Origin of the sequence: Desulfovibrio inopinatus DSM 10711 (genome assembly GCF_000429305.1) — a bacterium.
Classification (GTDB): domain Bacteria; phylum Desulfobacterota; class Desulfovibrionia; order Desulfovibrionales; family Desulfovibrionaceae; genus Alteridesulfovibrio; species Alteridesulfovibrio inopinatus.
Genome location: NZ_KE386879.1, coordinates 173,014 through 229,539, shown reverse-complemented (window position 1 = coordinate 229,539; position 56,526 = coordinate 173,014). Strand labels below are relative to the sequence as shown.

Annotated in this window: 51 protein-coding genes, 3 tRNA genes and 1 other RNA gene (1 of these 55 only partly in view); 19 read left to right on the top strand and 36 right to left on the bottom strand. The window is 48.4% G+C overall.

Annotation, left to right across the window (positions count from 1 at the left end; genetic code table 11):
- On the top strand, positions 1-338 hold a 338-nt coding region (locus G451_RS34700), incomplete at its 5' end, for a hypothetical protein (protein ID WP_051261837.1).
- Between the two features lie 29 nt (positions 339-367).
- On the opposite strand, the gene G451_RS0123555 is transcribed toward G451_RS34700, so the two are convergent.
- The 13 genes from G451_RS0123555 to xerD all read right to left on the bottom strand — a co-directional run bounded on the left by G451_RS0123555 (position 368) and on the right by xerD (position 14,285).
- Positions 368-1,252: a hypothetical protein gene (locus tag G451_RS0123555; protein WP_027186172.1), complete on the bottom strand. Its 885-nt coding sequence runs from the start codon at positions 1,250-1,252 to the stop codon at positions 368-370.
- Positions 1,253-1,412: 160 nt separating this feature from the next.
- A complete protein-coding gene (locus G451_RS0123550) occupies positions 1,413-2,027 on the bottom strand; it encodes an FmdE family protein (RefSeq protein ID WP_027186171.1) in 615 nt (204 codons plus the stop codon).
- Positions 2,005-2,799: an ABC transporter ATP-binding protein gene (locus G451_RS0123545; RefSeq protein ID WP_027186170.1), complete on the bottom strand. Its 795-nt coding sequence runs from the start codon at positions 2,797-2,799 to the stop codon at positions 2,005-2,007. Before G451_RS0123545 ends, G451_RS0123550 begins: the two co-directional genes overlap by 23 nt.
- Positions 2,796-3,866 (bottom strand): FecCD family ABC transporter permease, encoded by a 1,071-nt coding sequence (locus tag G451_RS0123540; protein WP_027186169.1) that lies wholly within the window; start codon positions 3,864-3,866, stop codon positions 2,796-2,798. The genes G451_RS0123545 and G451_RS0123540 overlap by 4 nt, the downstream gene beginning before the upstream one ends.
- 5 nt (positions 3,867-3,871) lie before the next feature.
- The gene (locus tag G451_RS0123535) at positions 3,872-5,002 is read right to left on the bottom strand and encodes an iron ABC transporter substrate-binding protein (protein WP_027186168.1); all 1,131 of its coding nucleotides are present in this window, start codon (positions 5,000-5,002) and stop codon (positions 3,872-3,874) included.
- Between the two features lie 267 nt (positions 5,003-5,269).
- On the bottom strand, positions 5,270-6,118 hold the full coding sequence (locus tag G451_RS0123525; protein ID WP_027186167.1) for a glycerophosphodiester phosphodiesterase: 849 nt from the start codon (positions 6,116-6,118) through the stop codon (positions 5,270-5,272).
- On the bottom strand, positions 6,119-6,973 hold the full coding sequence (locus G451_RS0123520; protein WP_027186166.1) for an ABC transporter permease: 855 nt from the start codon (positions 6,971-6,973) through the stop codon (positions 6,119-6,121).
- A complete protein-coding gene (locus G451_RS0123515; protein ID WP_027186165.1) occupies positions 6,970-7,824 on the bottom strand; it encodes an ABC transporter permease in 855 nt (284 codons plus the stop codon). The genes G451_RS0123520 and G451_RS0123515 overlap by 4 nt, the downstream gene beginning before the upstream one ends.
- 3 nt (positions 7,825-7,827) lie before the next feature.
- On the bottom strand, positions 7,828-8,910 hold the full coding sequence (locus G451_RS0123510) for an ABC transporter ATP-binding protein (RefSeq protein ID WP_027186164.1): 1,083 nt from the start codon (positions 8,908-8,910) through the stop codon (positions 7,828-7,830).
- A gap of 78 nt (positions 8,911-8,988) precedes the next feature.
- Positions 8,989-10,047 (bottom strand): extracellular solute-binding protein, encoded by a 1,059-nt coding sequence (locus G451_RS0123505; RefSeq protein ID WP_027186163.1) that lies wholly within the window; start codon positions 10,045-10,047, stop codon positions 8,989-8,991.
- A 353-nt stretch (positions 10,048-10,400) separates the two neighbouring features.
- Positions 10,401-10,477: transfer RNA gene (locus tag G451_RS0123500), tRNA-Met, on the bottom strand.
- 94 nt (positions 10,478-10,571) lie between these two features.
- Positions 10,572-13,319, bottom strand: a complete 2,748-nt coding sequence (locus tag G451_RS31345; RefSeq protein WP_084448744.1) for a CBS domain-containing protein — start codon at positions 13,317-13,319, stop codon at positions 10,572-10,574.
- Between the two features lie 21 nt (positions 13,320-13,340).
- Entirely contained in the window at positions 13,341-14,285 is a 945-nt protein-coding gene (gene xerD / locus G451_RS0123490) for a site-specific tyrosine recombinase XerD (RefSeq protein WP_027186162.1), read from the bottom strand.
- 117 nt (positions 14,286-14,402) lie between these two features.
- Between xerD and G451_RS0123485 the strand changes: the two genes are divergently transcribed.
- From G451_RS0123485 to G451_RS0123475, 3 genes are read left to right on the top strand one after another with little or no spacing between them, the layout of a single operon-like run.
- Positions 14,403-15,569, top strand: coding sequence for an LL-diaminopimelate aminotransferase (locus G451_RS0123485; protein WP_027186161.1), 1,167 nt, complete (start codon positions 14,403-14,405; stop codon positions 15,567-15,569).
- Positions 15,570-15,583: 14 nt separating this feature from the next.
- Positions 15,584-16,069: a 2-amino-4-hydroxy-6-hydroxymethyldihydropteridine diphosphokinase gene (gene folK / locus G451_RS0123480; RefSeq protein WP_084448743.1), complete on the top strand. Its 486-nt coding sequence runs from the start codon at positions 15,584-15,586 to the stop codon at positions 16,067-16,069.
- 21 nt (positions 16,070-16,090) lie between these two features.
- Positions 16,091-16,363: a transcriptional regulator gene (locus tag G451_RS0123475; RefSeq protein ID WP_027186159.1), complete on the top strand. Its 273-nt coding sequence runs from the start codon at positions 16,091-16,093 to the stop codon at positions 16,361-16,363.
- A gap of 499 nt (positions 16,364-16,862) precedes the next feature.
- Here G451_RS0123475 and ade read toward each other — a convergent pair whose 3' ends face one another.
- On the bottom strand, positions 16,863-18,599 hold the full coding sequence (gene ade, locus G451_RS0123465; RefSeq protein ID WP_034643702.1) for an adenine deaminase: 1,737 nt from the start codon (positions 18,597-18,599) through the stop codon (positions 16,863-16,865).
- 99 nt (positions 18,600-18,698) lie between these two features.
- On the opposite strand from ade, the gene yedF reads away from it, so the two are divergent.
- Positions 18,699-19,316 carry a sulfurtransferase-like selenium metabolism protein YedF gene (gene yedF, locus G451_RS0123460; RefSeq protein WP_027186157.1) on the top strand — a complete coding sequence of 206 codons (618 nt, stop codon included), beginning with the start codon at positions 18,699-18,701 and terminating at the stop codon, positions 19,314-19,316.
- A gap of 31 nt (positions 19,317-19,347) precedes the next feature.
- A complete protein-coding gene (locus G451_RS0123455) occupies positions 19,348-20,103 on the top strand; it encodes a pseudouridine synthase (protein ID WP_034643699.1) in 756 nt (251 codons plus the stop codon).
- A gap of 12 nt (positions 20,104-20,115) precedes the next feature.
- Here G451_RS0123455 and G451_RS0123450 read toward each other — a convergent pair whose 3' ends face one another.
- The 5 genes from G451_RS0123450 to G451_RS0123430 form a co-directional block, all read right to left on the bottom strand.
- On the bottom strand, positions 20,116-20,475 hold the full coding sequence (locus G451_RS0123450; protein WP_027186155.1) for a nuclear transport factor 2 family protein: 360 nt from the start codon (positions 20,473-20,475) through the stop codon (positions 20,116-20,118).
- A gap of 149 nt (positions 20,476-20,624) precedes the next feature.
- Positions 20,625-21,299: an outer membrane lipoprotein periplasmic chaperone LolA gene (lolA, locus tag G451_RS0123445; protein WP_034643695.1), complete on the bottom strand. Its 675-nt coding sequence runs from the start codon at positions 21,297-21,299 to the stop codon at positions 20,625-20,627.
- A 5-nt stretch (positions 21,300-21,304) separates the two neighbouring features.
- Positions 21,305-23,683: a DNA translocase FtsK gene (locus tag G451_RS0123440; protein WP_281171580.1), complete on the bottom strand. Its 2,379-nt coding sequence runs from the start codon at positions 23,681-23,683 to the stop codon at positions 21,305-21,307.
- Between the two features lie 106 nt (positions 23,684-23,789).
- Entirely contained in the window at positions 23,790-24,347 is a 558-nt protein-coding gene (gene efp / locus G451_RS0123435; protein ID WP_027186152.1) for an elongation factor P, read from the bottom strand.
- Between the two features lie 45 nt (positions 24,348-24,392).
- The gene (locus tag G451_RS0123430) at positions 24,393-24,878 is read right to left on the bottom strand and encodes a type II 3-dehydroquinate dehydratase (protein ID WP_027186151.1); all 486 of its coding nucleotides are present in this window, start codon (positions 24,876-24,878) and stop codon (positions 24,393-24,395) included.
- 68 nt (positions 24,879-24,946) lie between these two features.
- Here G451_RS0123430 and yihA point away from each other — a divergent pair, with 68 nt between their 5' ends.
- Positions 24,947-25,528 (top strand): ribosome biogenesis GTP-binding protein YihA/YsxC, encoded by a 582-nt coding sequence (yihA, locus tag G451_RS0123425; protein ID WP_027186150.1) that lies wholly within the window; start codon positions 24,947-24,949, stop codon positions 25,526-25,528.
- A gap of 88 nt (positions 25,529-25,616) precedes the next feature.
- Here the strand turns inward: yihA and G451_RS0123420 are convergent, their stop codons facing one another.
- Positions 25,617-25,823 carry a hypothetical protein gene (locus tag G451_RS0123420; protein ID WP_027186149.1) on the bottom strand — a complete coding sequence of 69 codons (207 nt, stop codon included), beginning with the start codon at positions 25,821-25,823 and terminating at the stop codon, positions 25,617-25,619.
- A gap of 248 nt (positions 25,824-26,071) precedes the next feature.
- On the opposite strand from G451_RS0123420, the gene G451_RS0123415 reads away from it, so the two are divergent.
- From G451_RS0123415 to G451_RS0123385, 7 genes are all read left to right on the top strand, one after another.
- Entirely contained in the window at positions 26,072-26,869 is a 798-nt protein-coding gene (locus tag G451_RS0123415; RefSeq protein ID WP_027186148.1) for an undecaprenyl-diphosphate phosphatase, read from the top strand.
- A 75-nt stretch (positions 26,870-26,944) separates the two neighbouring features.
- Complete coding sequence (hisD, locus tag G451_RS0123410) at positions 26,945-28,264, top strand: histidinol dehydrogenase (protein WP_027186147.1); 1,320 nt, start codon at positions 26,945-26,947, stop codon at positions 28,262-28,264.
- A 2-nt stretch (positions 28,265-28,266) separates the two neighbouring features.
- Positions 28,267-29,163, top strand: coding sequence for a phosphoribosylaminoimidazolesuccinocarboxamide synthase (locus G451_RS0123405; protein ID WP_027186146.1), 897 nt, complete (start codon positions 28,267-28,269; stop codon positions 29,161-29,163).
- A 46-nt stretch (positions 29,164-29,209) separates the two neighbouring features.
- Positions 29,210-29,974 (top strand): enoyl-ACP reductase FabI, encoded by a 765-nt coding sequence (locus tag G451_RS0123400; protein ID WP_027186145.1) that lies wholly within the window; start codon positions 29,210-29,212, stop codon positions 29,972-29,974.
- An 80-nt stretch (positions 29,975-30,054) separates the two neighbouring features.
- Positions 30,055-30,146 (top strand) — tRNA-Ser (locus G451_RS0123395).
- A gap of 9 nt (positions 30,147-30,155) precedes the next feature.
- Positions 30,156-30,251: signal recognition particle sRNA small type (gene ffs, locus G451_RS33890), an RNA gene on the top strand.
- Between the two features lie 519 nt (positions 30,252-30,770).
- Positions 30,771-32,117, top strand: a complete 1,347-nt coding sequence (locus G451_RS0123385; protein ID WP_027186143.1) for a DUF6880 family protein — start codon at positions 30,771-30,773, stop codon at positions 32,115-32,117.
- 228 nt (positions 32,118-32,345) lie between these two features.
- Here G451_RS0123385 and G451_RS0123380 read toward each other — a convergent pair whose 3' ends face one another.
- From G451_RS0123380 to G451_RS0123335, 10 genes are all read right to left on the bottom strand, one after another.
- Positions 32,346-33,002, bottom strand: coding sequence for a DUF7986 domain-containing protein (locus tag G451_RS0123380; RefSeq protein WP_027186142.1), 657 nt, complete (start codon positions 33,000-33,002; stop codon positions 32,346-32,348).
- A 174-nt stretch (positions 33,003-33,176) separates the two neighbouring features.
- Positions 33,177-36,428 (bottom strand): type I restriction endonuclease subunit R, encoded by a 3,252-nt coding sequence (locus tag G451_RS0123375; protein WP_027186141.1) that lies wholly within the window; start codon positions 36,426-36,428, stop codon positions 33,177-33,179.
- A 49-nt stretch (positions 36,429-36,477) separates the two neighbouring features.
- Positions 36,478-37,023 (bottom strand): hypothetical protein, encoded by a 546-nt coding sequence (locus tag G451_RS0123370; protein ID WP_027186140.1) that lies wholly within the window; start codon positions 37,021-37,023, stop codon positions 36,478-36,480.
- Positions 37,020-38,033 (bottom strand): AAA family ATPase, encoded by a 1,014-nt coding sequence (locus G451_RS0123365; protein ID WP_027186139.1) that lies wholly within the window; start codon positions 38,031-38,033, stop codon positions 37,020-37,022. The genes G451_RS0123370 and G451_RS0123365 overlap by 4 nt, the downstream gene beginning before the upstream one ends.
- A gap of 66 nt (positions 38,034-38,099) precedes the next feature.
- A complete protein-coding gene (locus G451_RS31340; RefSeq protein WP_034643813.1) occupies positions 38,100-39,305 on the bottom strand; it encodes a restriction endonuclease subunit S in 1,206 nt (401 codons plus the stop codon).
- Positions 39,302-41,416 (bottom strand): class I SAM-dependent DNA methyltransferase, encoded by a 2,115-nt coding sequence (locus G451_RS0123355; protein ID WP_027186138.1) that lies wholly within the window; start codon positions 41,414-41,416, stop codon positions 39,302-39,304. The genes G451_RS31340 and G451_RS0123355 overlap by 4 nt, the downstream gene beginning before the upstream one ends.
- A gap of 193 nt (positions 41,417-41,609) precedes the next feature.
- On the bottom strand, positions 41,610-41,912 hold the full coding sequence (locus G451_RS31335) for a type II toxin-antitoxin system death-on-curing family toxin (RefSeq protein ID WP_084448742.1): 303 nt from the start codon (positions 41,910-41,912) through the stop codon (positions 41,610-41,612).
- Positions 41,909-42,130, bottom strand: a complete 222-nt coding sequence (locus tag G451_RS0123345; RefSeq protein ID WP_027186137.1) for an AbrB/MazE/SpoVT family DNA-binding domain-containing protein — start codon at positions 42,128-42,130, stop codon at positions 41,909-41,911. The genes G451_RS31335 and G451_RS0123345 overlap by 4 nt, the downstream gene beginning before the upstream one ends.
- A gap of 317 nt (positions 42,131-42,447) precedes the next feature.
- A tRNA-Thr gene (locus G451_RS0123340) sits at positions 42,448-42,523 on the bottom strand.
- 188 nt (positions 42,524-42,711) lie between these two features.
- Complete coding sequence (locus G451_RS0123335) at positions 42,712-42,948, bottom strand: hypothetical protein (RefSeq protein WP_027186136.1); 237 nt, start codon at positions 42,946-42,948, stop codon at positions 42,712-42,714.
- A gap of 744 nt (positions 42,949-43,692) precedes the next feature.
- Between G451_RS0123335 and G451_RS0123325 the strand changes: the two genes are divergently transcribed.
- The 5 genes from G451_RS0123325 to G451_RS0123305 all read left to right on the top strand — a co-directional run bounded on the left by G451_RS0123325 (position 43,693) and on the right by G451_RS0123305 (position 49,200).
- Positions 43,693-43,896 carry a tautomerase family protein gene (locus tag G451_RS0123325; RefSeq protein ID WP_027186135.1) on the top strand — a complete coding sequence of 68 codons (204 nt, stop codon included), beginning with the start codon at positions 43,693-43,695 and terminating at the stop codon, positions 43,894-43,896.
- A gap of 92 nt (positions 43,897-43,988) precedes the next feature.
- The gene (locus tag G451_RS31330; protein WP_051261836.1) at positions 43,989-45,926 is read left to right on the top strand and encodes an esterase/lipase family protein; all 1,938 of its coding nucleotides are present in this window, start codon (positions 43,989-43,991) and stop codon (positions 45,924-45,926) included.
- A 17-nt stretch (positions 45,927-45,943) separates the two neighbouring features.
- On the top strand, positions 45,944-47,536 hold the full coding sequence (locus G451_RS0123315; protein ID WP_156921776.1) for a hypothetical protein: 1,593 nt from the start codon (positions 45,944-45,946) through the stop codon (positions 47,534-47,536).
- The gene (locus G451_RS33295) at positions 47,517-48,362 is read left to right on the top strand and encodes a GNAT family N-acetyltransferase (RefSeq protein ID WP_051261835.1); all 846 of its coding nucleotides are present in this window, start codon (positions 47,517-47,519) and stop codon (positions 48,360-48,362) included. Before G451_RS0123315 ends, G451_RS33295 begins: the two co-directional genes overlap by 20 nt.
- Before the next feature lie 88 nt (positions 48,363-48,450).
- Positions 48,451-49,200 carry a LysM peptidoglycan-binding domain-containing protein gene (locus G451_RS0123305; protein WP_027186133.1) on the top strand — a complete coding sequence of 250 codons (750 nt, stop codon included), beginning with the start codon at positions 48,451-48,453 and terminating at the stop codon, positions 49,198-49,200.
- 43 nt (positions 49,201-49,243) lie between these two features.
- Here G451_RS0123305 and G451_RS0123300 read toward each other — a convergent pair whose 3' ends face one another.
- From G451_RS0123300 to G451_RS0123275, 6 genes are all read right to left on the bottom strand, one after another.
- The gene (locus G451_RS0123300; protein WP_027186132.1) at positions 49,244-50,161 is read right to left on the bottom strand and encodes a tetratricopeptide repeat protein; all 918 of its coding nucleotides are present in this window, start codon (positions 50,159-50,161) and stop codon (positions 49,244-49,246) included.
- A complete protein-coding gene (gene panB, locus G451_RS31320; RefSeq protein ID WP_051261834.1) occupies positions 50,151-51,011 on the bottom strand; it encodes a 3-methyl-2-oxobutanoate hydroxymethyltransferase in 861 nt (286 codons plus the stop codon). Before panB ends, G451_RS0123300 begins: the two co-directional genes overlap by 11 nt.
- Before the next feature lie 109 nt (positions 51,012-51,120).
- The gene (locus G451_RS0123290) at positions 51,121-51,795 is read right to left on the bottom strand and encodes a LexA family transcriptional regulator (protein WP_027186131.1); all 675 of its coding nucleotides are present in this window, start codon (positions 51,793-51,795) and stop codon (positions 51,121-51,123) included.
- 523 nt (positions 51,796-52,318) lie between these two features.
- The gene (locus G451_RS0123285) at positions 52,319-53,026 is read right to left on the bottom strand and encodes a LexA family transcriptional regulator (protein ID WP_027186130.1); all 708 of its coding nucleotides are present in this window, start codon (positions 53,024-53,026) and stop codon (positions 52,319-52,321) included.
- A gap of 237 nt (positions 53,027-53,263) precedes the next feature.
- On the bottom strand, positions 53,264-55,621 hold the full coding sequence (gene hypF, locus G451_RS0123280; protein ID WP_027186129.1) for a carbamoyltransferase HypF: 2,358 nt from the start codon (positions 55,619-55,621) through the stop codon (positions 53,264-53,266).
- A 54-nt stretch (positions 55,622-55,675) separates the two neighbouring features.
- On the bottom strand, positions 55,676-56,526 hold the 3' portion of the coding sequence (locus tag G451_RS0123275; protein WP_027186128.1) for a DUF362 domain-containing protein. 70 nt of this gene lie beyond the right edge of the window; 851 of the gene's 921 nt are visible here — the last part of the coding sequence; its start codon lies off the right edge, out of view — the gene reads right to left on this strand; it ends in the stop codon at positions 55,676-55,678.

The following is a 56,526-nucleotide window of genomic DNA, read 5'->3' as shown; positions in this document are numbered from 1 at the left end:
CGCTGCTTGAAAAACGCTTAGATATTAATAAACAATTGGGAGATATGGACGGTATAGCCTCTACGTTATGGGATATAGCCCAAATTGAACTTCAACGCGAAAACATGCAATCAGCGTTTGAAAAACTCAGCGAAGCCTACCCCCTTTTCATTCATATAGGTCGGTTGGATGGCATTTCTTTTGCCGGCCAGCTCTTAGGTTTTTTCCTTTGCCAAACCGACCAACCCGACAAGGGAATTCCCATGTTAGAACGATCCTTAGCAGGCTTTCAGCAACTTGGGATGCAAGATGAAGCAGAACAAACACAAGAACTCTTGGACCGCTTTCGACCTCAGTAACATTCTTTCGATTTTTCAGGAAAGACACGTCACATCGTCTGTTGATCCGCCACCGATTTCATGATGATGGGATATTCCTCATCAATCCACCATTGGACGGCCGGTTCGAATGGTATCCACAGGGGAGAGGTGTCGTGAAAGGATTTCCTTCTGATATGGTAGCGTGCTCTGTGTGTATGGTGGCGAATCTCAACCCATTCCGATGAGGTGTCTATGATAAGCAGAAAGTGTTCATCTTTTGATTCTTCACTGACGTCGATGACGTTTCCTGTCACCTCGATGGTGCCGTTTCGACGAAGCACACGACGCGTTGTTTGAATGGAACGTGTTGGAAGTGGTGATTCAAGATCAAAGATGACTTCCAGAATTTCTTTTTCTCCATGTGGTACACGCTGGGAATCCCAACGATATGTCGTTGTATCATACAAGAAGAGTTGCTGATCTTGGGTTACCGCCACCAACGACGTTACGTTGGTTTTGTCGGGGAAATAAATATATGATCGTGTCGGACCATAATCTTTATATTGAATATCTCCTCGTGGAAATCCATCTTTATGCTGGCGGAGATACTGCAGCAAAGGAAGATGAACGTCCATATCGGAAGGGAGCGGCAGCGACGGAATTTCATCCGTGTTGGTGACGCAATAGACGAGGTGTTTACAGAATCGGCGAGGGTCGGAAGAAGAAAACATCGACCGATAGTATTTCCAATCATGACACGAACATTGCCGAAAAAGTGGAGATATTATGTAGATAACATCGGGCTGACTGAAACTTGCAAACGCGACCTCTTCACTGTCCTTCCATACATCTTCAAAATCATCTCGTGGATTGCGTCTTCGAAAATACACGCGAAATACTATACTTCCATAGAGCACAGCATAACAGATAATGGTAAATACGACAAATTTCATAATGGGTCATTGTTTTTTTCTTTATAGCACGCGATAAACATATTTCCTTCGCGTCACTCTGTGCCTTCGTATCAAATTCCAAAGAAAAACGCCCGGTCAATCAAAAAGTTGACCGGGCGTTTTGAATACGATGTTGAGAACACAAAGCAAGTCCAGCTCGTCACACCATTTTTTGTTCCACCTTCTCAAAGCAAGGAATGCAGAGATGTTGTCCATTATAGCGACGCGTGCGGGATTCCATGGTCATTTCTTTGCACGAGGAGCATTGCAGGCTTTCAAGAACTCGCGCCGGACGAGGAGGGGAGAGGGGAAGCTCGGCTACCTCAAACAGTGTATCCAAGGCTTCGCTCATAAAGTGATTTTGCTGATCCATGCGCACGGCTGCACATTCTGCGCATTCTTCAGGAGTGGCGCAATTATCCGCCATTTTTTGCATGAGTTCGGTCATCCGTTGTGCGTTGCCGCCACGCGCCTCGGGCCGGAGAAGCGCACGAAATCCTTCCCCCGTTGGGCGGTAATAGAACGAGAACGCCATTTTGCCGAAATCGCGATGAATCAAGTTCCCTTTGCCGAACGTGCATCCCAACAAATCTTGAATGGCGTCGACTCCGCACATATCCGTTTCCACAACTGCGACAAGTTCCGAATCTTTCGCGTCTGGCCATCGCAGGCGTGCCAGCTCTGCCGCGCGTATGCCGATGCTGAGGCCGGGGCAGTTATGCCCATGAAATTCGATGACGCGTTCAATCCGCTCAGGCGTGAATGTCTTTTGCATGACTTGTCTCCTTGAACACTGATGTGGGGATGACAATGGATTGCCCATTGAGTTGATGGATTTCCACCGGCAGACCATAGACTTCTTCCACCATGTGTTGGCACAGTTGGTCTGCATTACCGGCGGCAAAGACGGTGCCGTTTTTGAGAAAGAGAAATTTATGAGCAAATCGAAGGGCCGAGTTCAAATCGTGCATGGTCATCACGGCGGCAATGCCATGACTGTCGACGATACGACGTAGAAGATGAAGTATTTCCTCTTGGTTGCGCATATCAAGAGCGCTCGTGGGCTCGTCGAGGAGGAGGAGCCGCGGTTCCTGAACCAACGCCCGGGCGATGGAGACTTTTTGCAATTCTCCGCCACTGAGCTGATCGATAAAACGCAACGCCAACGCCTCCAAACCCATACGTTTGATAACGGCGTCCACCATTTTCATATCTGCATCGCACACATTCCATCGGACATGGGGTTTTCGTCCCATAAGCACGGCATCGAACACTGTCAGGCGTGCCGTATCGCTTCGTTGTGCGACATAACTCACATGGCGTGCGATATCTGCCGGTGATTGGCCTCGAATATTGATGCCTTCAACCAGCACGGTTCCGGCACTGGGGCGTTGAATCGCATTGATACATTTCAGGAGCGTGGTTTTTCCCACACCATTCGGGCCAAGGATGGCAAGAAGTTCTCCTGCTCCAACATGAAAATGGACATCGTGCAGCACGGGATGACTTTTATAATGAAAGCTGACGCCCTGGACATCGAGAATCATGATCTGTTCCCCCTCACAATCAGGTAAATGAACACAGGAGCACCCAAAAACGCTGTCAGAACAGAAACTGGTAAGACTTGCGGCATAAGAATGAGACGTGCGGCAGTATCCGATGCAAGGAGTAAGACAGCGCCACACACAACAGAGGCGGGTAAAAGAAATCGATGATCAGCCCCAACAATTCTGCGGACGACGTGCGGAACAACCAAGCCGACGAACCCAATAATACCGAGGAAGGCAATGATAACGGATGTGAGCAACGACGCGATGAACATCCCGTTCATACGAACCCAATCAACCCGCACCCCAAGGCCTTTCGCGGTTTCGTCTCCTGCTTCGATGGCATTGTAATTCCATGCATGCATCATGAAGTAGAGGCTCGAAACGGCTGTCACACCGGAAATGATGCCGAGTTCACGCCATGACGCGCGTGACACATCGCCAAACGTCCAAAAGACCATGGCGGCCAACTGCACATCGTCGGCAAAGTATTGGAGAAACATGGTCCCGGCAGTGAAGAGCGCTCCAAGCGCTACCCCAGAGAGCACCATAACTTCTGAGCTTGCTCCGCGTATGCGTGAAATAAGGATGATAACACCCGCGGCGAGAATGCTGCTGACCAACGCACAGAGCGTGGTCACAATTGGATTCGTGATGCTGACGGCTCCCACTGAAGATGAGGTCATCGTGCCGGCGGAAAGCACCATGACGCTGAATGCAGCCCCAAAGGAGGCGGCATGCGATATTCCTAAAGTAAATGGAGAACCTAGTGGATTGCGTAAAATCGCTTGCATGGCCGCCCCCGCCACAGAGAGCCCGGCCCCGGCCACGATCGCCGTCAACGCCTGGGGAAGACGAATTCTCCAGATAATGGCGTTGGTTCGTGCCGAGACCTCCCCTCCAGTCAGCGAATGCAGGACATCAAGAACCGGTATATCCGCGGCCCCCAGAGCAATGGACAGAACGAGACCGATACAAAGCGCACACCCTGCCGTAAACATGAAGAGCAACTTCATGTTTACATAACGACGATACGCCGCAGGAACTTGACCGTTTTCAAAATGCATGGCGGTTATTGCATGGGGATTGGACGGAACGCCATAGAATTGAATAGCGCATTCATTTCAGCAAACACGGGTTTGTTGACGAGAAATGTATAGATTGTATCGGCCTGCTGGACGGGATCGATGTATTCAAAGCGATCAGGATAGAGGAGTTTGCCGACAAACCATGCATCAGCAAGAGTCGAACCACAATTCTGCGTATACCAATTATACGGAAGCACACCGTACACCTTGCCGTTTTTCCGGGCCGTCAATGTGGCGTATGCCGGATCGGTACGTAATTCATACAAGGCACCTGCGCTTTCCCCGAGTTGCAGCGTGGAAAGATCGAGAAACAAATAGTCTGGATTCCACTCGACAATTTTTTCTTTGGCGATATCGGCGTGCTGCAAGTTTTTTCCCGAACCGTCTCCCAAGCGTGTGACGGGAAGGGTTTTGACAAAGAGAAAAGGCGGGTAGGCCGGTTCTGTCGATTGGTAGCCGTGCGGTCCTTTATGGGCGACTCCTCCAATATACACCGTCGGAAGCTGATCATCCGGGATGTCCTTTGTCCGCGCGGCAAGTTGATGAATCTGATCATCGAAAAATGCAATGACGGCTTCTGCGCGCTCCTGCTTGCCAAGAACTTCTCCCATAATACGCAACGATGCATAGAGGTCGCTTCGATGCGCTGTCAGATCGCCATAGTTGAGGGGAATAACAGGGATATCTGTTTTTTGCTGAAGCTCGGCCGCATCGTGGCCCATTGTTGGATACGTTTTGAAGATAACCTGCGGTTGAGGGTTCAAGAGAAGAATACGCTCTGGATTGTCATGTCCACGAAATTCTCCAAACGTGGGGAGTTTTTTCAATTGAGGATTGGCGAGCGCGTACGGGCGAGCATCGAATGCTCGTCGTTTTGTTTCAATATCATCGACAGCGACAACACGGTCTTGAGCTTCAAGATAGACCAGGAGACGCAGGCAGCCCGGCCCGGAACAAATCACATGTTGAACATTGCGTAAGGCGAGAGGGTTCCCCAGCGCATCAATCACCGGCGTTTCCGCTTGTGCCGAACCGACAAGACTGAGCACTCCCAAAAAGCAAAGAAGGATACTGCGAATAACAAGATGCTGTTCTTTCAAGCGTATTATATGCATTTTAACACCTTTTTAATGTTAAATATTTAGATTTCGTGTCACGAGACGAGTATACAAATTCATTTTTTGCGTCAAGGAAACCACACGTAGAGGCTTCACAGCACGTTTTTTTTCTGGAGAATTTTCAAGATCGAAAGGATTCAAAATAGATACGATGTCAAAGCACTCCTCGTGAAGAAATGGCGACATCTGGCACCGTCATTTCTTCACGAGAGAGCATTGCGAGAAAGAGAAGGAGGAGAGAAGGAATTGTGAAAAGATAGATCGTTACATCGAATGGGCCGTTAATCGTCGTCGTAGCGTCTGTGGAAAATCTGTGATGACGCTAAAACAACCAGCTTCCAGGAGAGCACAAGCCCAGTCCATATCATTCACCGTATATGGGCTCACTTTAATTCCTTGTCCTGCCAGTGTCTGGACGAATTCCGTATCGATAATTGCTTGGTCTGGGTGATACCCGCATGCGCCAAGGCTTTGGAGATATGAAAGAAGGTCATCGGGGTGCTTCTCTTCGACCAATGCGGCCAGCGGGACATCAGGATCAATACGATGCATGATCCGTAAATATTCATGATTAAAAGAGGATATAAGCACCATGTCCCGTGTTTTCGTTCGCTGCATGGCATCATAGACGTCACGGACAATGCTCACATCGCCTGGAGACGCAATTTGATCTTTGATCTCGATATTGATGGGAAACGCGTTCTTTCGACTGCACTCCAGGACCGCATCAAGTGTGGGAATACCTTCTTCGCCCATTTGAGGCAGTATTTCTGGGGCGATCTCTCCACGAGTAATGGTGCCGTGCGGATCGCCTGCGAGAAACCATGATCCGGCATTGAGTTGACGGAGTTCTTCAATGGTAAAGTGTGAAACCGGCCACGGTTGTCGGTCTAAAAACTGGGTGTGTGTGTGAATGTCCGTCGTGCGATTCAAGAAATCATCATGAAAAACGACAAGTGCACCATCCGCCGTTTTCTGAACATCAAGTTCCCAAAAATCAGCCTTCGCGTCTACAGCGGCCTGGAGTGCACTCATCGTATTTTCCGGCGCAATGGATCGTGCGCCCCGATGAGCGCATACATACCCCGAGCCGGGGAAGCGTTCAAAGAACATCTATTTTTCTCGTTTTGTGAAATACAGATTCACCAAGGCCAGAAGCGATGTGCCCACAATCAACATCAAGGAAACAGCATTGATGACCGGGGTACTTCCGTCACGAACCTGCATATAAAGATTGATGGGGAGTGTAGGTTCCGAGCCGACAAGAAACAGCGTTGTATTGAAGTTTTCAAAACTCATAAGAAAGGCGACAGCACCGGCACCGATGATGGCTGGCTGCAGGTAGCGCAATGTTACATGCCAGATAACACCAAGCCGCGTTGCCCCCAGATTGAGCGCCGCTTCCTCCAAGGAGTGATCAAATTTTCGTAAACGTGCCGACACCACCAACGTCACAAAGGTTGTGATGAAGGAAAATTGTCCGACGACAACCAGCCAAAAACTGGGCCGAAAGATATCCAAGTCGAACCCAAAGGTTGTGTCCACAAATGTTCCCGCAGTATTGGAAGCGAGCAACAGGGAGATACCAAGAATGACCCCAGGGATGACAAGTGGGGCCAGCATAAGAAAATACAAAACACCCTTGAAACGGAACTGCTCCTTTTCAAACAGAAAGCTGGCGCAGGTACCGACAACGACGCTGAAAATCGAGACAAAAAACGCTGTTTGCAGACTTGTTACAATGGATCGCAAAATTTGATCATCGTGAAAAAGGCCGACACGCTTCGGTCCATTGGAGAAAAACCAGTCCAATGAAAAACCTTCCCACGGCAATGCAGGAAAGTTGGAATCGTTGAACGCCAGAACGCACGTTACCAACAGCGGGGCAAATAAAAACACGAAGTAGAGTACAATGAAGAAATTAAATGACCAATTATAGGTCCGGCTGCGCGGGAGAGATCGAATCATGACGCCACCTCACCGAGTTTTTGCCGTGAGATGGTCAAACCAATCCAAATGATCAAGGAACTGAGTACCAGAAGCAGGAAGCCAAACGCCGCCCCCTGGTTCCAGTTAAAACTGGCAATAAACTGGTTATAAATCTGCTCGGTAAACCACAACGAATTTTTCCCGCCCATAAGATTCGGTGTCAGATAGTTGCCAAGGGTTAACATGAAGACCACGATGGCCCCCGATGTGATACCCGGCTTACAATGAGGAATGATGATCGTTCGCCAGATGACGAACTGATTGGCGCCGAGATCATGTGCTGCTTCAATCAGACTATCGTCCAAGCTTTCCATCACAGACACCAGCGGAACAATCATGAAGAGCATGGACGTGTAGACAAGCCCCATGATCATAGTGGCGTCATTGTAAAGCATTTCAATGGGAACCGTAATAATACCGAGTTTCAGCAGAATAAAGTTGATGACTCCGGACTCGCGCAACAAGATCATCCAGCCATAAATACGCACCAACTCACTCACCCAGAAGGGGAGCAAGAGCAAAATCATGAGCGCACCTTGGACTCGTTTCCGGGCCAACTTCGCGATATAAAAGGAGACCGGCATGGCGATGAGAAACGTAATGAATGTTGTCAAAATGGCGTAGATTGCCGTGCGGACAAAGGTCAGCCAATAAATGGGTTCGGTGAAAAAGTTAAAGTAATTATTGAAGGTCCAGACGAGATCGCCGTAATCATTTTCTCCTCGTAAACTCATAATGAGAAGATCAATGTTCGGCAAAACAATCAACAAAAGCAGCCACATCAGCACTGGGGCCAGAAAAATCCACAAGGTAAGTCGAGAGCCTTTCATGTCCTATTCCTCCGCCTGGAATGTGACACCGGCTTCATGATGCCAACCCAATGTAATCGTGTCGCCGGGACGGATATAATCGAACTTGCGATTTTGCGGCAACGCAACCAGCAATTCATGTCCTTGTTCCGTGACGGTCAGCAAACGACTGTTAGCACCATCGAAAAGGATACTTTTGACGATGACGCCGAAAATGTTCATCCCCTTCGTCTCTTTGGGCTCAATACGCATGGCTTCGGGACGAAGGAACAAGGTCACCTTGGCCCCCTCGACACACGCAGCATTGTCGCGAACTTCAAACGCATGGCCTTCGGCTGTCGTCACAACCGCTGTTTCGGGAGAAGGGCGGGTGAGTAAACCTTGCCAGGTGTTGTTGTCGCCGACAAACCCCGCAACGAATGGTGTTGCCGGTTCGCTATACAATTCCTGTGGTGTTCCGACTTGTTCGAAACGGCCCTTATTCATGACCGCCACTCGATCCGACATCACCAGAGCTTCTGATTGGTCGTGAGTGATATACACGAATGTCGTGCCAATCTCGGCCTGGAGTTTTTTAAGTTCGACTTTCATCTGTTCACGCAACTTCAAGTCCAGCGCTCCCAGCGGTTCATCCAGCAGTAACACCGACGGCTCCAACACGAGGCATCGGGCAATAGCGACACGCTGTCGCTGACCTCCTGACAGTTGGCTGACTTGTTTGGAGCCGTAACCAGGCAGCTCGACCCGCTCCAGTATGGAGTGAACCCGTTTCTTGATCTCCTTGCTGCCTACGCCTCGGCGTTTGAGACCGAAGGCAATGTTTTCTTCCACATTCATCATGGGGAACAGGGCGAGATGTTGAAAGACAAGGTTAACTGGGCGACGGTTCGGCGGAACCCCAAGCATGTTTTTCTCACGGATTTCGATCACGCCCGACGTCGGCTCTTCGAATCCCGCAATCATGCGTAGGAGGGTTGTTTTCCCACAGCCGGAAGGGCCGAGAATGGAGAAAAATGTGCCTTCAGGTACTTCGAATGAAACCGTATCAACAGCGATAAAGTTGTCGAACTGTTTGATAAGGTCACGGGTGGAAAGATCGTTGGGCATGACGTTGATGGGGCTGAAAAGTGAACGAGGCGGAGGAGTGGTATCCTCCGCCTCAATGACGTTGTTACAACGAAACGGCTAGTTGGCGGCCTTGATCTTGTCAAGCACCTTGCCTTCCATGCTTTCCAGCTTGGCAGGAACCGGCGGATACCACTTGATGTTATCGATGGCAGCCTGCGGGAAAGAACGCGTGAAGTTTTCGCTCACAGCAGCATCGGTGAACTTCATCGCATCTTTCGATGCCGTGGCGCATTTTTCCTGTGTGGTGAAGTACCCAGCGTTTTCGGGCTTCATCATGAAATTGATCCACTTGTAAGCGGCAGAGATATTTTCAGCCTTTGCAGGAATGGCAAAGGTATCAATCCAGCCCAGAGCACCTTCTTTAGGAGCCTTGAAGTCAATGGCCTTGTTATCGGCGTGCAGTTTCCATCCGCCGGCATCCCACGCCATGGCAACATAAACTTCACCGGAACGCATGGATTCAATCAAGGAATCACCATTAGCCCAGTAATTCTTCACAATGGGTTTCGCTTCAATGAGTTTGGCGGAAACGGCGTCGAGCATTTTTTTGTAGCCTTCCACATCGCTGTACAGCGCAAACGGATCATATCCGAGAGCGAAGCCCATGGCGATAAGAGTCGGCCGTTTCAGACGGTAGCTCACGCGTCCTTTATACTTGGGATCGATCAGCGCCAAGTAGGAATCGACGCCGGGAGCTTTGTCATTATTGACGATAAGGCCGGATGTACCCCAACAAAATGGGACGGCATAGGACTTGTCATCAACCAAAGTGTTCTTCTTCACAGCAGCCAGCATGGAAGGGATAAACAAATCGGATTCGATTTTGGAATAATCCATGGGCTGATAGAGATTGTATTTGGCCTGCACTGAGGAAATTCGGTCCTGAGAGGGCTGGGCAAGGTCAAAACCGGCACCACGGGTAGCGCGCAGTTTGGCAATCATCTCTTCGTTGTTGGAGTAGGTGACTTCGACTTTGATGCCGGTTTCTTTCTCAAATGCTTTAACCAGCTTTTGTGGGGCATAGCCTTTCCAGGTCAACAGCTTGAACGTTTCTGCCTGGGCTGCTCCAGCCATGGCGAATACCGCCAGCAGGGCAACGACGAGAATCTTTTTCATGGGTTCGACTCCGTTTGCAGGATGATAGAAAAAAACACAAAAACGATATGTTTCGTGATGCTTCTCCAAATGCGGCAGGACCGTGACACAAGCGTGTTACAATTTCTTTTCAAGTCTGAACGTGCTGTGTTTCCTCTCACTTTGTCTAAGAGAAGCCGATGTCTCGATTAACACAAAATTATACTTTGAGGAATCATTTTGACCCACATACACGCTTTCATATGTGGCTTGTAGGTATGTATCGAAGGGGAATGAAACGAGTGGAGGGGATCTATACGTTTTCCATTAATGAACAGGCCTGATCGCAAACACAAAAAAGGCCCGAATCTTCCGATTCGAGCCTTTGAAATTTTTGGTAGCGAGGGAGGGACTTGAACCCCCGACTCTGCGGATATGAGCCGCATGCTCTAACCAACTGAGCTACCTCGCCCTGTTTCCCCTCAACGGGAGAGGCGTTGATACAAATTCGAGCGGAGCTTGGCAAGTCCTTTTTTGCATTTTTTTAAATTTTTTTCTTTGTCGGCTTAATCTGTGTCTAATGGGAGCTTATGTTTCTTTGTTTCTCTATCTTTTAACATCAAGGCACACGTCGAACAAATCTCGTCATACAACTCTGTTTCCCCGCTCGCTATGCGCTTGGCCAACGCTAATTGGTCTTCCCGGCATTCTGCTCGACCGTCTAATCGTGCCGCTTTGACGGCTTTGAGAATATCGGAAAAAACCGGGCCGGGACTCACGCCTAAACGAATGAGATCATCTCCCGTAATATCCACAGTGACATGGCGCAATTGGGTGAGAAAACGCGACAGGTATTTTCGTACCGGTTCTTTGGGATACCGCGCCATAAGAAACAGGATTCCTTCCAAGGGAACGGCTTCAAGCATAAAGTAGATATGGCTCGAAGCAATTTCGCGGTTCCCCCAGTAGATAAGCTGTTTGGAGGCCTCCCAAAGAAGAATACGAAGGGAGATGATTTCACGCTCATGTCGTTTCGTCAGCGCCAAACGGCGGAATACCGACAGAACTTCAGGAGTGTCGAGTCCGGAACAAAGTCCCATAAAGTAAATTTTCCACACTTCGGGCTCGGTGTCAGAGTAAAGCATGCGATACCACTCAAGCACCTTCTCCGTTTCTTCAAGTAATCGTTTACGTTTTATGGTCAGCCCTAGCGAGGGATGAATTGCAGAGAGCAATTTATATGATTCCATACGAAGAAAGCACGCGTACGGCGTTTTGCCTTCAAGGATATGCCGCAACTCATGAAAAACGCGCGCACCCGAAAGTTTATGGAAAAAGTTGAGTTGAATGGCATTTTTGATAAGGCGGTCGGTTTGAGGACCGATGTGGAATTGAAAACGCTGTTCAAAACGAATTGCACGCAAAATGCGAGTCGGATCTTCCACGAAACTTAAAGAATGTAGAACACGAATTACTTTTTCTTTAATGTCTCGCTGAGAACCAAAAAAGTCCACGAGTCTGCCGAAAGAATCCGGGTTGATATGAACGGCAAGCGCATTGATGGTAAAATCGCGACGATACAAATCCATTTTGATGGATGACAATTCCACCGTCGGCAGAGCAGCTGGATATTCATAATACTCCAGTCTCGCCGTAGCGACATCGACTCGTGTATCATCGGGAAGAACAATGACGGCGGTTTTGAATTTTCGATGCGATTTGGAACGTCCACCCAACCGAGTCGCGAGTTTCTCGGCGAATCGAATCCCATCGCCCTCAACGACTATGTCGAGGTCGTCATTGGGTTCGCCAAGAAGAATGTCGCGCACAATACCACCAACGATATAAGCCTCGCATCCCATTTCCTGTGCAAGGTTTCCGGCAGCCTCGAGAACGTTCAAAAACTGTTTTGGGATACGCTCCGTAATAATACTTCCAATATTGCGTTCACGGCGGCTCTCCGTCAGGAGCGATTCAGAAATACGGGCCGGCTCGTCGATAAGGGTATTAATAAGGTCGGTTCGAGTAATGACACCAACAATGCGACCACGATCCAAAACCGGAACAAGTCGCTGCCCAAGCGACAAAATGATTTCCATGACGGCATAAAAGTCGGTGTCACGGTGAACGGTTTGCACCGATCGCTTCATGTATTCGCCAATGGCCACATCGCCCAAGCCGTGTTTGATGGCCTTACTGACAATGTCGCGTTCGAGGAGCCCGACGCAATCGCCAGCACAAAGTACGGGAGCGGCCTTCAACCCATAGTGCGTCATGACATCAAGAGCCGAGTTAATATCGTCGGTTTCGATGAGTGATACGGCCGGTTTATTCATGAGTTTTTCAGCCAAAATCTGTGGATTGACCTGGGAATAGAGCAGGCCAAAGAGTTCTTCTTTTACCTGAGCAAGGGTTTTATCCTTGATTGAGGCTGAAGCGGCATAGGCATGCCCCCCACCTCCTAATGATTTGCAAATACGCCCCACATCGACATCGGCACTACGAGAACGGGCAACCACATGTACTCGGTCTTTCATGCGAGCCAAGGCAAAAAGCACGCGGATATTTTCCATCTCAATGAACTTATGAACGAGAATGGCCAAGTCGCCGACGAATTCTTTCGTGGTGCATTCGGCAATAACGACCGTTGATCCGTTAATATCGTGCTCAGTGGCCGATTCAATAAGGCTGCCCATGATCGTAATTTGTTCGGAATCCAGATCGCGGGTGATGAGATCGGCAACAACATCGACATCCATACCTTTGGATCGCAGCCAACCCGCGATTTCAAAGTCATATTGCGTGGTGGAGTTAAACGAAAATGAGCCCGTATCCTCGTATATTCCGATTCCGAGAAAAGTCGCTTCTTCTGCGGTGACATCGATATTTCGTTGTCGGATGCAATCAACAATGACCGAAGTGCACGATCCCCAGGAGCGTACATCGGCGAAGTCGGCAGAAACGTCATCTTCCGTATCAGGATGATGATCATACACATGGATTTGGAGATCTGGGTTGGCAAACACAGGCTCGACGTGTGGAACGCGGGTGCGTTGCCGATTATCGACCATGACGAGGAGCTTGACCGACGTCGGGTCAATCTCTTTGAAGGATTTAAAGTTGAACAGATAGGTGGCGCTATCAATAAAAAAATTGCGAATATTTTTTTCCTGGCTGCCGGGAAAAATAAGAACAGCTCCAGGATACAGCTTACTTGCGGCAATCATGGACGCCAAGCAGTCGAAATCGGCATTGGCATGACCGGTAATGATGGTATGCGCAGTGATTTTTTGGGATTCAGCAATTTGTGTCATAAGAGAAAGCATCCAAAGGAGTTATATTTTCGAGCGGGGATGAAAGTCATGGTGCATTTTGTACAATCGGTCACGCTGAACGTGGGTATAGATTTCCGTTGCACTGATGTCGGCATGGCCAAGCAGCATTTGAACGCTCCGGAGATCGGCGCCACCTTCGAGAAGATGGGTGGCAAAGGAGTGGCGGAGACTATGCGGAGAAATTGCCGTGGAAACATTGGCTTTGAGCGCGTAGCGTTTGATGAGTTTCCAAACTCCTTGTCGAGATAAGCCCTTGCCTGAACGATTAAGAAAAATTTTGTCCTCAACCGGTTTGAATGCTCCTCGAACGGCATCTATATACCGAACCAGGAATTCCTGCGCCGTATAGTGAATAGGGACAATACGTTCTTTGGACCCCTTGCCAAATACTTTCAGAAGCCCCGTCTGGGCATCAAAATCAAGCGGACGTAAATCAATAAGTTCGGAGACACGCAAGCCCGCGGCATAGAGGAGTTCCAGCATTGTTTTGTCGCGAAAACCAAGGGGTGTTGCTGTATCAGGAGCAGCCAACAGTTTGGCGACACCATCGATAGATAATACTTCCGGGAGTTTGCGTGGAAGTTTCGGGTTTTCAACCAATTCGGCCGGGCTCATTTCAAGGTGGCCTTCTTCGACACAATAAGAGAAAAAACCTCGCAGTGAACTTAAGTGTCTCGCCAAGCTTGAACTTTTCAAACCGCGTTTTCGTAAAAACATGAGATAAAGGAAGATAACGCTGTCGTCCACAGATTCCAGTTGCGCCTTTTTCTCGTTGAGAAAGCCGAGAAACAAAGAGAGATCGGCGCTGTAGGCACTCAGGCTATTTTCGGATAATCCTTTTGAGATAAGAATATACTCAAGATAGCTATCTACGAGAGGGTGGACCGGGAGTGTCTCTGTGTCCTTCTGGGAAAAATCAGAAAGAGGAGAGGAGGGTGTTTTGATTGACACGGAACAAACCTCTTTTTATGCAATTCTTTCGTTTTGAATGTGCGCATCGGCACCAACGCCGAAATACCCATAACGCAGAATGACTCGACAGGAAACGAGGAGCTCCTTTATATGTCGCAATTTCAGTTCGCTAACCGGTTGGCCACCTTGCCTCCCTATCTTTTTGCCGAAATTGACCGCGTTAAAAACGAGGTGAAAAAAAGCGGTATCGACATTATCAGTCTTGGTATCGGTGATCCCGATATCCCGACCCCTGACTTTATTGTTGAAAAACTCTATGAAGCCGCCAAAAAGCCGGAGAATCATCAGTATCCGTCCTATGTTGGCTTACTTTCCTTTCGTCAGGGCGTAGCCGACTGGTACAAACGGCGTTTTAACGTCGACCTTGACCCGGAAAACGAGGTTGTTAGCCTGATTGGCTCCAAAGAAGGTATAGCCCACTTTCCTTTTGCGTTTATCAACCCGGGAGACCTTGCCCTTGTCGCTACGCCGAATTACCCTGTTTACGGAGTGGCTGTAGGATTTGCCGGTGGAGAAGTCGAATACACGTCTTTGACGGCCGAAAATAACTTTCTTCCCGATCTCGATTCGATTTCCGATGAATCGTGGGAAAAGGCCGTTATGCTTTTTATCAACTATCCCAACAATCCCACAGCGGCCTGTGCTTCTCTTGATTGTTATAAAAAGCTTGTGCAAAAGGCCAAAGATACCAATACCATTCTCGTGTCGGACGCGGCCTATACTGAAATGTATTACGACCCGGCCGACAAACCAATCTCCATTTTTGAGGTTCCTGGAGCGAAGGACGTAGCTATTGAGTTCCACTCGTTGTCCAAAACCTACAATATGACGGGCTGGCGTATTGGCATGGCCGTCGGCAATGCCAGCCTGGTGAAAGGCTTGGGAAAAATTAAGGAAAACGTGGATTCTGGCATCTTCCAAGCCGTACAGGAAGCTGGTTTGGTCGCATTGGAAAAGGGCGATCCCTATGCTGAAGAATTTCGCGGTATTTATAAGGAGCGTCGTGATATTTGCGTCAGCGCCTTGCAGAAAATGGGTATTGAGTGCATGGTGCCGAAAGCCACTTTTTATGTCTGGTGCAAGACCCCCACAGGATATACCTCGGCAGAATTTGTCACCAAAGTGCTTCGTGAGACCGGCGTTGTCGTGACTCCGGGGAATGGCTTTGGCGGACCGGGCGAAGGGTATTTCCGCATCGCGCTGACTGTCGAGAAAGATCGCATCGAGGAGGCCGTGTCACGTCTGGCCAAACTGTAACCGCGTTTGTTGGCCTGGGTGGCAACCTGGGCGATGTGGCGCAAACTCTCGAAAACGCTCTGGCACGGCTTCATGCCGTGCCAGGCATCCAAGTTCTTGCCGTATCCTCTGTCTACAAAACTGAACCGCAGGGCGTGAAAGACCAACCTTGGTTCGTGAATCGTGTTGCGAAATTCGCCGTAGACGCCTCCATGACACCTCAGGGGCTTCTTGCCATTTTGCATGATGTGGAGAGGGCATTTGGCCGGCAACGGGAAGGGGAACAACGATTCGGCCCCAGACCGATTGATCTTGATGTACTCGCGTTCGGCGATATCATCATGACGACGCCGGAACTCATTGTGCCACATCCTCGAATGTGTAAACGGGCTTTTGTTTTGGTCCCACTCGTTGAAATTGCTCCGGACTGGAAATTTCCCGGTGGAGAATCGGCAACAAAAGTGCTTTCGAGGCTTGATTATCATATTGAAGGGGACATTATCCGCCAAAGCGACGGATAAAGAAACAACGAGGACCGTCCTATGTTTAAATTCTTAATTTTTATTGTTGCGGGCGTCGTGCTGTGGAAGCTCTTCACTGGTGACAAAAAGCAAAAAGCAAAAGTCAATCAGCAAGAAAAAGAAGCGATGGCCGCTACAGGTGAAATGGTCAAAGATCCTATTTGTGGGTCTTTTGTCTCGAAAGAAAGCGACATCCGAGTAAAAGCCGGAGACAAGACCATGTGCTTCTGCAGCTATGAATGTCGGGACAAGTTCCTCAAGCAAATTCGCGCTGAACAAGACTCCGATGCATAAGGTATGACGAAACCGAACGTGCATCGTCCGGTGAAATCTGCACCAGCTCATATCAATCTCAATTGGTCTTAGCTGGTGCAGCGTCCGTTTAGACCCCATTAAAAAATTCTTTTTCCTCAAATCAAAAAGTTTTCGTATTCCTTTCAAAATTGATTTTTTACACCCCATAAACCAAAGGATAATCCAAGGTGTTTATGGAAAAATTTGATCTGTTTCGTAACTTCCTTTTGTCTCATAATGTAAATTATGTAAACTTTGATAACGAAAAACTCTTCTCATCTCAGATTGATACCTTCCTTTGCCGTCATGAGGTACACTCCTCGCCTCACTCTTTTATGAAACGTTAATAAATCCTCTCCTACGGATTGAGTCTTTGACGAATTTGTTTTTTGCAAAAGCAATCCGGTGCAAACACATCAATCACATGGTGCACATGGTTGGCCAGATTCAATCCACAGTTCAGGATGTGCACCATATGATCGGATTCATCGTTTCTTAATCAGTCGTCAAGCCACAACGAGACAAATCGAAATGCCGTCACATCCACAAGCCCCTTGTCCGTCAATTTCAATGCTGGGATCACGGGCAACGCCAAAAAAGATAACTGCATAAATGGTCGCATCGCTTGCGGCTCCGCTGCGTGACAAAGAGTGTAATACGATTCAATAAGTGACCTGTATTTCAAAACGACATCATCGAGACAGTCTCGACTCATCAACCCGGCTATAGGTAAATCAACCAAAGACAGAACTTGTCCTTCAGAGACGACAACCAATCCGCCTCCGGTTTTTCCCAAGGCATCAACCGCTATCAGCATATCAGTATCGTCAACACCTGCGACAATGAGGTTATGTGAGTCATGTGCCACGGTTCCAGCAATGGCGCCGGAAGCCAAACCAAGCCCTTGAACAAAGCCGAGACCGATGTTGCCGGTATTGCGGTGTCGTTCTATGACGGCGAGCTTGGCAACATCGTGATCCGGCGCTGCCACAGCATGCGTTCCATCGGATTGGGGCTGCATATGGACCTCACGTGTCACAATCTGACCCGGATCAAGGGCAATGACACGCAATTTTCCCGATCTCATAGGTATCTCCAGATCGTTCTTCTGCGGCTGTGGCCAAGATGCACGGGGCAATGAAGAGAATTCGGAAGGTTTACATAATAAGGACACGATCGATTCAAGAGGCTGCCCTGAGAGATGAATATGGGTCGGTCGAAATGTATTGAGATCGTCAACAAGAAAGAAGTCCGCTCGATATCCTGGCGCAAGTGCCCCACGCCGACGTAAACCGAAATATTGCGCGGTATTGATGGTAGCCATTTGAATGGCCCACAACGGGTTGAGGCCCTGGGATATGGCGAGACGAATGAGATGGTCGATATGTCCAAATTCCTGGAGGTCGCTGGGAGTCAAGTCATCGCACACAAAGCTCAGGTGACGAGTATTTTCCGGCGTGATCATGGGCAAAAGAGCTTTCAGATTATGTTCAGCACTCCCCTGCCGGATAAAGATGTGCATCCCACTTCGTAATTTTTCCACCGCTTCTTCCGGGTCGACACACTCATGGTCGGATGTCGGTCCGGCCAGAACATAGGCTTGCAATGCTTTACCTGTCACGCCAGGGGCATGGCCATCGATAATCTTGCCGGAAGCCGCATCGATTTTGGCAAGTATCTCGGGGTCTCCATGAATTACACCCGGAAAGTTCATGACTTCAGCTAACCCGAGGACTCGTTCCCCCTGTTCTGCGATAAGGTCGGCGACGTCATGGGCGTCTAATCTGGCGCCCGAGGTTTCCAAATCCGTTGCCGGTACACAGGACGGCACCATAACATAGACGGTCATGGGTAAATTGGCCGAGTTGTTTAAGATAAATTCCATGCCTTTTCGTCCCATAACGTTGGCAATCTCATGCGGGTCACAGACAACGGCACATGTCCCTCGTCGAGCCACGGCCATAGCCAAGGCATGTGGGGACAACAGCGTCGATTCAATATGAATGTGTCCATCAATGAGCCCTGGGCAAAGATATCGACCTTGCCCATCGAGAACCGTGTGCCCATCATAATCCCCAAAACCAACAACGATATCGTCGCATACTGCCATGGTTGTCGGATAGATTTCACCGGAAAGAACATTGACGAGTTTGCAATTACGAACAACCAAATCAGCAGGGATGTCCCCGCGGGCGACTGCGAGATACCTGGAACGTAAAGAGATCGTGCTTCCCATATTTCTCTCTCCTATTTCCGGGAATTGACGGGTGTTTCCACAACGTTTAGCTTCTCTTTCAATACGATATTATAAGACATTCAACCAAGGAAAATACACATGTCCACCATTTTGGATTGTCAGGGTTTGGATTGTCCCCAGCCAGTCATTCGGTGTAAACAAAGCATTGAGAATGACAGCCCCTCTACGCTTACCGTCATTGTGGACAATGAACCCGCTCGAGAAAACGTTGGTCGTTTTCTTCGATCCCGAGGATATGATGTCACCTTTGAACCGGACGGCTCTGTCTGGAAAGTCGTTGGCACCAACCAGCAGCCTGGCGCTACTCCAGATACGGCCTCAAATCCTTCTCTAGACCAGGCTCAACCGGTCGAAATCGGACGCGTCACTATGGTACTCATTTCAACACAGTATTTGGGTGTTGGGAGTGATGAACTCGGTGAAAAACTTATGCTGAACTTTATCAGCACGTTGCCGGAGATGGGTGACCATTTGTGGCGCATTGTTCTTGTTAACGGTGGAGTCAAACTTGCTGCCGGAAATGGTCCCATCGCCAAGAAGCTTCAGGAAATCGAATCATCAGGAGTGAGCATTCTGGTTTGCGGGACGTGTCTGGAGTACTTTGGCTTACTTGAAGCGAAATCAGTTGGCCAAACAACGAACATGCTTGATGTGGTCACGAGTTTGGACAATGCCGATAAAGTCATCAAAATCTAATCATACTTCCCATTCGTCAGACGAAAAACCGATGATTCGAATCAATAAAGCACTGGCTGAGGCTGGTATTTGCTCTCGTCGTGCGGCCGACGCCATGATCGAACAGAAACGCGTCCATCTGAATGGTCGTCTTGTCGAGACACCAGGGGTGAAAATCGATCCGGAGAATGATGTCCTGAAAGTCGACGGCAAAGTGGTGTCCTTCACCCGTCGGGAGCAAAAAGTCTATGTGTTGCTCAATAAGCCGGTGGGTGTTGTCACGACGGCCAGTGACCCTGAAGGACGGAGAACCGTTCTCGACATCGTGCCACAAGCGGAACGGGCTCGCCTTTTTCCTGTTGGTCGACTGGATATCCAATCACGAGGTCTGCTTTTGTTGACCAATGACGGTGAACTTGCCTATCGCCTGACACATCCCAAGTGGCATTTACCGAAAGTATATCGTGTCCGTGTTCGGGGTGATGTCACAAAACAGGCTTTGGAGACGATGCGGGGTGGCATGACCTTGGCAGAAGGCGATGTGCTCGCCCCTGTCAAAGTGCGTGAAATTCGTCGACTTCGAGACGGTGCGGTACTGGAAATGGAGTTGATACAAGGACTCAATCGTCAGATTCGCCGCATGTGTCGGGATCTCGACCTTGATGTCCTCACATTAACCCGCATTCAGATGGGCCCCATTGTTTTGGGCGATCTTCCACCGAAAGGAACACGACATTTGACTCCTGCAGAAGTCTCGGACTTACGTCGTGCTGTTCGGCTCGATGAGGTGAAGGGGCCAGCTGTATAGGTTTGAGGAATGTTATGTTGTCGGGATGGGAAGGTTATGCATTCGCAAAAATGAGAGCTTATCCCAATAGCCTCGTTGGAAGGCAATCTTTCCATCCAGGACATGAAAAAATCCACAACCGCGGAGTCCGAGAGGATCTTTCCATTCCAGAATAGCCCATTCACCATCTTCAAAAATATTCTCAACAATGCACGTCATGTCGGCCTGGGCAAATTCCGATCGAAACATGGCTTTAATGGCGTCTTTTCCTTCAATCGGCGCATTGGCTACTTGATGGTTTACAGCATCGTCAGCATACAGTTCGGCTAAACTGTCGGCATCTCCACGGTTGAATGCTTCAACGAATTGTTCAACAACTGCTCTGGGACGCATCCTTTTCTCCTTTGCTGTTTTTCTCAGCTCAAGGACTCTGTACCAAAAGATTGTAGCAGAAAAAAGACACGGGTTTGGACGTGTATCCAAACCCGTGGAACATGATACGAAACAGAGAACGGTCGAGAATGCTCTGTGCGAGAAGCCGTCTACTGCGTATTGTCGAATACTTCGATATTTTTTCCAGGAGTAAATGTAAAATAATCGGAAGGGAACTTCGGATTCTCCTTGAGATCGAACAGACTCAAATCGTTGATATTGCCATAGAAGTCTTCAAGGACGATTCGAGTCAGCAAATGCGTTTTCGGATTGACCCAAGCTTCAGCTCGAATCAGGCCGGGTTCGGCTTGTCTTGGAATAAGGGTGAGACGAACCGTATCTCCTTCTTGAGTGGGGTTTGGTTCAACAAAAAAATCCTGCTTCAAATTGGCTTTACCGGTGAGAAATCGCAGCATGGTTTTGGAATCAAGAATCTCATCGGTCCTGTATTTATAGGCGACCCCTTCATCGGGGAATGCATCCCAAACAACCTTATTTCCAATCAGAAGCAGTTCTTTTTCTGGCTTTGTCGTCTCCCACCGAAGAAACTTTGGTCTTCGATAGTCGATAACACCTTCACGTTGTTGAATTTCACCACTGGCGGCATTCGTCATGTTTTGGACAAATCCGGCAGTAAACGCGTTGAGGGCTTCATACCTTTTTTGCATGTCGTCGGTGAGCGTTTTGACATCGACATCGACATCGGCCGCGCCAGCAACGCTATTCATCATCAAAACGCAAATCAGAGCCCAGAAAAAGCTCCGTAAATGAAAAACGATGTTCATTGTCGCTAATCCTTTTTGATGACAGCCCGTGGCTTGCTGCCTTCTTGAGGGCCAAGGATGCCGTCCCGCTCCATCTGTTCGATATAACGGGCAGCCCGGTTAAAGCCGATGCGAAATCGGCGTTGAATGAATGAAATTGATGCTTTGCCCTGCTCCATCACAAATTCAACAGCTTGGCCATACATGGGATCCGATGTGACATCGTCCCCATCGGGAGGCCCACCGCCAGCACTGGAGCTACTTTGCTCTTGTTGCCATGCGGCAAAATCCAGTTCGAATTTGGCTGGTCGTTGTTCTTTCCAATAATCGACCACTTGCGCGGTGTCTTCATCACTGACAAACGCGCCATGCATACGCACCATTTTCCCGCCGCTCGGTTTGAACAACATGTCCCCACGGCCAAGAAGATTTTCCGCACCATTACTATCGAGGATAGTCCTCGAATCGTGACGGCTGGTCACCTGGAAAGCAATGCGCGTTGGAAAGTTGGCTTTGATCAGTCCGGTCACGACATCGACACTCGGGCGTTGTGTTGCCAGAATAATGTGGATACCGGCTGCACGCGCAAGCTGTGCTAATCGGACAATACTTGCTTCCACTTCTTTGGAGGCCGTCATCATGAGGTCAGCTAATTCGTCAATGATGATGACAAGAAATGGCATGCGTTCAAAGTCGGCAAACTCTTCGGGTTTGTTTTTACCCATTTTGGCGATGCGCTCGTTATATCCGGCAATATTGCGCACGCCGAGTTTGGCCATGGCTTCATACCGCCGGTCCATTTCATGGACGGCCCAATCCAGCGCGCTTTTCGCCAGTGACATATCCGTCACAACCGGGTGCACAAGGTGTGGCAAATCGGCGTAGACCGCTAATTCAATACGTTTTGGGTCGACGAGAAGCAATTTAACCTCGTCAGGTGTCGCTTTATAGAGGATACTCAAAAGAATACCGTTAATGCAGACACTTTTCCCGCTCCCCGTTGCCCCGGCAACGAGTAAATGCGGCATTTTCGCTAAGTCAGCCACGAAGGGATGCCCCTGAATATCTTTACCAATGGACAACGTTAAGTGCGAAGCTGATTTGTCGAAAACTTTTGATTCGAGAATGTCACGCAGATAGACGGTCTGACGTTCTTTATTGGGAAGTTCAATACCGACACTGTCTTTTCCTGGAATCGGCGCTTCGATACGAATCGCCATGGCTTTCGTCGCCAGAGCAAGGTCGTCTGTCAGGTTTGCAATACGACTAATTTTGATCCCTGGAGCAGGTTTCAGTTCGAACATGGTGACAACCGGCCCAGGCATGATGCGCGAAACATCTCCCTGAATGCCGAAATCATTCAAACAGGTGACGAGTTTTGTTGCTTGTTCCCGCAGTATTTCCGGGTTTGTCGTTTCAACAAGCGGAGGAACTTCGGTCAACAACTCCGTCGGTGGCATGACAAACTCACCTTTTGCCATGTTCGAATCGGTTTTAGGTTTCGGTGGCTTTGCAGATGCCGTAGGCTGTTCTTGTTTGGATGTGACCAGCTTGGGCTTCTTTTTTTTCGGCACTGAATCCGCCGTGGATGAAGCTGGCAACGAGGCGTCTTCGACAGCATCGCTTGTCTGGACGGCCGATGCGTCAAAATCGACTTCTTCAAATGCAGCGGGTAACGCGTCAACATCATCGTATTGCAACGCGTCTTCGGATGACGAAGACATATCGTCTTCGCCCTGTTTGCGAGAAAGTAATTTGAAACTAAAACGACGCTTCGTTTTAGGGTTGTCTGATTCCGGTTTCACAACCAGAGCCGCTTGTTCTCGTCGCTCTTGCTGTTTGGCCCAGGCTGCGGAAACATGTTGGCCAACGCACTGTCCAACCGTTTCGAGCGTGACACCAAACAAGAGCTGCAAAGAAACAATAAACAGCAAAGAGAAAAAGAGCGATGCTCCAATTGGTTTAAAATAATACCAGAAAAAACTATGGATGGCGCTACCAAGATACCCGCCTCCCACCACATCGCCAATGTTGAGGACACTTTGTGCCCACTGCGTGGAGACCAGTGCGAGGCAAACAAACGATAAAATGCCAATACCGGCCCAACGCCACGGCGGCAAAGTCCAATGGCTAAAAAAACGCTTCAGTCCGGCATAGAGCAACAATATGGGGAAAAAAAATGCCCCAAGGCCGAAGAAATCGACGAGAAGGCCGCCCATATACGCTCCGACCAAACCGGCGGCGTTTTGGGTTTTATGATGGGCACTGACGACCTGGTTGAACCCCGGATCGAACGAGCTGTAGGTAAAGAGGCTGATGAAAAAGAAAATGGAAGCGAACACCAGAGTCAAGCCGACCAGTTCCCGTATGAGCTTGTTGGAATCCGTAAGCCTCCTCCTTATCACAAATCAGTTGCGACATGGTGTAACCACCATGGTGTCAAGACAAAAGCGGACCACCGGGACAGACTCTGCCCGCGCGGTCCGCTTCCCACTTCATGCCGGTTCGGGATTATTCCCGGCCGATATATGCTCCAGTTCGTGTGTCGACTTTGATCTTTTCTCCGACATTGATGAACAGCGGAACGTTCACCGTGATACCGGACACGAGGGTAGCCGGTTTGGTTGCACCGCTGACGGTATCCCCTTTAACACCGGGTTCGGTGTCGGCGACTTCAATGACAACCGAGGCAGGCAAATCGAGATCAAGAGGATTGCCATTGTAGAGAAGGACTTTGAGCTCCTGGCCGTCAACGAGATATCCGCCTTTATCACCGAAGTTCTCTGTGGGGGATTCAACCTGCTCATATGTCGACATATCCATAAGAACAAGGTTGGTTCCGTCGCGATAGAGAAATTGCATGCCGCGAGTTTCCATATCGGGCTTGTCCACCTTTTCGCCAGAGCGAAACGTGTTATCCACGACGCGACCGGTCAACAGGTTCTTCAGTTTAGTACGAATGAAGGCCCCGCCTTTACCCGGCTTAACATGCTGAAACTCTACGATTTCATAGGGAGTTCCATCCATTTCAATTTTGAGTCCGCGTCGAAAATCAGTAGTGGAAAGCATCGATCCTCCTTGACAAATAGTCGATGTGGTATGTTGACGTTTCGATTAATTCGAATCGGCTGTATCAGTGAGATGTTGCCAGAGCGCTACCGCGGCCAGGGCATAACTCGTCACGCCGAAACCGGCAATGACGCCCAGGCAATTTTTTCCAATAAAGCTCCGTTGGCGAAGCGGTTCATCGGTACGCGCCCAAATATTACTAATGTGCACTTCCACGCATGGAATTTTGATCCATGCCAAGCAGTCGGCCAGAGCCAAGCTGGTATGGGTGTAGGCACCCGCATTGAAGATAATGCCGTCAATTCCTTCCTTTCTCGCTTTTTCCAGGCGATCGATGAGAGCTCCCTCTCCGTTGGCCTGAAAAAAAGTAAGCGATATGTGCGAAGCCGTTTCTCCCATAAGGGTTCTCAGCAATCCGGGCAAGTCTTCCATGGTGGCTGTGCCATATATTTCGGGCTGACGAGTACCAATGTGACCCAGATTCGGTCCATTGAGTACAAGAAACCTCTTGGAGGCTTGTGTTGCGGTCATGACTTTACTTTCCATAGGGGTATATTTAGGTTGATCAAAACGCCATATGGCGCACAAAGGGATTTTTTATGCAACGAATCATGGAACTGGTTGAAACCGTCTATTTGAAAAACCAGCTCAATCACAAGCCCGATCCGCAAATCGCGTTGGCTGGTCGCTCCAATGTCGGGAAATCCACATTGGTCAACTGCCTGGCTGGCCGTAAGGCTTTAGCAAAAACGAGTGCGACACCGGGAAAAACGCGCAGCCTGAATTTTTACCATGTAACACCTGGAGATTACTACCTTGTGGATCTTCCCGGTTACGGCTATGCCAAATGTTCGAAAACCGAAAGAGAAAAATGGGCTCGTTTGATTGAACAATACTTCACGGAATGTCCCAATCTCAAAGCTGTAGCCGTACTCCTTGACTCTCGGCTTTCTCCGCAAAAGATCGACCTGGAGCTGATCGATTACCTATCAACAGCACACATCCCCATTTTGCCTGTCTTAACCAAGGCCGACAAGTGCAAACAACGTGAACGCACGGCGAGGCAAAAGCAGTGGGCCGAATTGGCTCCCGACGCCATGAAACCTCTTATCGTATCGGCTAAAACCGGACAAGGTCGCGATACATTATGGGAAGCCCTGGACCGTGCTGCCCTCATTTGACCCTGCTCGACAACCAAACATACCGCATTCAGAATACGCCGAATGAAGAAATGTTAAGCAATCTTTTTACGGTGTAGTATGTATGTTTTTATGCGGATACGTCGGCCTTTCCTTGAGATACTGCATTTTCTTCGAATATTTTTTTGAGAAAAAGCGAATCCTTGGGACTGAGATTAAAACGCATGGACGCCTGCTCAATGACAGTTTCAAGAGAACCGCCTTTTTCTTCAATTGTTGAAGAAACCCACTTGAGGGCTTTGCGCAGGAGTTCGGTTTGAGGCATGACAGTCGACATGATTGCTCCTTACTGAAAACAACGGCAAAAACGTACAACAAAATAATTCCATGGAAGAAAAAATGTTTTCATTTATTCTTTCCAGGGAATAAGAACGGTCACGCTGGTAGCGTGGCCACACGGCACATGCCGTGGGAACACAGTGCGGAAGCACGATGTTCCGTAATATTACAACAGACAATACCAGGTTGCAACTCGCACCTTCTTCAGGTAGCTCCAACCTCTTTCTGGCTTGTGGAGGAGATTCCATGCTCACATGGTACAGTGCTGTCATTTTGGGAATAGTCGAAGGACTGACGGAATACTTACCTATTTCGTCAACAGGTCATCTCATTTTGACCGGCTCTCTGCTTGATTTATCCGGTCCGAAGCAGGCTTCCTTTGATATTATTATTCAGCTCGGAGCAATTTTGGCCGTTGTCGTTATTTACAGGGATCGATTTATGGGATTGATACGTCCGGATTCCCAACGGTCTTTCTCCGGCATACGTGGGCTTTGGCTGCTTTTTCTGACATCGCTCCCTGCTTCTCTTCTTGGCCTTTTGGTACATAAGGCGATAAAACAGTACCTGTTCGGCCCGACCACGGTTGCCTTGGCACTTGGTGTCGGTGCTATCCTTATATTTATTGTTGAAGCCCTACCCAAAAAAGTACGCTTTACAGGCTTGGATGAAATGACCCCCAAGTTGGCATTGGGGATTGGCTTTTTTCAATGCTTGTCATTGTGGCCGGGATTTTCCCGGTCTGCTTCCACCATTATGGGGGCGATGATTCTCGGAGCCGATCGCCGACTCGCAGCTGAATATTCGTTTGTTGCAGCAGTCCCTATTATGATTGCAGCCACAGGGTTTGATTTCGTCAAAAACCATAACGTATTCAGTGCAGACGACCTTGTTTTGCTCGGTATTGGATTTGTTGTATCATTTTTATTTGCCTGGCTTGCCGTCAAATGGTTCATTCGCTTAGTCCAGAATGTCAGTTTGCGGCCTTTTGCGTGGTATCGCATTGTTTTGGCCGTGGCAGTCGTGTTGTTTTGGCCAGCATAGATGGTGCTTGCTCGACATTTGTAAGCCCTTTGACTATACCCGCTTGCCCATAACCCATTTTTGTAAGGAGTTGCCATGCCCTGTCGGCAGACTACATACACCAAACCTTCGGATTTTGATGAGCTCAAAGCGTGCTTGGCCAAGCGGGAAAATCCTGACCAGGCTGTAGAAGATCGCGTCAAAGCTATTTTGACAGACGTTCGCTCTCGTAAAGACGAAGCACTGCTTGAATATACCCGTCGCTTCGACTGTCCGGAATTCGATCTCTCTCAATTGGCTGTTCCTCCCAGTGCGTTTGAAGAAGCATTAAATGCCATAGGAGATGAAGAAGTCGCAATTCTGCGTGAAGCCGCGGATAATATTATTGATTTCCACCGATCGCAGCTTGAAAAATCCTGGTTTGTCACCCGCGACGACGGTGCTGTTCTTGGTCAGATTGTGCGTCCAGTCGATGCCGTCGGCCTATATGTTCCTGGAGGGATTGGGGGAGAAACCCCACTTGTTTCCAGTATGCTTATGAATGCCCTCCCCGCTATTGTCGCTGGGGTGCCTCGCCTTGTTGCTGTTTCGCCTCCGCGTAAAGATGGGACGCTGAATCCGTATATTCTGGCCGCGGCAGCGATTGTCGGGATTACCGAACTCTATGCGACCGGTAGTGCTTGGGCTGTAGCCGCACTGGCCTACGGCACGGACACTATAAAGCCCGTCGACGTCATTGCCGGACCAGGGAATATTTATGTGACCACGGCAAAACGTCTCCTTGTCGGTACAGTCGGCATTGATATGATTGCCGGGCCGAGTGAAATTGCCATCCTTGCCGACGAAACCGCCAATCCTGACTGGTTGGCCGCTGATATGTTGTCGCAAGCTGAACATGATCCCCTGGCTGCATCCATTGCTGTCGTGACGGATCAGGCACTTGCCACAACACTCGCTCAAAAACTTAAAGAGCAACTTGAACAATTGCCTCGTGCTGAAATTGCGGCACAATCGTTGGCCGACTATGGTCAGATTATTGTCGCGGATTCATTGGAACAAGGTGTGGAAGCCATCAACCTTCTTGCCGCCGAACACCTTGAATTATGTGTGAGCGACCCTTGGGCGCTTGTCCCGAAAATTCGCCATGCTGGTGCTATTTTTATGGGACATGCTTGTCCGGAACCTGTTGGTGACTACTTTGCCGGCCCGAACCATGTGTTACCAACAATGGGAACCGCTCGATTCTCATCTGCCCTGAGCGTGCAGAATTTCTGTAAAAAGTCGAGCTTGGTTTCGACAAGTCCCGCGTATGTGCAAAAACATGGACAAAAAATAGCCCGACTGGCCCGGCTTGAAGGCTTGGAAGCCCATGCCCGCAGTGTTGAGAGCCGTCTCGGCACGAATCAAGGAGAATAATCATGCAGGTTGTTACGCAGACCGATATCGCTGAATTTCCTCTCTTGTCGCGAGGTAAGGTGCGCGATATTTATCAAATTGAAGAAGACAAGCTGCTTATCGTGACGACGGATCGCCTTTCGGCATATGATGTAATTTTGCCCGATCCGATCCCCTTTAAGGGCGTCATTTTGAATATGATCACCATATTCTGGATGAATAAATTTGCCGACATTGTCCCCAACCATCTTATTGCTTGGGATACCTCCGACTTTCCCGCTGCGCTCAAGCCCTACTTTAATGTTCTTGAGAATCGAGCTGTGATTGTAAAAAAAACAACCCCGTTACCGATTGAATGCATTGTTCGCGGATTCATCACGGGATCAGGCTGGAAAGATTATTTGGCGACGGGGTCTGTCTGTGGGCATGCGTTGCCTCCGGGACTTGAAGAATCGGAAATGCTCAAAACTCCGCTTTTCACGCCTTCCACCAAGGCCGAACTCGGTGAACATGATGAAAACATCACGCTCGATAAAGCCAGAACGTTGTGCGGTGATGACGTGTTCGAAAAAGCAGAGTCCACCAGTCTCGCTATTTACACGGCGGCTCGTGACTATGCCAGTCAACGGGGTATCCTGATTGCGGATACCAAATTTGAATTCGGCATGACAGACGAAGGTCTGATTTTGATTGACGAAGTATTAACTCCTGATTCCTCCCGCTTCTGGCCAGCAACAAGTTATGGCCCGGGACGGTCTCAAAAGAGTTTTGACAAACAATATGTACGTGATTGGTTGACGGATATCGGCTTCAACAAAAAGCCACCAGCACCCAATATGCCGGCGGAAGTGATCGAACGCACTAAAGAAAAATACATGGAAGCGTACACGGCATTGACCGGAGAGAATCTTCCACTGTAACAGGAAGAATACGCAATCAAACGGAACTGCACCAAGGAGGAACCACGTGCTACTCGCCGATAAAAAAGCCGTTATATTTGGTGTCGCCAACGAGCGCAGCATTGCTTATGGGGTTTCCAAGAAATTCAAGGAACATGGAGCGAAACTCGCCTTTAGTTACGTTGGAGACGCTTTGAAAAAGCGCGTTGCCCCTATAAGCGAAGATTTAGGTGGCGATTTTATTTTTGATTGTGACGTCACCAAAGACGAGCAGATTCTGGCCGCCCGCGAGCAGGTCAAAGCGACCTGGGGCCAAGTCGACATTCTGGTGCATTCCGTTGCTTTTGCCAACAGGGAAGACCTTAAAAACCGATATGTTGATACTTCTCGAGAAGGTTTTGCGCTGGCGTTGGATATTTCAGCCTACTCGCTTGTCGCACTGTGTCAGGCATTTGAACCTATTCTTGCTCCTAACGCATCGGTCATGACAATGACCTATCTTGGTTCACAGCGCGTTGTCGGGCGCTACAACGTCATGGGTGTTGCGAAAGCCGCTCTGGAAGCAAGTGTACGTTATCTTGCCTGTGACCTTGGTCAAAACGGCGTCCGCGTCAATGCCTTGAGCCCTGGCCCGATCAAAACGCTGGCCGCCTCTGGGGTGTCCGGACTCAAATCCATTTTTACCAAGGTGGAAGAATCCGCCCCGCTGGCACGGAATGTTACGACAGAAGATGTGGGAAATGCCGCTGTTTTTCTGGCTTCCGACCTATCTTCCGGTGTAACGGCCGAGACCATTTATGTGGATTCGGGCTACAATGTGATGGGCGTCTAAAAAAAATGCAATTTTTCCGAAAAAAATCGTTTTTTTCGCTTGCATTTCATCAGAGGGTTTTATAGTAATTCCGCTCCTGCGGAGAGGTGTCCGAGTTGGCCGAAGGAGCACGATTGGAAATCGTGTGTACCTTAACAGGGTACCGAGAGTTCGAATCTCTCCCTCTCCGCCAGAACATATTTCAAGGAAGCCAGATGGCAGTGACGCTGCCAACCCCGTCAGGCCCGAAAGGGAGCAGCGGTAACAGTTGTTGTTGGGTATCTGGCTTCCTTAAAAAAGCGCGGAACATGTTCCGCGCTTTTTTTATGTCCTTTGAACGCTCGACCTGCTGATTACGAATCAAAAAGCCTAGTCGTAACCTGTTTGTTTTTATTTGTTTGTTGTTGACTGACATACAAGATGAAGGCTCTTTTTCAGGGGAATGTAGGTCAATGTTTCTCTTTGGTTGGGGAGCTAGATTTAAAAGGCGGCCCCCCTACTCTGTCTCTGCGTTTTTCAGGTTTTGTGTCGGTGTCACGCTAGAGTAGTGCATTCACATCTTCCCTCTGTATCAAAGGCGCTGAAACTTTTGAATCTACGACGGTCGGTTCAGAAGGTCGAGGAAGTAAACATTACCTCTCTGCTGTCACCATTTTTTCATTGACACCATTCTTATGGAGAGCATAGGCAGAATTAAGTTCTTTTAGACATTTCAAAGCTATTGATCGAAACACTTAATTTAAAAAAAACGGAACGCGAGTAACCTGCCAATGCATATTCAAGACCTAACACCCAAATTTTCGGGCCTATTAAGAACATGCCTTCAAATATTCATAACAAATTAGTTGCGCTGGGTGTTGAAGCACTGGCAGATGCTCTCATGGAATTGGCTTCACGCTGCGAGACTGGTCAAATTTTTATCGACCGACTTCTTCTTTCCAACGACCAAGCTTCTAACTATTTTTCCAATGCCATTAAAAAGTTGGGGGCCGAAAATTATTTCATTTCTTGGAGGGAGTCAGAGGCATTTACAGCTGAACTAGAGCAACTCCTTGGCGACATAAAGTCCAAAGTCGGTAATCCACAATCTGGAATTGAACTCACTTGTCAATTTTTTGAAATTGACAAAGCTATCCTCGAACGCTCCGATGATTCAAGTGGCTCGATTGGTGCCGTTTTTTCTTCCAACGCGTCAGATTTATTTTCATTTTACGCTTCTCAGTGCCCAGAGAAAGACTGGATACTTGAGAAGGTCATCAATATTCTTCGAAACGACCAATACAATGTCAGAGATGCCCTTCTGAACCATGCAAAGGATTTTTTAGACACAGACCACTTACAGCAACTCGCAGACCATTTTTCAGAAAAGGCCCGGAATGAGTCCGATGACTACGAGCAGCGGGTAGCCTGGTCATATATACAAACTCTTGCTCGACAGCTAAACAATCCTAAACTCTTTGAGCAAGCGCGTTTGGCAACAACTGATAAACACGACACTACCAATTCATATCTTGATATCGCAAAAGCATACCTCAAATCAGGCAAGCCAGAAGTCGCCCTTTCCTGGATCGAAAAAATTTCTCCTGATGATGTGACAACGTCCTATGATAAGCACAATTTGCTTATCGAGATTCACGGCAAACTTGGGAATCCAAAAGAGCAAGAAAAAGCCGCTTGGACTCTTTTTCGTTGGTATCGAGATAAAGAAAACTTAGAAAAGTTGCTAAATATTGTCGGTAAAGACAAGAAGGCACGGATAATCGCGGATGAAACTGCGATCATTTTGAAGGTTCAAGCTTTTAATGCATCAAACCTCAAATTCCTTTGCGAGAATGGACGATTTCAGGAAGCTGAAGAATATATTTTAGACCGCGAAGACCAACTCAACGGTGAAAATCATTACTTTCTGGAACCAATTGCTAACACAATGGAAAAACAAGGTTTTCACCTCCCTGCCGTTATTATTTACCGCCAGTTGCTTGAATCCGTTCTTGAACGGCGTAATTCCAAATACTACCATCACGGTATCCGGTACTTGAAAAAGCTGGACAAAATTACAAACAAAATTAGCGATTGGAAAAATAGAACTCCTCACCAAGATTATTTCCACAAAATCTACGCTGAACATAAGCGCAAGACTGCTTTCTGGTCAAAATATCGGTAAGTTTTGTGACGTATATACAGTTACCCCGGATAGAAACAGGTCTATTGTTTTCTGTCCCGTCGTCGTATTGTGCGGCAACGCTGATCATGCTGGGTACAACCGATACTTCCTTGATCAATCTTTTCAATAAACTCTTTACAATTCATATCAATCTCTCCTTTTACAAAATCCACTCACCCATAATGCCTCCACTCCAAACAGATAGCCTGCGTTGCATTGAACCAACAGTTATACGTCTTCCGTGAAAAAATGTTCATAGGCTTTGTGCCGAACACATTGCTTTATAATAATAGCCTCTAACTTCGTTTCTTCCTGAGGGCCGAGGTCGGCAACAGACTCCACATTACATTTGTCAAGAAATAACGAGACACCGGATATGATGTCCTTCAATAACTCATCACTAAATACCGGAAACCCTGCACCTGAGAAGCAACAAAAATCATCATACCGAAGCAAGCGAGACGCGAATATTAAACCAGAACGAGCGGAGCGTGACAGACCGATGTCAATGACTTCTTCAGTATGCCCTTCCTTAAGAAGATCAGCACACTGGAGACGATTACTCCCGATATTCTCCATACCGAATAGACTAAACACATTTTTTTGCATACCTGACAGAAGCGCAAGCTGGTGATGATCATCGGTTGAGAACGTAGCTACAGGAGACTTTTCCTTTGAAGGCCAGGAATAAATCAAGCAATCTGCGAATATGCCAATGCAAGCATCTTCAGGAAAGAACAACTGCTTCTTTTTGTAGAGGCCTATTGCCCTTGCGCAAGGAGCATATTCCTTTTTGGGGACCCGCTGAAAGAGTTCGCTGTGAAAATCCTTGAGTGCGGATTTCGTTGTTTGGTATCGTTGGATCGTCTCATCGGGAAAGAGCATGTTGCTGCTCCGTTTTTGAAATAATGTTCATATGTTGTTGCCTACACGGCGTATCAATTCATTTGCTGGGATATTCATTTTAGGCTCCCTCCCCCTGCAAACGTATTTTATTATTTGGCATAGCAATATGTCATACGACTTTGTAGAAAACAAAAAATAATTTTCTCACATTGCTTAGATTGGCGATGATACGCTCGCATAATATGGCGAAGGGACCGTAGGGTATACGCGAAACACATGAGTAAACACACTCTCCGCTTTCTGTGACACCTCAAATTCTGCGTATGAAGCAGGAAGCCCTGCTTTTTCATCCCAGAGAAAATCTTGTATTGTAATCATGACGGCATCACGCGTGGTTTCTTTTGCTCTCCAGTTATCTATCTTCAATTTTTCTGATTTGAGCTTTTCAATTAATTGAGTCGATACGTTTTTGATTTTATTTATATCTTCTTTGCTGAGTGTTTCTTTTTTCAAAATGTCGAAGACGGCAAGAGACTCTTCAGAAAGGCCTTCACGAAGTGCCCGTGTTTCTTCTTCGCTCAGAGCTTTTACAAACTCTATGAGTGCATCGAATGTTTTTTCGATGGTTGCACGGTCTTTTTCCCTATTGTATTTAGCGACAATGTCTTCGTAATGCTGCTGAAAATCCGTCCTCAAGGGATTTTGCATAAGGAGGCGGTTCACGCGTTGTTCAATACAATTTTTCAAGTTCTGTACCGTGGTACGTTGCCGTGAACTGCTTTCGAACTCCTTCCTGAGCTTATCGAAATCGATTTTACTAATGTCGTATGGATCGCTTTCATGCCCAACCTGGGAGGACTCCGTCTCGATGGCCTCATCCACCACTTCGTGGAGACGACGGATAATATCGGATATGTCGGCCTGCTCCCGATCCTGCTGCAAGCTCTTGTACACCACGTTGATGGCGTCATAGTCGGCACGGTGACTGTTCACACCTTTGACATTGATGCAGGCTTTGAATTTTTTGAAAACCTCCCTGCACATCACTTCAAATCGTTTACGGGTCTGGTCGTTTTCGTTGGCAGCTTCCTTAGCCGCGAGAATGGCAGCATTCCGTTTAAAACCCGTTTGGGTGATGATATCATCCAATGAAGCGCCGCTTTGGGCCAAAAAAGCACGGACAAAAGCGATAGCCTCTGACAGGTCCGCGAGAAGTTCTTCTTCCGGTTTGGCTGGTTCTATCTCTCCACCGTCACCACCATGGCCGGTATCGCCTTGTCCTGCAAAGGTCGCTAAGGCTTTGCGGAGGTTTTTCAGGATCCCGCAATAGTCAACGATAAGGCCGTTGTTCTTTCCTTCGTTGACCCTGTTTGCACGGGCGATGGCCTGCATCAGGGTATGGGCCTTGAGAGGCTTGTCCAGATACAGAGTTGAAAGGCTGGGAACATCGAAACCCGTCAGCCACATAGCGCAGACAATAGCGATTCGAAACGGGTGCTCTTCTTCCTTGAAGGCGTCCTCCAAGCCCATTCGCTGCAAGTTTCTGAATTGCGGCTTGTTCCTCATAGACTCGGGAAGATCAATGCCCTCTTTGATCAGGCGTCGGTGAGGCTTAATATCCAGGCCCCATTTGCTGAACTTATCTACCTCTCCTTGTTCTTCGCTGACCACCACGGCGGCGACGGTCTCTTTCATCCACTGAATCTGCCTCCGACGGTAAAGTTCGTCCTGTTCATCCGCAGCCGTTTTCAATTCCGTTTCAAGGTCAGCTATGCGCTGGTTCCAGTGCTTGAGAATCAACCCGTGCATTCGTACGCAGGTAATCTTGTCGATACATACCAACATCACCTTGCCGGTTTCCCACGCCCTCGAATAGTGAAGAACAAAATCCTGGGCGACCTGCTCAAGTCGCTTCTCGGCGGTAATGATGTGGTAATCCCGTTTCAGCTCCTTTTCGAGCTGCTGCTCCACATCTATGTCGCCAGCCTCCAGCTCTTCCAGCTTCTCGGCAATTCTTTCGTTGAGGTCGCCGACAGCCAGGCCGAGCTTATCCCCTCGGGCGTCATAATAAAGGGGAACCGTCGCCTTGTCTTCAACGGCTCGCTGAAAATCGTATGTGGAGATGTAATTCCCAAAGACACGCCGGGTAATTTCGTCACTGGAGAACAAAGGGGTACCGGTGAAGCCGATATAACTAGCATGCGGCAGGGCATTACGTAGATTGAGAGCCAATGTGCCATACTGCGTCCGATGCGCCTCATCGGTAATGACAATAACATCATCTCGTGTCGTATATGCCTCGTCCGACTTTACTTCCTGATTGAACTTTTGAATCAAAGAAAAGACATACGCCTTGTGTTCCGCCAACAGGCTACTCAGATGCTTACCGCTGGAAGCCCGGCAGGAATCACTGTCATTGTTTACCACGCCGCAACCAGCAAATGTTTTGTAGAGCTGGGTGTCAAGATCTTCTCTGTCTGTAAGGAGAACAAAAGTGAAGTTACCGCCCAGTTTGCGGTGTACTTTGCGAGTAAAGAAAACAATGGAATAGCTCTTCCCCGCTCCTTGCGTATGCCAGAAGACGCCCAGTTTGCCCTGGCGATTCTCCCTATCCTCAACGGCCTCAAGAGCACGGTTCACGCCAAGAAACTGATGGTTCCGCGCCAAGATTTTTCGCGACTCTCCTGCGGACTCATCAAAGAGGATGAAATTTTCAATGAGGTCAATGAAGTTGTGTTTATCGCAGACTCCCTTGAGCAACGTCTCCATGTCCACAACTCCCGGCTCGTCTTCTTCCAGACGCTTCCAGTCGTTGAAATGTTCAAATTTGCTGGAGACCGACCCGAGCTTGGCATCCATCCCATTGCCCAGAACGACTATGGCGTTGTGATGAAACAGATGGGGGACGGTGTCCTTGTAGTCCATGAAGTTCTGCTCGTAGGCCGCACGTATATCTTTGTTGACGTTCTTCAATTCCATAAACAGCAACGGAAGGCCGTTGACGAAGCCGACAATATCCGCCCGTCGTCGATAGAGGTCTCCCCTGACCCATAGCTCACGCACACAAAGGAAATGATTGTTCGTGGGATCGGAAAAATCCAGAATCTTCAGCCTTTCCCGAATGCGCTCCTCGTCAGCGTTTTGAAAGGTAACTTGTACTCCGTTTGTGATGAGTTCATATTTTTCGCGATTGGTCGCCAGCATCGTCTGACTGGCCACAGTTGCGGTTATCTGACGAATCGCATCGTCATAAGCAGAACCAGGCAGCCCAGGATTGAGTTTGATCAACGCCTCGCGCAGGTAACGAGTAAGCACGACCTCTTTGTCCGAATCCCGCCCCAACGTTCCGTCTGGCCCATAGGTTTCGGTGTTATAGGCATACACGGAGTCCCAGCCGAGATGAGTTTCCAAGTATTCGGCAGTGGTTTGTTGGACGAGAGTGTCTTCGGTGTAGGAATTGGACATCACCCGAGGTTCCCTCCTCAGCAAGAATCTTTCATAATTGTGATTTTGGTCATTCTGCCCCATCCTGTCCAGGAAGGATCAAGCCATGTTTCTTGGCAATCTCTTCATTGATGACCGCAACCGAGGTTGGAGCGAAGTTCCAGGTTTTGACGGTGGAATGAAGTGCTTTTTTCAGCGCCTCCTGTATCGGAGGCAACCATGCTTCCTGATGGCCGTTAATGACCAAAACAAATCGTACCTCGGCCTTCGACAAATCAAGTATTTTGAAAGGATCGGGCAACTCTGTTTTGGCCTGTTGATGCCGTTTTAAGCAGGAGGCCCAGCCAAGTGAAAAAGCATTGACCAATTTTTCCCGGATATTCGTGATGAATTCATCAAAATTCGGTTGGGTTTCCGGGCGTGGCGTACTCAATTTGGCCTCCACCACCCAAAGAACGGGCGGCTTTCCATTGTCGACACGCAACAAGAGAAATTCCGCCATTTGCACACCATGCTGAATGTCAGCATAGGTCTTGCTCTTTTCAATGTAAAAACACTGACCAGCAGGATATGGGCCGAATGTCATCTCGGATTCGCGTATTGGCTGTGTGGTCATTTGAGCGCCAACCCAACTTCTTCTTTATACAGCCGGATCGATTCATCAATGATCGTGTTTTCCGGCATCCCGTCTTTGAGATTCGCCGTTACCCACTCATTGTCATGAGCCGAAATCACCGGAATGGATACATTTTGTTCCTGTGCAATCAAAAACAGTTTCTTCACCACGAAATAGGAATGGCTGGCGAGAAAAAACTGGATGCCACGCTCAGCTAATACTGCCACGATATCAAGAAATTTGGAAACCGCTACGGGATGTAGAGCCGATTCCGGTTCATCGATAAAAACGATTGAGTTGGTGTCAAGATATCGGTTGCCAAGAAGCGTATCGAGGATGGCAATTTTCTTGATCCCTTCCGCCGTCACCCCGATGGGAAACTTCTGATTGCCCTTTTTGAACTGCCAGCGCCCTGACGCCTCGTCATATTCAACGCGGCCTCCGAGAATATCCTCCAGACTCTGGCGCGACTTGGCGAATTCTGAGTAATTTTTGCCCCTCGTGGGTGACTGGCGCAACGCCCTTGCGAGGTCCAGATAGGTATCGTCAAAACCAAAGGTTTTGTCCTGTTCACGGGATTTGAGAATGATCTGATGCAGGGACAAGACTTCCTTCGCCGGAAGAAAAATGGAGTTGCTCGACCTGGGTTGAACATGATTCTCCAGCGAGGAGATTTGCTTGGTCGTATCCTTGCCGAAGCTGTAGATAAAATTCTGGTCGTCGAACTGCACTGCGCAAGATAAGGGACCATCTGCGCCCTTGGTTACCAGATCGCCGATTTTGTCTGGCTGGAAGGTCCAGTAAAGTTTATCCGCCAAGATTTCCGCCGCCGTGCGCTGATCATCGCCTCGCCTGTACTCCTCCAGCGTCCGCATGGCGCTGTAAAGGGCTTTCAGAAGAAACGTTTTGCCGGTTCCATTGCCGCCGATAACCAAATTGATCGAGCCGAGCATCGACCAGTTCAATCTGTCAAGCGGACCAAAATTTTTGAGTTCGATTTTATTCAGCATAAACGATCCCTCTTATCACGAGTTGGAATCTACATGGAGGCAAGGGCCATTGCCTGAATCCGCCGCTCATATCGCCACCTCACCATTCATGAGCCGGGGAAGGAGCAGGTCGCGGGCTTTGGTCAATACGTTTGTTTGGGCAGTAATAACTTCAATTTGCTTATCGATTGGATTCACATGGCCCAGAAACATTTCTACTATGCTGTCACTTGGCTGAAGTAGCTCTACGCTGTGCAAATCCTTTTTTGTGATCGCTGCGTATATCGCTCCGGCACCAATCATATCTTCTTTGAAAAAATGGTTCTTCAAGTTGTACAAAAGAAAACTTTGTTGTTTTCTTTTACTTCTAATCGCGGAAAGACCACGTCCAATAACAATTATTTCAGTCGAAACATTAATTCTACCAACAGGTGCCCTTACACTGAACAGTATATCTCCAGCTTCGGCTAGTCTGCTTTTTACTGTGCAATAAGTTATGTTTTCAGGGAATCGTTGGCCAAAATCTTTGACCCCTTGATGAAATGGCAGGCCTACTCCTTCAGTGTTGTAATACTGCGATTTAGGGCTTTGTCCCATAGTGATGTCTGCGATTGAAGAAAGCGTCTTCTTCCCCCACCCCTCCGGCACGCCATCCACAACCTTGACGTGCTCATGACCGGGAAAGCGAAGCCGCACGAACCATTCCTTGTAGAGCAGCCGCGCCGACTCTTCGAGCAATTGGATGCGGCGGCGGTTGTTTTCGATGAGGTCGTCGTAGGCGGAAAGGATTTCGACGATGTCTTGTTGAATTCTAAGCTCAGGAATTTTTATAGGTATTCTGCTGATCACATCTTGGTTTAAAGATGCCATTGTGGCCTTATTGGAACACTGAGTGATCATCCATTCTTTGTGACTATTGGTCCTCATTGCAAAGGACAGAAAGTCTGGCAGAACGTCATCAGACAAAATCCGAAGGCGTATGCAATCAGAGCCTTGCATCCAACCTGAGTGGTCAGGTTTAACAAGTAAATGCCTGTCTACAGCTCCTTTCCTACCAAAAACAATATCCCCATCTTCGAGAAGGTGCTTTGAAAGACGTTGAACCACATCGTCTGGAACAAATTCCAATTTTTCTACCCGTAAATCACCATAGCCGACATTTCGAACGTTTATGACTGGAGTGCCCTCTGGGGTATAGTCTGATGCCCGAAGCTGGGTTCCAAAGGGGCCGGTTTGCACGTCCATTTTTCCTGCATCAATGTACTGCCCGAGGCAAACCTGATTCCACCTCATACTCCCAGCTCCTCAAAATTCTTCTTGATGGTCGCTGCGAGCTGTGCGGCCTCGGCGTTCAAGTCCTCCAGTTCCACATGGATATCCCGGAGGGCTTCTTCGAAGTCGAAATCCTCGTCTACCTCTTCCGGGGCCACACCAACGTAACGCCCCGGTGTCAGGCTCCAGTCGTTGGCTTCTATCTCGGCCCGGTCCACCAGCTTGACCAGTCCCTCCACGTCGCGGAGTTTTGCTTCAGGGAAACGCTCGGTCAGCCAGCGTGCGTGCCGGTGGAAGGAGCGAACCAGTTTGAGTTGGTCTACGGCGAGGAGCCGTGCCTGATCCGCAGCCTTGCGGGCGCGGGTGATGTCCCGGCTGGCCCAGGCGTCGTTGTCACGGGCCGCGCATTCAGTTTCACAGGTCTCGATGAGGCGGCAGGCTAGCTTGTAGAGCAGGTCGGTCTGCTTGACCACATCCCGGCTGGTTTCGGCCAACGGAGCCAGTCGTTCAACGGCCTGCTTTAATTTCCCGTTGCTGGTGTCCTGCGTCTTCCACACTTCCACTTGTTCGCCAATGGTGGCTTTGAAGCCGTCCACATCGGCATGGAAGGCAGCCAACGCGGTCTCGTACTCCTTGAGCGGCTCCGCATGGGCGGCGTCCACTGCAAGGGTTTTCACAAAGGGCTTCATGGCGGTGAGGAGCGCATCCAGGGACGCCGTGAATTCAGGTAACAGTTCGATGGTGTCGCCATTTTCTCGCTGACCGGTGAAACAGCCTTCGGCCTCGCCAAGCACTCGCTGGCAATACCCGGCGACCAAATCAAGGTATTTCTCTTTCTGCCCTCGGTAGAGCCAGACGATGGCGAGAATGTTCTGTTCCTGCTCGGGGCTGAAGTCGTAAATCTTGCGCGTGACCTTACGGTAGATGTTCCGCGCGTCGATCATGAGCACCTTGTCTTTGTGCTCTTCCGGCTTTGCTCGGTTCAGGAACCACAATTCGCACGGGACGGTGCGCGTGTAGAAGAAGTTCGAGCGGATCGCGACCATGGCGTCCACGTCGCCGGTCTCCACGAGCTTTTGGCGGACCTTGGCTTCCTCCCGGCCAGCACTGGAGGCCTGGGAAGACATGACAAAGCCGGCGCGTCCAGTCTCGTTCAGGTAGCTGTAGAAATAGCTGATCCAGATATAGTTGCCGTTAGGCACTTTTTTGTTTTTGTTTTCCCCCGGTAGTCCAAACGGGAGACGCGGGTCATTCTCTACCTTCTTCGCATCTATTTCATCGACATTAAAAGGAGGATTCGCCATGACATACTCGGCTTTGCCGAGCAGTTCGTGCGGGTCTTCATAATAAGTAATGGCTTTCTGGATGTCCCCTTCCAGGCCATGCACAGCCAGATTCATCTTTGCCAGCCTGATGGTAGTGGGGTTTTTCTCCAGGCCACGGAAGGTCAGTTTTTCGTTGGGGTTCTGGTGTTGCCGCTCAACCACACGAGCGCTTTGCACAAACATGCCCCCGGAACCGCAGGCCGGGTCCAGAACAGTGCCGTAGCTCGGTTCCAGAATGTTGGCGATCAAGGACACCAGGGAGATGGGCGTGAAGAATTCGCCTCCGTCATGCGCCTTCTTGTCGGCAAACTGCGTCAGGAAATATTCGTAGATGCGGCCAAAGACATCGCCCTTCACCCGTTTCAACTCATCCGGGTCCAACGTCCGAATCAATTGCCCCAATACCTCCTTGCTCAACTCCTGATACTCGTTCTTCGGCAGAACGCCGCGCAAGCTCGCGTAGTCGGATTCGATGGACTCCATAGCCTCGATAATGGCTTTGGCTCGGTCGTCGCTGTCCGTGAGCGCAACCAGGGTGTCGAATTGGGCCTTGGGCTGGAGGAAGATGGAGCTTTTCTGCGAGAAGTCTTCCTTTGTCAATGGCCTAGTTTTGCCCCCACGGGATGGAAGGTTCGCCACGATGTCGTCTTTCACCGCCAAGAATCGGCTGTAGGCGTGTCGAAGAAAAATAAGCCCCATAACGGGTAGGAAGTATTCGTTGCTGGCGTAATTCGAGTTGGCCCGCATGTCGTCGGCGGCTTTCCACAGTCTCTTTTCAATGGCTTCTATATGTTCTAGTTGCGCCATGGCTATTCGGTCTCTCTTGGTCATTATTCTGAAGTAAGTCTTCGGCACAAAGGGTTGGCTTTCACTATCCTGATAACTAACAGCCTATATTCCTTGCTCCGCTATCCACGCAAGTTGTTATGCTATACTACACGTTCTCGTTATAGCAGCTCAAATCTTAATATCGGTACGTCCTGGGCTAGACATCTCAAGTTCACTCTTCAGTTTCCGGAGCGATCAATTCCCATTCGTTCACATCAAGAAAAACGTAGGCGGCAAGAAAGCTCGTTCGCTTGTTGCCGTCCACAAAAGGATGATTGCGGATAATGCCGAAAGCATACGCTGCGGCAAGATCGAAAATATTTGGAGAGCTATACGCAAGAAGATTCTGAGGTCTGGCAAGAGCAGAAGACAAAAGGCCCGGATCACGGATACCTTCACTTCCGCCATGCACGGCAATGTGCTCGTCATGCACCGCGAGGATGAACTTTTCAGAAAGCCAACGCCAAGACGTCATTTTGCAAGTTCACGTAGTGCATTGCGATAGCGGGACATGCCCCGCCGTGCAGCTTCCATTTGTTCCGCAAGTTCCGGATCATAGGGAGTAATGGAATATCCTTCCGCCGTCTCGGTGAGAAACACATTGTCCCCTTTCGTCACTTTAAGACGCGCAACCGCTTCTTCCGGAAGAATGATTCCAATTGAATTGCCAATTTTTGTAACCGTAGCTCGCATACAAACCTCCAAAGTCATAATTTTTGTTATAACCAGGCAACCTGTATGTCAATAATTGTTAGATTTTTCAGACTCTTCTACAGTTCAAAAAAAAATGCTGCCAGATACGCAGCAGCAGGGAACGCTCGGGACTAAACAGTATGGACGCTTCCCCAAAGGACAACGTCTGGTTTGTGACAAGCCGTGGGTGCATTGGCAAAGAACGCCGTTCATAGCTGCTTTGACTTTTAAGTGATCAAGATTCAAAAAATGTAGGTCAAAATGTATGTCAACGTAAAAAGGGGTTATGATTTTTCATCATAACCCCTTGAAATTTCTGGAGCCAGCGAAGCGACTTGAACGCTCGACCTGCTGATTACGAATCAGCTGCTCTACCAACTGAGCTACGCTGGCCAATCGAAGGAAGCCCTTGATATACAAGGGACGACTGACCGTCAAGAAAAAATTCGTAAAAAATTAGACTTCTTTAAATTTGACTACAGCGTGCCCTGTTTGGGAGATGTGCGGTACAGCTCTACTTTCAGTATCGCTGTACTACACATCTGCGTTTAATGGTTATTGCTCAAATTTAACTGCGCGTCTTATTCTTTTACAAACGAATGAGACACGGGAAAAAAGACAAACGCGCCACCAAAGGCACGACACAAATCAGCCAATTTCGCCGAGCCAATGAGTTCTCGCTGACGCGAATTCAAACATGGAAATTTCGAGATATATACTGGCAGTGATCCGCCATATTGCTTAGACAAATGTTGAGCTGTTTCTGTACCGACAACTTTTTCCAACATATCCCGAGTCACTTTGAGGGCTGTGGACATGGGGGCCTCCTTGAAGAAGCTATATCAAATGTTACATTCTGGTTACGAGACTGTGTCAAAAGAGTGTCGATGTCAATACGGTTCTTTGCGATTTCTGCAGATTTCTTCCGACTGGACTCATTTAGGTTTTGTGCGGTAGCATAACGACAAAGATACTCTGATTGGGATAACTTTTCTTTTTTTTATCAACACACTATGCCTCCTCTGTTAGGAGACACAGATACCCAAACATATATTCGACCTGAGGAAAATAATGAGCGATTCCCCTGTCATAAGTGTAATATTCTGGGGCGTACTCATTTTGTGCTGCTTCTATCTTGGGGCCAAATTGACGTTTCAGATTCGAGAACGAAAGAAATCAACACTGAAACTTGATTTTGATGAAGCAAAAAAGAGAGAAAAAAAAATTTAGAAATATTACAACATGTTCTATTGACGAGGTATTTCTTCACCCTCTTCTGTCTCTATGAACTCAAAATATTTCCGTATTATGCTGCCCTCGCACAAAAGAAAGAGTTCGTTTTGCCCGCACCGAGCATACGAGAGAGATTGTGTCACAACGTTTTTCTGGCCGTTGATGTAATGGATTGATATCGTATCATTTCATTACTTTTGTCACTTGTGCTCAACTTCTCTCGCGCATAAATTCGATTCAGTGTCATGTTCTTTGTGGTGCCACTCCCCCTCGCAATTATCAATCTGGAGCAGGTTGCTCTATGCTCTGGATATTCCAAGGAGCTTGTTATGCCGATGGTCAATATCAAGATTACGAATGAAGGCGCTACAGCAGAACAAAAGGCCGAGCTTATCAAAGGAGCGACGGAGCTGCTGCAGAGGGTTCTCGGCAAGAATCCAGCGACCACAATTGTACTCATCGAAGAAATAGAGACAGATAATTGGGGGATTGGCGGAGAAAGCGTGACAGTCCGTCGAAACAGAGGACAATAAAACGAACCGTATTTTGCGGGTTGCGGTACTCTTTTACCGATCCGTATCACACGATATTTACCGTTGTTCTATGGCAACGAGGAGAAATTCCCTTGAAGCTCTCTATTTCTTTCATTCTCGTCGCATGCATGGTCTTGTCCTCCCTTTCTCTTTCTGGGTGCGGGGGACGCTATGGTGTTGCTCCTGTTTCTCTTGATGCACGTATGGAGCAACTCGGGAAGACCGCTTTGGTCAATGGACGACCAAGCCTGAAAACAGAACTCATTTTACGACAACGCGGATTACAATCTTTATGGCGCAAAGATATTTACCAAGTCTATTGGGCAGTCAAAGCAGATTATGAAGATGAAGGGTCTCGCGATCTTTTTTTTGCCATGATGGAATTGGCGTATATTGGCGCCAAGCAACAGCCGAAAAATTCAGCCGAAGAAGCGCGATACCTCCTGACCTGCCTGGTTCATGCACACGATTTCCTCTTTGATTCCAAGCTCATCCCTAAGCCATCCCCATTTGAGCCAAGTTTTGGTATTGCACGCCGTTTTTATGATCGCGCTTTGGCCGAACTCATTGTGAATCGTCGGGAGCGCAATCTTACCCCGAGAGCCAATGAACGTCTTCCCATGCTGGATGGAAGCGTTCAACTTGATCCTCCCAAATCTGAATTGGCTTGGAATCCCACAGAATTTGATAAGTATTTTGTATCGTATGAGTTTAAAACTTTTGGACTCACTGAAGAATACATAACCCAAGGGGTTGGCGTTCCCTTAATTGCCGTCCGCAATGTCAAAGAACAAGACAGTCGCGACGTGCGAAATCGATTCATTCCCTCTATTCGACAGACGTTTGCCGCAACAGTGTTTTTGCGCATCAAACCGGCCGATGAGCGACCGAGTCCATTGCCGCCTGTGCGCCAAGCTCGACTTGAACTCTATGATCCCTTTAAGTCATTTGAAATTCAGGAAGGTTGGGATGATGCCAGTCAAGAGGATGGACGCCACCTTCCGTTGACATCGGATTTGACCACACCACTTGCCTACATGATGCAGGTCAACTCGCCTTCATCAGGGTTTGTTGGTCTCGTTAGGCCGGAAGAATGGTCAGAGAGTCAGGGGCTGATTATGTTTCAGCCCTATGAACCGAATAAAATCCCCGTTGTGTTCGTTCACGGATTATTGTCTTCGCCCATGACATGGCTCCCTATGATCAACACGTTAATGGGTGATCCAGAACTTCGAAAGCACTATCAATTTTGGTTCTTCAGATACCCCACAGGCAACCCAGTTCTCTACTCCGCCTCTCTTTTTCGGCAATATCTGCAGAAAGCTGAAGCGACGTTTGATCCGAACGGCACCAATCCTGCTTTCGATAAAATGGTTATTGTCGGCCATAGCATGGGGGGATTACTGACGCGAAGCACCATTCAAGATAGTGGAGACAACATTTGGAATAGCCTGGCTGACATTCCGTTTGATACCGCGGAATTAACACCTGACGAGCGTGACCAGGTGAAGAAAATGGTATATTTTAAACCGCTTCCGTTTGTTTCTCGCGTCGTCTTCATGGCCGTTCCCCATCGGGGAGCAACTCTTGCCGATAGTGCTATTGGGAGAATTGGATCCTATCTTGTTATGTTACCAGTAACATTGCTTAAACAGTCATTCGGTGTTTTTTATAAGATCCAAGCGAAAGTTCGTCCTGATGAAGCTGGGGCAAATTATCTCGAGGATGAAGTCAGCATTCCTACTGGGATCGATAGCTTATCTCCTAAAAACTCGACATTGATCGCCGGTTCCGAGTTACCATTACTGGTGCCGTATCATTCGATTATCGGAAATGAAGATCACGCGGATATGCCAGAAGGGACGGATGGCGTTGTACCGTATTCAAGCTCACACCTCGACGGCGCCGTTTCTGAACGAATTTTTCTCTCGGGCCACAGTGTCCACACCAAACCTTTAGCTATTCGCGAAGTTCGACGAATACTTTTAGAGCACGCGGCGAAGAGCATTATGCAGGCAGGGACGCCGTAATGTACCAGGATATTGCTATGGATCACCTTAGATCATGTCGCCATGCAAAAGGTTCGTTACCGACTCTGCAGGCGGTTTGGTCGTTCGTGTGTCTGGCGATATTGCTTATGGGAGGAGAGCCAGCCGTTGCCATGGCTTCCACGGAATTCAATACGCCAGTGAAGATTCCAGAATGGCGATTGTTTTCAAAAACAATGTCCGAATTGTCCACCAACGAAGCGTTCGTCGATGCTTTTCTTCAGCACATCGGTCAAGACCCTGCCTCTGGAGGAATACTTGGCCCCAAATATGTGAAGCGATTACGAGAAATCATCCTCGGTAAAGAATTTGAAGCGTTGGACCGTTTTCCCGGAATGACTGTTGATGAGCTTGGCATGTCAGTTCGTTTGGCTGCCAAAGCCACAAAGGAGGATACTTCAAACGAAACGACGGCTCCGCCTCAACACGTGATGTCTCCCCCGCCAGTCGGGGTTGAACCTCTTGGTATTCCTGTCCAAAAGCATTCTTCTCCGACAGTGTTTCAGCAAGATGCGGATTTGAACGATCTTGGTTTTGGCTTGCAGATCGGAAACAAATTGAATGCACGCTTTTTTGCACATCTCCCAGCGAGTACACGCATGGCCGAGGTCCTCAATGGCTTGGCCCAAAACGATCCAACACACTCCACCACGGGATATGTTGTTCGTTTGGGGACGGTCAACGTCTGTCGTCCGGATGAACTCATTGCTGCGCTTATTGCATCGGGACATAGTGTCGAGGTTCGGGATGCGCGATATTTTGCGAATTTCGGTAATGTCTATTATCATGGAGAGTCCGTGATGACGCCGTTCTGGCTCGACACCCGATTCCGAGTTCCCGGTACAGATCGCCCTTTTCTTGTCCCCGTATCGCATTCTCAACATGAGATCCGAATTCGTGGTCCCAAAGTGAATGCAGACGTAGGGTTCTATTTTGGTATTGATGGAGCCTGTGCGTTTCGTCCGATCAAAGAGCTGGATCAACCATGGATTCTTGGAGTTGTGGCCCATTGTTACACGGGGACTCAAGCGGTTGAAGCCGTTCGTTTGGCCGCACAAGTATTACGTGCCTATATTGAGGTTCAAACACTCCACCCCGACCTGCCATTCGGCGGATATTTCACATTGGGTGTCTGTAACGACAGCAATGCGATGGTAGAATTGGGTATGCAGGGAACCACGACGCTCTACCCGATTACCATCAATAAAGAGTATTTTACCGCACAGAGTCCAGGTGCAGCTTTGGCGCGTCGTTTGCCTGTGGATGGGCGCAACGCATCCGGCTCAGCCGATCCCGAAGTCATGACTCGTATTCTTGGTGCGTTGCCGATTGTATCGACAGCAGATATGCGGAAACCGGGAATGATTGGATTGAGTGAGTTTGCCCAGGATATTGATTTAATGCGAACGGCTTTGCATAACGGCACACTCGAAGCGTATGAGGCGCCATCCTTTCTGGGGAAAATTTTTCGAACGGTATTGGCTCTCGCCGTCGTAACAATACTTTTAGTGACGGGAGTATGTGTTCTGATTTGGAAATGGCTGCGTCGCCGATCTGCTGCAAAGGGAAATCATGACCAACGATCAGAATAATGACCATCACATTGTTGGCTATCTTGAAGGTATAACGCCACAAATATCCGGCTGGGTTTGCGACACGTCGGCTCCTTCAACTCGACTTCGTGTGCATCTTGTCATTGACGGCATGATACAAGCTACAACCATTGCCGAGAAACCACGTCCAGATGTTGCTGCGACACAGGTTGGCGATGGTTGCTATGGTTTTTCATTTTCCATACCATCTGCTTTCTATGACGAGGTAGAGCATCACCTGAATATCAAGATCGAGGGGAGATCGAATGTCCAATTAGAAGGAACACCACGTACCTGCGTTTTCCCAAACAGGGTCTTAACAATTCGTGCAGCGACGAATGCTGATCGCAATGCAATTATCCGACTTTATAATGCCGCTGATGAAGAAGGCGGATATCCTCCCTCAATGGATGCGACCACGGCTACTCGGCTCCTTGCACGATTTGATTTACCCAAAAATCGTTTGTTGCTTGCCTTCGTAAATGAACAAGCGGTGGGTTACCTCACGGTGGCAAGTCCGGTTCGTGGTCCTCACGGACACGTTGCAACACTTCGCATCAACATACTTCAACCACATCGTGGAGCTCAAATCGGAACGGCGCTTATGCGTCAGGCCGTGGAGTTCGTTGAAACATCGGGGTTACGTCGTTTGGAACTTACTGTCGATATGGAAAATATGCCAGCCATAGGGTTGTACAACAAATTCGGGTTCGGGGTTGAAGGCATTAAACGAGGATATTATTTCGATGGAACACACGACAAAGACATGTATATGATGGCTCGGCTCTTCCAACCGGAAATTGACCCGTCCCTGGAAAATGTTTAGATCATGCGCGAGATGAAGCCGGCATCGGAATATGACGATGAACACTTCTTTTCTTTCATCCAACGTTTATATCCAGAATGAGCCTACTATGAAATATATCATCCCTCTGTTGGCCTTACTTTGTGTCCTTTCGGGATGCTCCTCGTCTGAACCTAAAAATAGCTTTAAGAAGGTGGATAGGAATAAGGACGAAGGAATCATTTTTGAAGAACTTGTTCTTATTGATCCGAATCTTCCGTTTCGGACGTTTACCATTCTTGATGTCGACAGAAATGGAAAACTTGATAAGAAAGAATATGATGCCTATCTCCATCCGCAGGCGACCTCTTCGGCTCCGGCTTCACAGACTCCGGCACCAGTGCAAACGCCATCTCCCACTCCTTCTGCAACGCCTCAAATGTTGACGCAAGCAACGCCTCCAGTGACGCATGAACCCGAGCAAAAACTTCAAGAAGATCAGTCCAGTACAACACCAATTTCTGAAGAGGCTTCTTCCCCAGACCAAAACCTCTATACGGTACAAGGCGATGACACCTTCTGGGGGATTGCCGAATCATTTCATGTCAGTGTAAACGATTTGACAGCAGCGAATCCCACTGTTGATCCGAAGAAACTGCGTCCGGGAACTGTTCTTCATATCCCGACAGAATCTTCAACTATCGAGCTGGACGAAGAGGCGTCTCCTTCCCCTGAAATGCACATCGTCGGCGCAGATGAAACGCTATGGGGAATCGCACAACATTACGGAATTACGACGAAAAAACTGCTTCAAGCCAATCCTGACGTGAATCCCAAGAAGCTTCGTCCAGGAACGAAGCTGCATATTCCGCAATCTTAAAACAAGACCGCAGTGACGTTGATGGTTTTTCTGCGGTATTATCTTATTGGGTCGATGTGGCGGATTGAGGGGTGGGCGTGGACGGTTTTATTAATGATGTCCCTGTCTTGATATGACGCAAATAATATAATGCAGCTTCATTTTGGCGATCGTATTCCAAAGCTTTTCGCCAAAGTCGTAGGGCTGTTGGTAAATCATGGTTTGACCACGCAGCAAAGGCGCTATCACTTTCTTCTCTGGAAAGAAGCGTTGCCGCTTCAGGGCTTTTCGGGTCAGCCGCAAGAAGTTGTTCCAGGGTTCGCTTTGCCAATGTTTTCTCACCAGTCTGCGTAAATACGCGGCTTAAACCGAGGAGTACCTGAGCATGAGTGGGCTCGTACTCCAGGGCGGTCTCATATTCCATACGTGCATTGACCGGCATATTCATTGATTCAAAGGCACGTCCAAGCAGATAGTGGATTTCAGCTCCTGGGGCATTGCGGCTTTGCGCTTTTTCGAAATACTCCAATGCTTCAAGCGGCTGCCCCTGGTGGCAAGCGAGAAGCCCCATCAAATAATCAGCCAGTGCATTCTGTGGCGTTTCTTGAAGCAAGCTTTCCAGTTCAGCCTCAGCAGCGCGTTCTTCGTGATTGCGGAAGAGCGTCATGACTTTCCACAATGCCGCAAGTTGTTTTCCTCCAGCAGCATCGGCATGATCAAAAAAACGGAGAGCATCGGGCGTATTGCCTGCAATCGCATTGAGGATTCCTAATTGCAACCATGCGTAGGCATTTTTCGGGTCTCGTTCCGCGACCTCTGAAAAAGCAATGCGAGCACGAGCAATATCACCATTCTGTCGTGCAACAACCCCGTAAAACAGTGTATCCATAATATTCGCCGCTCGGGATATCGCAGGAAATACCCCGATGATCCCGATAACGAACACAATACAGCACAGCAAACGACAGAACTTAGAACTCATATTGCTCGAGTCTCTCGAAGAAAATATTTTTTTCTGCTTCGTTCATGCCAAAACAGTGTTCATCTCCAGGAAACACACCGGAACGGACTTCTTCTGCAAAGTGCGCCAGACCAGTCTGGTGAATTGTTCCCGCTTCAGCATAGGTTTTTACAAACCGAGGGCGAAAGGCATCAAAAAGTCCTAAGATATCATGATAAACCAAAACTTGTCCGTCGCAATCCGGTCCAGCTCCAATCCCTATTGTTGGTATGGAAAGTCGGCGTGTCACCTCTGCAGCCACGAACCGTGGAACAGCCTCAAGGACCAGCCCGAAGCAGCCGGCTTCTTCCAACATTTTGGCTTCCTCAATGAGCCGGAGAGCTGCTGTAGCCGTTTTGGATTGGACTTTAAAACCACCAAGGCGAGCGATACTTTGCGGTGTCAAACCAAGGTGCCCTACAACAGGAATTTCTGCACGAACGAGGGCACGGACTTGATCGATAACGGACTCTCCTCCCTCCAACTTGACGGCCGATGCACCAGCTTCTTTGAGAAACCGGCCTGCATTCCTAACAGCTTGAGCCGCATCGATTTGATAGGAAAGAAATGGCATGTCCGCAAGAACCATACACGAGCCCGCTCCTTTGGCCGCAGCACGTGTATGGTGAAGCATTTCTTCCATTGTCACGGAGAGTGTGTTCTCATGACCGAGTACAACCATGGCCAGTGAATCACCAACAAGTATTATATCAGCTCCAGCCGCATCAACCAGTCGTGCCGACCCATAATCATATGCTGTGATCATGACGACTTTTTGGCTCTGCTCTTTGGCTTCGAGGATATCAAGTGGAGTTTTCTTCTTGCGCGTCATAGTTAACCTTTATTGTTTTGTATGCAGAGGCGCACGAAAAAGTAACGCGTCCCAGAGAATCGATACAACGAATCCCTGGGACGCGAAAGATATTTGGGAAGAAAAAAAGCTAGATTTCCTGGAAAACCCAGATAACTCGTCCGATGACACGTTCGGGTGAACCTTCAAGCGGAAGAAATTGATCTTGCAAGTCTGGATTTTGGGAATGCAGGATAATACGCTTGCTTTCGTAATCCACAGTGACGCGTTTGATGACGAGTCCCTCAACCGGGATATACAACGCGTAGATTTCGCCGGATCGGAGCCAAGTATTTTCTCGGTCAATACCAACATAGGCTCCATGACGAATAAGCGGCTCCATGGATGTTCCATCCATTTTGACGACAAGCAGCGATTTCCTCGTAAAATGTGTAGGGATAGCAATGGATTCAATGTGTTGCTCGCACCATTGGCCGTCTTCGGACAAGCCGGACATAGCGCTCACATCAACATTTTTGAACTTGGGACGGTCGGCACCAAAAATGGCACCTGATTCACTTACGGCAATTGGTGTAACAAGACCATCCTTAAGGCACTGCGGTTCTTGCCCGGAGGTGATCCAATCGGGATTGAGGCCGTGGCTACGAAACAGTTTGATAAGCCAATCCGAAGGGATCGATTTACGTCGTTTCGCATCGGAAATACTGGACTGTCGGATATCCAATATTTTAGCCAACTCGACCTGCGTGCGGGTTCCTGTGGCCTTTTTAATACGCTCAATCGCCTCGTCGAAATCACTGAACATCAAAACTCCTAGACAAATGTATTTTGCCGATCATAAAAGGAGGGGGAACCAATATTAATAAGCCCTCTTATAACAGGCAATGGTTACTATCAAGGTTCATCCCTTTCTTTGTGTATATTTCTTTTCTTGTTCCAAGTCAACAACTTGACCTTCGGAATTGTCATAATTTTATGAGAAGCAATATCTTGGTAACGAATTCGACATGAATTGCTTATACTAAAAATTTATTTTTCAAAAAAACGACTCTTTAAGCCGTGAATGATGTCTTTTTTGATACAAGAAACGCAATTATTTTGTCTCAACCTTCCGCGTTGAGCTCGCTATTTGGGATGAAGATAATATCAATACACGAACTTCGTAGGAAAGTAATACTCCTTATTCCTCATAGCTGGAATATGATATCCCTCGTAACCAAGAAGATCCAAAATGATTATTCGTAATTTGTAGATATATGGTTCACAAAAAAGGTGGTCCACATCACTGCAGCCACCTTAATTTATTAGTCTTCAATGTCATTCTCGCGTTATAGTTCTTGTAGAATCCAGACAATTCTTCCAAAAACTCTTTGCTGTCCAAACTCAAATGGAAGTGCCTGTTCTTGAAAATGCTGACTGAACGCACTTAAAAGAATCTTGTCATCGTCTTCGCGAACATACGCTTTTCTGATGACTAACCCCTCTCTTGGTAAGTCAAATGCATAGAGTTCTCCTGAAATAATGTTCTGCTGATGTGGGTCTATCCCGATATATGATCCTTTTCGAATAATTGGTTCCAGTGAAGCACTCTCGAGAACAATGACAATCATATCTGGTCGATAAAAGTGTTCCGGGATCATGATTTGTTCCACAGGCTTCTGTTCCCATGGCGTGCCAGTGGTCCCTGAGCCAGACATGGAATGCACAATGACGGTTTTATTCTTTATGCGTTTGGGAACATGTATTGGAAACGTACTTTTAGGAGTTCCGATTTCATGTGATGGAACGTCGGTGGTGCCCTCCAAATACTGAGGTTGTTCGCCAAGAAGTACCCAGTCTGGATTGAGCCTGAATTTCTGGAGAAGTGTTACAAGCCATTTAGCTGGAATAGAATTTCTTTTTTTCGCATCGGAAATACTCGATTGGCGAATGTGGAGAATTTCAGCCAATTCGACCTGGGTGTATGCCTTTGTTGTAGACTGGATACGTTCCATGCATATTTCAAATAAATCCGAAACAAAACAAGAATTTGTCACACCATCCTCCTTACTGTATAAATCGATCATAAAACAAGAAGTCCTATTTAAAGTCATTATCTAATAGGTGGCCTTAAGTCTGACGGAATACTTATATTGATTTTTTACAAAAGGCCAGACTATTTTATTATTCGTATACACGATATCAAGCGTTTGCTATATGCTTCAGTCAATATCGTATTCATAGTAGGAGTGATGGCAAAAAAAAACGAGGACATCCTCGTTTTTTTAGGGGGGCTACCTTGATTTGCCGAGACACAATCGCCCGTACAAAGCCTGCCCTAAACTGATGCAACCATCACCGGGTGGGGATTGAATATGAAGAAGCGGGGTCAGTTTTCTGATTTTGATTCTCTGACATAATTCAACGTGTAGCGTCCGATTGAGCATTACTCCACCGCTCAGACCGATGAGCGACGTCCCATGTTGCTGGGCCGCAAGAGAAGCCAGTTCTGCCAAGCCTTCAGCAAGTCCGAGGTGAAAACGTCGACTAATCACTGATGGGGCAACGCCATGTTTGATATCTTCTAAAACAGCTCGCAGTAATACACGGCTTTCAAGCTGCCAATATTCTCCGCCCTGGACTACAGGACATGGGTATGCCCCGATGTTACTCAAAACGTGTTCCTCTTGAATGGCTTCAAGCATGATGGCGGCTTGGCCCTCATAACTTGCTTCCAAGCATACCCCAAGCAACGCAGAGACAGCGTCAAAGAGGCGCCCACAACTTGATGTTTTCGGACATCGGATATCACGGTCCAACATCTGTTGAACAAACGCATCCGCTTGTCGGAACTGAGTCATCCAAGGCCACTCCCCTTCGTGGTCTCCTGAGTCAGCCAATACAGCACGGGCAATGCGCCAGGGTTCACGAATAGCAGCTTCTCCTCCTGGAAGTCGGATATGGTCGAGATGCCCAAATCGGGTATGCTCCAGATTCGAAGGGTCAACAACGAGACACTCTCCTCCCCAAATGGTACCGTCAGTACCATAGCCGGTGCCGTCCAGGCAGAGACCAACGGCTTTATCATAGCATGCGTTTTCGGCCATGACTGCATAGAGATGTGCAAAGTGATGTTGTAATCTGAATATTGGCCACTGGGTTTGTTCGTGAGCAAAGGCCGTCGTCAAATAATCAGGGTGCATATCGCAAACAACCGCTTGCGGTTCGACCATAAGCATATCGCGGAGATGAGCGATGACTTCTTTATAAAATCCATACGTTTCAAGGTTGGACATGTCACCAATATGCTGACTCAAAAAAGCTTGATTATCCTTGGTGAAACATACTGTTGTTTTGAGTTCGGGGCCTAGTCCCAAAACTTCTGGGCCGGAGCGACCTAAAAAAATTGGAGAAGGCGTATACCCTCGTGCACGACGTAAAAACTGCACGGAAGTATTCGATTCATGCTTTGTCCTACTCTTGGCTTTGAGGGAGTGCTTGACAACACGCGTAACGGAGTCATCGACGCGTACAAGGATATCACGATTGTGGAAGAGAAAAAGGTCGGCAAAACCGGAGAGACGGGACAACGCTTCACGATTCCCTAAGCAAATCGGTTCCCCTCCCGCATTGCCAGAGGTCATGACCAGTACCGGCGGCTTGGATACGCCTTGATTTTCCAGGCACCAAAACAAGGCATGGTGGAGAGGAGTATACGCCAACATGACTCCAATGTACGGTGTATGTGGAGCGACATGCGTCGATATTTCAGCATCCGCGCGTTTGCGCAATAGAACAACCGGGCGCTCTCGTCCCGTCAAGATGGCCTCTTCTTCATGTGAAATGTGAGCCACTTCGTGTGCGACATCCAGGCTGGCCACCATAATGGCTAGTGGTTTGGCTGGTCGTTTTTTACGCTGCCGCAAGACGGACACTGCGGTATCGTTTCTTGCATCGACAGCAAGATGGAATCCCCCCAGTCCTTTAATAGCGGCAACAACACCTTTGCAGAGCGCTAATGCCAGTTCGACAAGAGCTGCATTATCGTGGACGATTGTTTCTCCACGATGGTCTGCAAGCCAAACCTGGGGCCCACAGACTGGACAGGCATTTGGTTGAGCATGGAACCGGCGATCCAGCGGGTTTTCATATTCGTTGCGGCAATCTGGACACAGTGGAAAGCACGCCATGGATGTGCTCTCTCGATCATACGGAATGGATCGTGTGATCGTGTAGCGAGGTCCACAATTGGTGCAGTTGGTAAATGGATAGGCTAACCGGCGATTTTTCTCGTCGCGCATATCGGCAAGGCAATCCGGACATGTCGCAATATCCGGACTCACGAGAACACGATGTCCTTCGCCCGCGACACTGGCATGAATGACAAATGCCTCGTCTTTGTCACGCACTTCAACCGGCTCGCTTGTATGTTCAATGATATGCGCCAACGGCGGCAAACGTTGCGGTAAATCCCGCTCAAAGGAGGCGATTGACGCAGGTTCTCCCTGCACTTCGATGACGACTCCGTCAGGAGTATTACAGACAAATCCCGTCAAACAGTGGTCGAGAGCAAGGCGATAGATAAATGGTCGGAATCCCACGCCTTGAACCTGGCCAGTGACCACATGTCGCATCCGAATCATTGTGCTCATATTCCTTCCCAATCCCAGAAAATGACGATCTTTTTCGAGTGTAACGACGATACTTCAACGCCATTTGAAGTACAGGCTTTTTATTCGGCCGATAAGGAAGCGAGCTGGTGCAAAGGCGACAGGAGTTGTTTTTTCTGGCAGGCGAAACCCGCTAGCATCAAAATCTACTGGTGAAGACATCGGATACACAAGGTCGTCAGGTATCGCCCCTGCAAAACCACGGGCACGGCATTCTTGCCATATCGGAACGTGATTGGGATGTGCCCCCAATATCTTGTACAATGCTGTATCCATAGCGACAGCATCGGCAGAGGCGGCAAGCAATCCCAGGGAATAAGCAACTCCTTTGGCCGGACCCGTGACGTGCATGGCCTGGATACCGTCAATGAGGTTCACCGTACGAGGTAAGGCAAGCATGACATCGACAAGCATGCTCTCAAATCGATTGTCTTCATCACCAAGTGTTTGATGAGCCAAGGCTTTACGGAAGCCAACGACACAACCGAAGAGATTTTTTACGGCCAGGGTGAGAAACATTTGTGTATGCGCCTTCACTTTCGGAACATTGACAACCACGTCGGTTTCAAGAGCTGGTTTCGCAATGGTGACATGGCCGCCAAGGGTCAACGGACGTTTCTCTCCTGAACTGAAGTTGACCAATTTGACGGGAAGATCTGCCAACGCTTTAGATAATCCACAGAGCCGGGCAATAACCTTAGCAGAACCGAAGGCCGGTGAGTCCCCCACTTCTATACGGGCTCCACAATCGAGAAGAATACGACAAACTGATCGCACTATAGCCGGATGTGTGCAGGACAATCCGGTATTGTACGGACCGACAAGATTGGGTTTTACAAGTACCCGCGTCCCCGGGGTCGGAAATCCGGCTGAATGTTCCAGAAGGC

Coding starts and splice junctions, on each gene's coding strand:
- G451_RS0123555 (WP_027186172.1), bottom strand. CDS start 1,252: ATGAAATTTGTCGTATTTACCATTATCTGTTATGCTGTGCTCTATGGA.
- G451_RS0123550 (WP_027186171.1), bottom strand. CDS start 2,027: ATGCAAAAGACATTCACGCCTGAGCGGATTGAACGCGTCATCGAATTT.
- G451_RS0123545 (WP_027186170.1), bottom strand. CDS start 2,799: ATGATTCTCGATGTCCAGGGCGTCAGCTTTCATTATAAAAGTCATCCC.
- G451_RS0123540 (WP_027186169.1), bottom strand. CDS start 3,866: ATGCATTTTGAAAACGGTCAAGTTCCTGCGGCGTATCGTCGTTATGTA.
- G451_RS0123535 (WP_027186168.1), bottom strand. CDS start 5,002: ATGCATATAATACGCTTGAAAGAACAGCATCTTGTTATTCGCAGTATC.
- G451_RS0123525 (WP_027186167.1), bottom strand. CDS start 6,118: ATGTTCTTTGAACGCTTCCCCGGCTCGGGGTATGTATGCGCTCATCGG.
- G451_RS0123520 (WP_027186166.1), bottom strand. CDS start 6,973: ATGATTCGATCTCTCCCGCGCAGCCGGACCTATAATTGGTCATTTAAT.
- G451_RS0123515 (WP_027186165.1), bottom strand. CDS start 7,824: ATGAAAGGCTCTCGACTTACCTTGTGGATTTTTCTGGCCCCAGTGCTG.
- G451_RS0123510 (WP_027186164.1), bottom strand. CDS start 8,910: ATGCCCAACGATCTTTCCACCCGTGACCTTATCAAACAGTTCGACAAC.
- G451_RS0123505 (WP_027186163.1), bottom strand. CDS start 10,047: ATGAAAAAGATTCTCGTCGTTGCCCTGCTGGCGGTATTCGCCATGGCT.
- G451_RS31345 (WP_084448744.1), bottom strand. CDS start 13,319: ATGACACAAATTGCTGAATCCCAAAAAATCACTGCGCATACCATCATT.
- G451_RS0123485 (WP_027186161.1), top strand. CDS start 14,403: ATGTCGCAATTTCAGTTCGCTAACCGGTTGGCCACCTTGCCTCCCTAT.
- G451_RS0123475 (WP_027186159.1), top strand. CDS start 16,091: ATGTTTAAATTCTTAATTTTTATTGTTGCGGGCGTCGTGCTGTGGAAG.
- ade (WP_034643702.1), bottom strand. CDS start 18,599: ATGGGAAGCACGATCTCTTTACGTTCCAGGTATCTCGCAGTCGCCCGC.
- yedF (WP_027186157.1), top strand. CDS start 18,699: ATGTCCACCATTTTGGATTGTCAGGGTTTGGATTGTCCCCAGCCAGTC.
- G451_RS0123455 (WP_034643699.1), top strand. CDS start 19,348: ATGATTCGAATCAATAAAGCACTGGCTGAGGCTGGTATTTGCTCTCGT.
- G451_RS0123450 (WP_027186155.1), bottom strand. CDS start 20,475: ATGCGTCCCAGAGCAGTTGTTGAACAATTCGTTGAAGCATTCAACCGT.
- lolA (WP_034643695.1), bottom strand. CDS start 21,299: ATGAACATCGTTTTTCATTTACGGAGCTTTTTCTGGGCTCTGATTTGC.
- efp (WP_027186152.1), bottom strand. CDS start 24,347: ATGCTTTCCACTACTGATTTTCGACGCGGACTCAAAATTGAAATGGAT.
- G451_RS0123430 (WP_027186151.1), bottom strand. CDS start 24,878: ATGACCGCAACACAAGCCTCCAAGAGGTTTCTTGTACTCAATGGACCG.
- yihA (WP_027186150.1), top strand. CDS start 24,947: ATGCAACGAATCATGGAACTGGTTGAAACCGTCTATTTGAAAAACCAG.
- G451_RS0123420 (WP_027186149.1), bottom strand. CDS start 25,823: ATGTCGACTGTCATGCCTCAAACCGAACTCCTGCGCAAAGCCCTCAAG.
- G451_RS0123415 (WP_027186148.1), top strand. CDS start 26,072: ATGCTCACATGGTACAGTGCTGTCATTTTGGGAATAGTCGAAGGACTG.
- hisD (WP_027186147.1), top strand. CDS start 26,945: ATGCCCTGTCGGCAGACTACATACACCAAACCTTCGGATTTTGATGAG.
- G451_RS0123405 (WP_027186146.1), top strand. CDS start 28,267: ATGCAGGTTGTTACGCAGACCGATATCGCTGAATTTCCTCTCTTGTCG.
- G451_RS0123385 (WP_027186143.1), top strand. CDS start 30,771: ATGCCTTCAAATATTCATAACAAATTAGTTGCGCTGGGTGTTGAAGCA.
- G451_RS0123380 (WP_027186142.1), bottom strand. CDS start 33,002: ATGCTCTTTCCCGATGAGACGATCCAACGATACCAAACAACGAAATCC.
- G451_RS0123375 (WP_027186141.1), bottom strand. CDS start 36,428: ATGTCCAATTCCTACACCGAAGACACTCTCGTCCAACAAACCACTGCC.
- G451_RS0123370 (WP_027186140.1), bottom strand. CDS start 37,023: ATGACCACACAGCCAATACGCGAATCCGAGATGACATTCGGCCCATAT.
- G451_RS0123365 (WP_027186139.1), bottom strand. CDS start 38,033: ATGCTGAATAAAATCGAACTCAAAAATTTTGGTCCGCTTGACAGATTG.
- G451_RS31340 (WP_034643813.1), bottom strand. CDS start 39,305: ATGAGGTGGAATCAGGTTTGCCTCGGGCAGTACATTGATGCAGGAAAA.
- G451_RS0123355 (WP_027186138.1), bottom strand. CDS start 41,416: ATGGCGCAACTAGAACATATAGAAGCCATTGAAAAGAGACTGTGGAAA.
- G451_RS31335 (WP_084448742.1), bottom strand. CDS start 41,912: ATGACGTCTTGGCGTTGGCTTTCTGAAAAGTTCATCCTCGCGGTGCAT.
- G451_RS0123345 (WP_027186137.1), bottom strand. CDS start 42,130: ATGCGAGCTACGGTTACAAAAATTGGCAATTCAATTGGAATCATTCTT.
- G451_RS0123335 (WP_027186136.1), bottom strand. CDS start 42,948: ATGTCCACAGCCCTCAAAGTGACTCGGGATATGTTGGAAAAAGTTGTC.
- G451_RS0123325 (WP_027186135.1), top strand. CDS start 43,693: ATGCCGATGGTCAATATCAAGATTACGAATGAAGGCGCTACAGCAGAA.
- G451_RS0123315 (WP_156921776.1), top strand. CDS start 45,944: ATGGATCACCTTAGATCATGTCGCCATGCAAAAGGTTCGTTACCGACT.
- G451_RS33295 (WP_051261835.1), top strand. CDS start 47,517: ATGACCAACGATCAGAATAATGACCATCACATTGTTGGCTATCTTGAA.
- G451_RS0123305 (WP_027186133.1), top strand. CDS start 48,451: ATGAAATATATCATCCCTCTGTTGGCCTTACTTTGTGTCCTTTCGGGA.
- G451_RS0123300 (WP_027186132.1), bottom strand. CDS start 50,161: ATGAGTTCTAAGTTCTGTCGTTTGCTGTGCTGTATTGTGTTCGTTATC.
- panB (WP_051261834.1), bottom strand. CDS start 51,011: ATGACGCGCAAGAAGAAAACTCCACTTGATATCCTCGAAGCCAAAGAG.
- G451_RS0123290 (WP_027186131.1), bottom strand. CDS start 51,795: ATGTTCAGTGATTTCGACGAGGCGATTGAGCGTATTAAAAAGGCCACA.
- hypF (WP_027186129.1), bottom strand. CDS start 55,621: ATGAGCACAATGATTCGGATGCGACATGTGGTCACTGGCCAGGTTCAA.